The following is a 55,749-nucleotide window of genomic DNA, read 5'->3' on the forward strand; positions in this document are numbered from 1 at the left end:
TCACCGATCGGCCTGTCGGTGACGCAAACCTCTTGATCACCTCGGGGTAGGCCGAGGGCTGGGCTACAGGGCGAACAGCAGGGCGGCGTCCAGGAGGACTACTGCGGCGGTGGCGAAGTGGATGCCGAAGGCGACGGCCCTCGTTCCACCGTTGCGGAGCACGATGACGGTGTCGCCCAGCGGGACGAGCGCGACGATCAGCATGAACCACGCGACCGCGTCGGCCGTGGTGAAGGCGATCAGGGCGAGGCCGAGCAGCCCGAAGGTGAGGTCCTTCAGCCCTTTGACCGTCAGGTAGGCGGAATCGCCGTCCGGCCGGGCCGGCACGCCGTACCCGGCGGCTGCGGCCTGCGGCACCAGCAGGAACCGCGCACCGATGAAGACGACGAAGAGGCTGAGTACGACGGCGAGTCCGTAGGCGAGGGGTGACAACATGGTCGGCTCCAGTTCACTAGCGCTGCTAGATGTAAGAGCGACGCTAGCAGAGCAACGACAGCGATGCTAGCGGTGCTAGGGTTGCTGTCATGTCGACTCAGTCGCGCCGGGAGCGCGAGCGGGCGGAACGGGAACGGGCCATCGTCGCCGCCGCCCGCGACCTGGCCCTGACCGAGGGCTGGGACGCGGTCACCACCCGGCGGCTCGCCGCCGAGATCGAGTACAGCCAGCCTGTCCTCTACAGCCACTTCAAGGGCAAGGACGCCATCATGGCGGCGGTCGCCGTCGAGGGCTTCGGCGAGCTGGCCACCGCGCTCGCCTCGGCCCGGGCCTCGGCCGCCGACCCTCGACAGGCCGTCGCCGACGTCGCGGCGGCGTACACCACCTTCGCCGAACAGCGGCCCGCGCTCTATGACGCGATGTTCACCCTCGCCGTGGACCTGCCATTCGCCAGCCAGGGTGTCCCGACCGACCTGGCCCGAGGCTTCGCCGAGCTGGCCGAGGCGGTGCGCCCGGCCGCCGGGGACGACGACCTGGAGGCGGTCACCGAGACGTTCTGGAGTGGCCTGCACGGCCTGGTCACCCTGATGCGCAGCGGCCGGCTCCGCCGCACCGACCACGACCGGCGGCTCGCAGTGCTGGTGGCCCGCTTTTCCCGGTGAGAGTCAGGGCTGACCGAGCCGTCGTCCGCACGGCGCGAGGTGGTCGACCGGCAGGGCACACCGCGCGCCGCCGGGCAGTGGGCGGTCACAGAAGACCCAGTGGCGTACGCCCTGATGGTCCTCCGCCGAGACGGTCACCCCGCCCGGCTCGACCTGCGCGCTGAGCCGGACCAGCACCCGAGCTGCGGTACGCGCGAAGATCCGGGCGCGCAGCAGGTCCGGCGCGGTGATCGGCAGGTGGATCACCCAACGCTCGCTCATCGGTAGCGGCACCGATCGAGGACCTGCCAGGGCCGCGGCGGCTCTTCCCGCCTTCTCGTCGGAGGTGGCTCGTCACGTCGGCTCGCCAGCCGACGGGTCTGGTTGCGCACGTGGCTGCCCTTCGTTGGATGGGATCGACGTGGAGGGGCGGTCTCCACCGATTGCGCTCGGCGGAGACCGCCCGCCCGCGGCCGTCCGGGGGTACGGCAGCGTCGAAGCGGCTGATCAATACTGGGCGAGCCAACCGACTGCAAGGGGCTCCACGTGCCTATCCCGCCCACAATGGACGAGTTGCTCGACGATCTCCTGAAGAAGATCAAGGATGGGACGTATCCGCCTGGGTCCCAGCTCCCGTCCGGGCGCGCGCTGGCAGACGAGTACGACGTCTCGCAGTCCACGATCAGTCGTGCGGTGGCGAAGCTGCGGAAACAGGACGTGCTCGTCGGGCGTCCGGGGCGCGGGGTCTTCGTCGCGGAGTCCCGCAAGCGCTGACCCTCGCTGACTGCCCGGAGCGCGGTGCGCGGGGCGTGACTGCCTGAAGCGTTTCACGAGGCGTGACTGGCCGGAGCGCGGTGCGCGAGGCGTGACTGCCCGGCGTTGCCCGTGCCCGCACCCACCGCGCCCGCACCCATCGCGCCGATCGACTCGGGTTCCAGGAAATCGGGGCATCACAGCGCCTTGGGCACCGCGACTTCCTGAAAACCGAGTCGATCAAGGCCGTGCGTGCGTCAGTCGAAGGACGGCAGCGACGGGCCGAGCACGTCGTCGGCGTCGACGATCGTGTACGCGTACCCCTGCTCGGCGAGGAAGCGCTGCCGGTGCGCCGCGTACTCGGTGTCGATCGTGTCCCGGGACACCACCGTGTAGAAGTGCGCCTGCCGGCCGTCGGCCTTCGGCCGGAGCACCCGACCCAGCCGCTGCGCCTCCTCCTGTCGCGACCCGAACGTCCCCGACACCTGGATCGCCACCGCCGCCTCGGGCAGGTCGATCGAGAAGTTGCCCACCTTCGAGATCACCAGCGTGCGGATCTCACCGGTGCGGAACGCGTCGAACAGCCGTTCCCGCTCCTTGTTCGTGGTCGAACCCTGGATGATCGGCGCGTCGAGGTATTCGCCGAGCTGGTGCAACTGGTCGATGTACGCGCCGATCACCAGCACCTGGTCGTCCGGGTGCCGGTCGACGAGCGCCTTCACCACCGGCAGCTTCGTGCGGGCGGTCGCCGCCATCCGGTAGCGCTCCTCGGCCTCCGCCGTCGCGTACGACATCCGCTCCGCGTCGGTCAGGGTCACCCGGACCTCGGTGCACTCGGCCGGGGCGATCCAGCCCTGCGACTCGATGTCCTTCCACGGCGCGTCGTACCGCTTCGGCCCGATCAGGCTGAACACGTCACCCTCGCGGCCGTCCTCGCGTACCAGAGTGGCGGTGAGGCCCAGCCGGCGGCGGGCCTGGAGGTCCGCGGTGAACCGGAAGATCGGCGCGGGCAGCAGGTGCACCTCGTCGTAGACGACAAGGCCCCAGTCGCGGGCCCCGAACAGGTCCAGGTGGGTGAACGCGCCGCCGCGCCGCGAGGTGAGCACCTGGTACGTGGCGATCGTGACCGGGCGGATCTCCTTGCGCTCGCCCGAGTACTCGCCGATCTCCTCCTCGGTCAGCGACGTGCGGGCGATCAGCTCCCGCTTCCACTGCCGGCCGGCGACCGTGTTGGTGACCAGGATCAGCGTGGTCGCCTTCGCCTCGGCCATCGCCGCCGCGCCGACCAGGGTCTTACCGGCGCCGCACGGCAGCACCACCACACCCGACCCGCCGGCCCAGAACGCCTCGACGGCCTCCCGCTGGTACGACCGCAGCGTCCACGGCTTGCGCCCGTCCTTGCCGGCCTCGGCCAGCTCGATCGGGTGCGCCTCACCGTCCACGTAACCGGCCAGGTCCTCCGCCGGCCAGCCCAGCTTGAGCAGCGCCTGCTTGAGCCGGCCGCGCTCGGACGGGTGCACCCGGATGGTGTCGTCGTCGATCTTGTCGCCGAGCATTCCGGCGAGCTTCTTGCTCTTGGCCACCTCGATCAGCACCAGCCGGTCCAGCGCGCGCAGCACCAGCCCGTACGCGGGGTCGTTGGCGAGCTGGAGCCGCCCGTACCGGTCCATCGTCTCGGCCACGTCCACCAGCAGCGCGTGCGGCACCGGATAACGGGAGTACTTGATCAGCGAATCCACGACCCCCTCGGCGTCGTGCCCCGCCGCGCGGGCGTTCCACAGACCCAGTGGGGTCAGCCGGTAGGTGTGCACGTGCTCCGGCGAGCGTTCCAGCTCCGCGAATGGCGCGATCGCCATCCGGCAGGCCTGCGCGTCGGGGTGGTCGATCTCCAGCAGCAGCGTCTTGTCCGACTGCACGATCAGTGGTCCACCGCTCACGCCAGCGTCCTCTCCTCGGATGACCGACCGGCCGAAACGGGTCGCATACCCGCCGCTGGCCGACCATCCAGTGTTGCACGATGTGGGATCCGCAAAGAAAGATGCTCACCGGTCGCAACCGTGACGGCACTCACGAACGTCTAGTAAAGGGACGACGGCCAGGGGAGGTTCGATGCAACGTGTCCGGATCACTTCCCGGCTGGTCACCCTGGTGGTGGTTGTGCTGGTCGGCGCCGGTGCGTGCGCGTTCGATCCGCAGTCCGGCGGGAGTGGTGGCGGGGGAGCCGCCCCAGCCGGTGCGGCGGAACAGGTAACGGGGGCGAGCGCTGCGCCCGGGCCGGACCAGCGCGGCCGGCCCACACCGGCCGCACCCGCCCCGACATCGAAGACACCCCGGCCTCCGGCGCCGAAACCCACCCGCAGCGTGGCACCGAAGCCGACCACCACCGTTGCGCCGACGGTCGCCGGTTGCCCACAGGGCCAGCACCAGCGTGCGGTGGAGACCTACCTGGCCCGACTGGGCGGGTTCGGGGCGGTGACCGTGGACGGGCGGCAGTCCGCCGCCGACTGCGCCGCGATCAAGAAGTTCCAGAAGAGGTACGGCATTCGCCCCGTCGAGGGTCGCGCCGGGCCGACCACGTACGACGTGGCCCAGCGCCTCGCCACCACCGAGCCGGCACGGTGCAAGGCCGGCACGGGCACCACGTTCTGCGTGGACCTGACCCGGCAGACCGTCTGGGCGATGCGCGGCGGCAAGGTGATCATGCCGCCGACGGTGACCCGCACCGGCATGGCCGGCTACCGCACCCCGGCCGGCACCTTCACCGTCAACTTCCGCAACCCCAAGGAGTGGTCCGACCCGTACGAGGTGTGGCTGCCGTACTGGCAGCACTTCACCCAGGGCATGGGCTTCCACGAAACCACCACCTACCTGCACGAGAAGTCGATCGGCTCGCACGGCTGCGTCAACCTGCTGCACGCTGACGCCGTCCGGATGTGGGAGCTGGGCAAGGTCGGCACCCGGGTGGTGCTGATCGGCCGTCGCCCCGGCACCTGACCGACACCTGGCGAATCACGGGGGGTGACCCCCTGTCCGACCGGTCCATCGAGTGTCACGCTGGGAGGCCAGGGCCGGACCGGGCGGGGAGGCTGGGCATGACGGTCGACCGTGAGGTGATCCCGGAGCACGAACAATCACCACCCGACGAGGTGTCCCGCGCGACAGTGATCGCCTACGCCGTCGCCGCGACGCTCCTCGTCGGGTGGTTCCTCTTCGGCTGGCTGGTGCTACGGCAGGGCTTCGTCGACTCGGTCGGGGAGTCCGCCGGCGCCGGCTTCGCGCTGCTGCTGGTCATCTCGGTGGTCGGCACCGTACGCCGCAGCCGCCGCTGACCAACCAGCCCGACGGCCTCGCCCCGCTCAGTCCGCCACCACCGCCGCGGTGATCCGGTGCAACGCGAACGTGTGCAGCATCTCGGTCCGTTCGTCCTCGGCTCGTAGGTAACCGGCGCCGATCGAGACCGGTTTGACCAACCGGGACGCGGTCGCCCCGTGTGCGTCGACGTAACCGACCCAGACCAGCGCCTTGTCGCGGACCGCCTGTTGGAGCACCGCCAAGGCCTCGCTGTGCGTGTGCGCCGGCACCGGGCCGCCGCCGAGCCCGGCCGCCCCGCCTCGCACCACCGCAGGTGCCCGCCGGGCCGCCCGCGCCGCCGCGTCACCCCGCCGGATGTGCTCCACCACCCCGAGCAGCCGGGGCATGGGCAGCTTCGGGGCAGCCAGTGGGTCGAGTGTCCGGGTGGTCACCGACACCCGGGCCGGGGCCCGCCGGATCCGTGGCCGGGTCAGCACGGTGCTGCCGGTGCCGTCCTCCTGCACCGGGGCGAACCCGGCGTCGCGCAGCGCGCCCAACAACCGACCCACCTGGTACGGCGTGCACAGCACCGTCGGCGCGAGCCGGCGCAGAGCCAGCGACTCCAACCGGCGGTCGGCCAGCACCTCACTGATCAGAGTCTCGTCGTCGCTGCGCAGGTACGCCCCGGCCAGCCCCACCCGCAGCCCGCCGTGCTTACGGGCCACGTCGTCCACCAGGTAGGTGAGCCCCTGCGGCACCGGGGTACGCGACCGTCGCCGGAACACGTCGTGCAGGTCGTCGGCCGTGTAACCCGAATCCAGGGCACGCCGCACGCTCGCCGTGGTGACCCGGTGCACGCTGGCCCCACCTGCCGATTCGAGTTCCGTCATCGCCTCCAACTCGGCGGCGAGCGCCGGCTCGGGCGGGCCGGGCACCACCACGGTCAGGTCGGCCTGCACCAGGAAGTGGTCGACCGGGGCGGGCAGCAGCGCGTCCAGGGCTCGGGCGGCACTGGACGGGTCACCGCTCTCCACGTCGGCGTGCACGCCAAGCGGGTCGTCGTCACCCCGCTCGTCGGCCGACGTCAGGTCACCCAGCAGCAGCCGACCGTACGAGGTGAGCGCCCCCAGCCCGGTCACGCCGAGCTGCGCCGCCTCGGCCAGCACCTCCCGGTGGGCGGCGTCCCGGCCCCGGCTGCGCCGCGGCGCCCGCCAGTCCAACAGGTCCTGCACCTCCTGCGGGGTGGGCGCGGTCGCCGGTTCCAGGTCGGCGAGCACACCGAGCACCGCCCGCCGGGTGGCCGGCGCGCTGGCCCGTTCGGCCTCGGCGGAGAGCGCGGTGATGGGCCGGTCCCGGTCGTCGCGGCGGCCGACCAACCCCACCTGCCGGCTCATGGTCAACCAGGCTCGGGCGAGCTGTTCCCACCGCTGGGCCAGCGAGGCGGCCCGCCACACCTCGTACCCGCCGGTCGGCAGCACCTGCTGGTCCGCCCCGTACCGGCTGGTGGTCGCGCCGGGCATCTCCAACTCACCCGCGAGCCCCGCCGCGTACGCCACCTCGAGCAACAGCGCCGTGGTCGGCTCGTCCAGCCCGGCGGTGCGGGCCAACCGACGCAGGTCCCGCACACCGATGCCGCCCGAGCGGAGCACCGGCGCGGGCTCGTCGGCGAGTTGCTCCAGCAGCCCTTCGGTGTGTCGGACCACCTCCATCGTCTGCCCGGCGCCCGCCGAGTCGACAGCCTTCGGCTCACGCGGCGCGGCGGCGACCGGCGGTGGGCTGGTGCGTAGTGTCCCGAGCGGCCCGGTGTCGCGCCGTAGCAGCAGGCCGACCTCGCGGGGCAGCTCCACCGTGCCGCTGGCCGTCGACGAGCCGGTCGTCACGGGGACCAGGAGCCGATTGTCGACCAGCCAACGCACCGGGGAACCGGTCGGGGCGCCACCGTTTGTCGGGTCGGCGAGCACCGGGTCCTCCGCACCGAGCGGCGGCGCCTGCAGAGCGCCCGGGGGCACGCTGCCCACTGGCGGGCCAGCCGCCAACCGGTCGAGGATCGCCCGGGCCGAGGGCGGGGCGGCGAGCAGCGTCCGTCGTAGTTTCGCCGGGTCCGCGCAGAGCGCGGCCGTGCGCGGATCCAGCTCCGCGGCGGGCCGGCCGAGCCCGGCGGGGTACGGGGCGACTTCGTCGACGGCGGGCACCACGTGCAGCGCGTGCTCCGGGCCGTACAGCAGGAAGAGCGCGCGCAGCCGGCCCACGGCGGCCCGGACGGCCGTCGGAGCGGGCGGGTGCGGCCCGGCGGTCGCCATGGCGAGTACGGCGTCGGTGGCCGTGGTGCCGTCGTCCGGGTTCCGGGTGAGGCGGGCGGCGTCGAGGATCTGTTGGGTGAACTGGTCCAGCCCGTCCAGCGCGCGGGCCACCGACACCCGGGACTGGGCCCGGATGGACAGGGCGGAGATGTCGGCTGGCACGGGCACGACGAGGTCTGGCCGTAGCTGGAGGAGCGCGGCCAGTGACTCGTCGGGCAGCGACCGCAGGTGGTCGGCGAGTGAGGTGGTCATCGTCTTTCCACGCTAGCCCGGCAGTGGGCTTCCGCGCCCCTCGGACGTCCGGCCGACCGGGAGTCGCCGGGTAGGTTTCTCGACATGCCCGCACTGACCGTCGGATTCGACCTCGACATGACCCTGGTGGATTCGCGCCCCGGCATCGCCGCGGCCTATCGGGCGCTGACGGCGAGGACAGGCGTGCCGGTGGATGCCGAGCTGGCGGTGTCGCGGCTCGGACCGCCGCTGCGTACCGAGATCGCACACTGGTTCCCGCCCGAGCAGATCGAGTCGGCCGTGCGGGTGTACCGCGAGCTGTACCCGGCGTACGCGATCACCCCGTCTGTCCTGTTGCCGGGCGCGCGGGAGGCCATCGACGCGATCCGTGCCCGGGGTGGCCGGGTACTGGTCGTCACGTCCAAGATCGGCCGGTTGGCCCGGCTGCACCTGGACCACCTCGGCCTCGCGGTCGACGAGTTGGCCGGTGACCTGTTCGCCGAGCAGAAGGCGACGGCCCTACGGGAACACGACGCGACCCACTACGTCGGTGACCACGTCGCGGACATGGTCGCGGCGGCGACCGCCGGGGTGCCCGGCATCGGTGTCGCGACGGGCCCGTGCTCCCGCGATGAGCTGCGCGCGGCCGGGGCGGATGTGGTGTTTGACGACCTCACCGAATTCCCGGCGGCGCTCGACGGCATGATCCAGCTAGCCTTGGAGCAGTAGCGGCTCAAGTGAAGCAGGGGTTTTCAGGTGCCTACGGGTCGAGTGAAGTGGTACGACACGGCCAAGGGATATGGCTTCGTCACCAGTGACGAGGGCGGCGACGTGTTCCTGCCCAAGGGTGCGCTGCCGGCGGGTGTCACCGACCTCAAGGGTGGCCAGCGGGTCGACTTCAGCGTGGTTGACAGCCGCCGTGGCGCGCAGGCCATGGGAGTCAAGCTGCTGGACGCGCCGCCGTCGATGGCGGAGTTGCGTCGTCGGCCGGCCGAGGAGCTCCACGGCCTCGTCGAGGACATGATCAAGGTGCTGGAGGCGAAGGTCCAGCCGGACCTGCGCCGGGGCCGGTACCCGGACAAGAAGGCGGCGCAGAAGATCGCTCAGCTGGTCCACGCGGTCGCACGCGAGCTGGAGGTCTGAGGCACCAGGCCGGCGGCGGCGGCTCGATCGAGCAGTGCCGCCACCGCGGCGAAACCGGCCTCGCCCAGGTCCGCGGTGAACTCGTTGACGTAGAGGCCGATGTGCCGGTCCACCACGTCGAGTTCCATCTCCTGGGCGTGCGCCAGCACGTACTCCCGGCTGGCCGCCGGGTCCGCCCAGGCCTGCCGGACCGACTCGCGGACCCACCCGGCCGCGGCCTGCGGGTCCACCGCGCCGCGTCGGGCCAGGATCGCGCCGAGGGGAATGGGCAGCCCGGTGTCGGCCTCCCACCACTCGCCGAGGTCGACCAGGGCGGTCAGGCCGTGCCGGTGGTAGGTGAACCGGGCCTCGTGGATGACCAGCCCGGCGTCGTAGCGGCCTGCCGCGACGCCCGGCATGATCTCGTGGAACGGCACCACTTCGATCCGGGCCGGCGGGCGTCCGGCCGACCAGAGCCGGAACAGCAGGTACGCGGTGGTCCGGTCGCCTGGCACCGCCACCGTGGCACCGGTCAGGTCGGTGCGGTCCGGCCCGCCGTCACGATCGCTGCGGGTGAGCACCAGTGGGCCGCAGCCGCGACCGAGCGCGCCGCCGCAGGGCAGCAGGTGGTAGTCGTCGAGCAGCCAGGGCAGCGCCGCGAAGCTCACCTTCACCAGGTCGAACGCGCCCCGCTCGGCCGCCGTGTTGGTGACGTCCACGTCGGCGTACGTCACCTCGACCGGCGGCGCGCCGGGCACCCGGCCGTGCACCAGAGCGTGGAAGACGAACGTGTCGTTGGGGCAGGGCGAGATCGCCAGAGAGAGCGCCACGCCCCCACGTTAGCCCCGCCCCCGCGCGTGCAGTCGGCGCGGTGCGGTGCCTGTGACCTGTCGGGCACTCGCCGCCGTCTGCCCGCCAGCCACGTGAGCGTCCGGATGCCAGCCATGTTGGCTGTGGTGGTCCCTCCAACTCCCTGTAGAGCTGCCCCATATCTGGGGCATCGTGTCGGCGTTGGGGTGCGGGGTGTTGGGGTGCGGGGTGTTGGGGTGCGGGGTGTTGGGGCGCGGGGCACTGGGGCGCGGGCGTTGGGGTGCGGGCGTTGGGGCGTTGCCGCACCGGTGGTCGTGGGCTGTCGATCTCCGCGCTGCCCAGGACTTCGTCAGCCCGCCCCACACGTGGGGCAGCTCTACAGGCACTGACGAAGGGTTCGTGCACAGCCGCGGTGGCACTATCCACAGGGTTTTCCACAGGTGGACGGGTGCCGTTGACGGCGCGAGGTCGGCGGAAAACCATGGACGGGTGGCTGCCGACGAGGGTGCGATCGACGTGGGGGCGGTCCTGCGCGAGCTGCGTCGACGTGCCGATCTGAGCCAACGCGAACTGGCCGAGCGGGCCGGTATCCCGAAAAGCACGTTGGCTCGGATCGAGGCGGGGCATGGCGCTGGGCCGGCGTTCCGGACGGTGGAGCAACTTGTCCGTGCCGTCGGTGGTGAGCTCGCCCTCAGGCTGCCCGGCGACCCTGTCGACGGGACAGCCGGCGAGCCACCAGTCGAGCCACCAGACGAGCTACGGGACGACGCCGGTCGCCGATATCCGGCGCACCTGGACGTCCGTCAGGTCCTGACCCTGAAGGATTGGCCGGGGGCGTGGTGGGTGCACTCGTACACCCTTCCGCAACGGATGTGGCCGGTGCGAGTCCCGGAGTTGACCTACGACCTGGACCGAACGCGGCGAGACGAGCGACGGCGGCGGCACCAGACCCGCGCCCAGGTGCGGTTTCGGCGGGCGGCCGAAGGGTTGCCGGCCACGGCCTGGCGCTTCCTAGCCGAGGTGCCCGGCGCCGGGCCGGTGGGCGAGTTGAGGGCCCACGAACGCAGCGTGGACCTCCTGCTCGGCGAAGACTGGGGCGACCGGCGTGAGTTGGTGTTGGAAGGCGTTGTCGTTGTTCCCGGCCTGCGGACCCTGGGCATCGGGCGTCAGCTGATCGGGCTGCTCGCCACGGAGATGGCAGCGGCCGGCATCCGGACCACCCACGCGATCGCCTCGTCGGGCAACGTCGAGTTCCTGCTCGCCTGCGGGTTCGAACTACAGGCGAGTCGGCCGTCGGCGCTCACGCTCGAAGTCCCTGCCCCTCGGCCGTAGTCAGCGCGAATGCCGGGGCCGCCGTGGTGAGGGCGGTGAGGGCTTCGCGCAGGCGCCAGGCGTCGCGATCGCGGGGCCCGATCGGGTTGGAGATGGTGCGTAACTCGGCGAAGGGCACCCCGGCCTGTGTTGCGGCGACCGCCACGCCGTACCCCTCCATGGCCTCGGCGACCGCCTCCGGATGCCTGCGGCGCAGCTCCTCGGTGCTGGCGGCGGTGCCGGTGACCGTGCTGACCGTGAGCACCGGGCCAGGCGTGGCCGCCGGGAGGGCCGCCCGCAGCGCCGCCAGCAGCACCGGGTCGGCCTGCACCACGCTGCCGGTACCGAGCAGCGCGAGTGGCATGCCCAACTCGTCGACAGGGAGGAAGCCGTCAGGTGACTCGGCGCCCAGGTCGGCGGCGATGCTGGCCGTGCCGAGCACCGTGTCACCGACCTCGGCCCGGCCGGTGAAGCCACCGGCCACGCCGGCACTGACCACCGCGCGGTACGGCCGCCCGGCGGCTTCGGCAAGCACCAGCAGGCGTGCGGTGGCGGCCGCGGCGACGGCCGGGCCCACACCGACCGGGGCGACGGTCACGGACGGGTCGGTCAGCCCGGAACGGACCGCTTCCGCCTCGGCCGGCACCGCCGTCACCACCAGCAGACCGGTCACGAGAGCGAGCCGGGAGATTCGCGGCGGGTCTCCTCGTCGGCGCCGCCACCCGGGCCGCCCACGGCGGAAGACGGCCGGTAGATGTGGTAGCCCGGTGGGGTCAGGCCCGGACCTTCGTACGGCGGGGAGCTGCCCTGCGCCGGTGCCGGCGAGGTGGGCGTGGAGTCCCCGGGCTTGTCCGCCGGCTCGTCCTCGGTCAGCTCGTCGTCGCCGAGCGGCCGGCCGGCCAGCTTCTCGCCGCGCAGCCGGGCGGCGATCAGCACACCCCGGATCGCGGCCAGGACGCCCACGCCGGCGGCCACCGCGATGCCCATCCGACCGTCGAACGGCACCAACCCGAGTCCGCCGCCGGCGACGAAGGCGAGCATCAGCACCGTCTCGGAGTGGGCGAAGGAACTCGCCCGCAGCCGTTCCGGGATGCGCTCCTGGATGGAGGCGTCCACGGCCAGCTTCGAAATCCCGCTGACCAACGCCGCGACCAGGCAGAGCAGGGCGACCATCACCAGTGAGAACTGGATGACGGTGAGCACCGCCACACCCGCCACGATGATCATGCTGCTGGACTGGATGGCGGTCGGCCGGTGGATGCGCAGCCGGGTGCCGACGGCGGTGGCCAGGAAGGTGCCGACCGCGAGCGCCCCGCCGACCAACCCCAACGCCCATTCGGCGCCCAGATCCCGGCCGAACGCCACAGTGGTCAGGTCGCCCTTCTTGATCGCGAAGGCGAGGAAGAGCAGCAGGAAGCCGTACACCGCGCGGAGCGTCGCGGCCCCGATCAGGGTGGCGATCACCAGTTTGCCGGCGGGACGACCCCGACCCAGCGGCCGATCGCCCCGGCGGCGGCCCAGCGCGCGCAGCGGCCGGGGGACCCGCTCCGGTGGCTCCGAGTCGGCCTTCGGCGGCAGCCGCAGGGAGATCACCATGCCGATCAGGAAGATCACCGAGGCGACGCGCAGCGGCCACTGCGGGCCGAACCAGAACGCGGCCAACCCGATCGGCGCCACCAGGGCGCCCGCGACCGTGCCGTAGACGCTGGCTCGGGCACCCACCTGGGAGAGGCCGAGCCCTTCCGGCAACAACCGGGGCACCGCCGCGGAGCGGGCCACACCGTACGCCCGGGACAGGGCGAGCACCCCGAACGCGGCCGGATAGAGCCCGAAGCCGTGGATGTAGTCGGAGATCAACCAGGCCAGGAACGCGCGGCCGAGCATCGTGGCGGCCAGGGCGTAGCGCCGGCCGTGCCGGAAGTGGTCCAACAGTGGGCCCACCACGGGGGCGAGCATGGCGAACGGCACCATGGTCACCAGCAGGTAGAGCGCGACCTTGCTGCGGGCCTCGCCCAGCGGGACGTTGAAGAAGATCGTCCCGGCCAGGCCGATGGCGATCAGCGTGTCACCGGCGCAGGAGACCGCGTGCAGGTCGAACAGGCGAACCATGCCGACCTCGCCGCCAGCACCCCGGACCCGGGCCCGACCGGCCCGCCGGGTCACCCAGCGGCCGCTGCCCACCGAACCACGCAGCAGCAGGCGAATGGCGCGAATGCCGGTGCCGACGGTTCGCCCGAGGACGGATCGCCCGGAGCGGGAGTACGACGGCATGTGCACCATCCTCGCCCATCTGATCCGGGTACGCCGCACCACCGCGGGGAAAGGTTCCCCGGGAGTCACTGTCACCCCTGCGGGGCGCATGGGGAACAATGGTGAGGTGACCAGGCCCGCCTCCACCCGTGCCGCCCGTCTCGACCAGGTCTGTGCCGCCGCCGTCGAGGTGGCCCGCGCTGGCATCACCGAGGTCGACGCCGACGATGTCGGCGACCACCTGCAGGTCGTTGCCGAAGGTGAACGGCTCGTCACCCACTACTTCGAGTGCCTCCTCGCCGGCTATCGCGGCTGGCGGTGGGCGGTCACCGTCACCCGCGTGTCACGCAGCAAGACGGTGACCATCTGCGAGACGGTGTTGCTGCCCGGCCCGGACGCGCTGCTCGCGCCCGGTTGGCTGCCCTGGCAGGAGCGGCTCAAGCCGGGCGATCTGGGCCCCGGCGACCTGCTGCCGACCGCGCCGGACGACGACCGACTGGTCCCCGGTTACCTGCTCTCCGACGACCCGGCGGTCGAGGAGACGGCGTGGGAGTTGGGCCTCGGGCGGGCACGCGTCCTCTCCCGGGAGGGCCGCACCGACGCGGCACAGCGCTGGTATGACGGCGACCACGGCCCCGCCGCGCCCATCTCCACCGCCGCACCGGCCGCCGCCCGTTGCGGCACCTGCGGCTTCTACCTGCCGCTGGCGGGCGCGATGCGGCAGGCGTTCGGTGCCTGTGGCAACTTCTACGCGCCGGACGACGGCCGGGTGGTGAGCGCCGACCACGGTTGCGGCGCCCACTCCGAGACGCTGATCGAGGCGGTCGAGACCGCTGTCGAAGAGCTACCGACGGTGTACGACGACAGCGCGGTGGAGGCCATGTCGGTCAGTCGCGCCCCGGGTTCGGTGGAGGCGACCGAGCCGGCGGAGCCGTACGGGCACTCCTGACCGTTCGCGCCGGGTGGCCCGGCCGGGGTGGTCGGGTCAGTGTGCGCGGCGGCGACGGCGGTTGGCGTCGTGCCGCAGCATGACGGCGAGGCCGGGGAAGCCCCACAGGAAGCCGGCGAGGCAGGTCCAGAGCCAGTTCTGATGACCGTGGTCGGTCAGCCAGCCCCGGAAGAAGATCAGCAGGACCAGCCCGGCCACCGCCCAGGCGACCAACCCGGCGAGAGCGAACGGCACCATCGGTGGGTCGAGTGGTGCCGGCCGCGGTGGCTGCTCGTTCGGCATTCGGCAAGCGTACGCGATCCACTTCCCCTGCCCGCTCGTGATCTGGGACGATGCGCGCGACAACCGGAAGATCACCTGCGAGGACCTGATGGCAGTAGCGCCGCCCGAGACCGGCACACCTCCCAACCCCGCTCACCCGCGTAACGGCTTCGACCGGTTCTTTGAGATCTCCGCCCGTGGCTCGACGGTGGGCCGTGAGGTACGCGGCGGCCTGGCGACCTTCTTCACGATGGCGTACATCGTGGTGCTCAACCCGCTGATTCTGGGTGGTGCCGTCGACGCTGACGGCAAGACCCTGCCGATCCCCGCGCTGGCCGCCGCGACCGCTTTGGTCGCCGGCCTGATGACCATCCTGATGGGTGTGGTCGGCCGATTCCCGCTGGCGCTCGCCGCCGGTCTGGGTGTCAACGCGCTTGTCGCGTACGAGATCGCTCCCGAGATGACCTGGGCCGACGCGATGGGCCTGGTGGTGATCGAAGGTGTGATCATCGCGGTGCTGGTGCTGACCGGTCTGCGGACCGCTGTGTTCCGTTCGGTGCCGACGCAGCTCAAGACCGCGATCGGGGTCGGTATCGGTCTGTTCCTGACCATCATCGGTCTGGTGGACGCCGGCTTCGTCCGGCGGCTCCCGGACGCCGCGAACACCACCGTCCCGGTCGGCCTGGGCATCGGCGGCAAGCTGGTGAGCTGGCCGCTGCTGGTCTTCGTGGTGGGTCTGCTGATCACCCTGGTGCTCGTGGTGCGCCGGGTGAAGGGCGCGATTCTGATCGGCATCCTCACCTCCACCGTGCTGGCGGTGATCGTGGAGGCGGTCGGCAACATCGGCCCGTCGTTCGTGGACGGCAAGCCCAACCCGAAGGGCTGGGCGCTGAACGTGCCGGAGCTGCCGAAGACGGTGGTCGACCTGCCGGACCTGTCGCTGCTCGGCAAGTTCAACGTGCTCGACTCGTGGGGGCGGGCCGGCTGGGTGGTCGTGCTGATGTTCGTCTTCACGCTGCTGATCACCGACTTCTTCGACACCATGGGCACGATGGTGGCGGTGGGCCAGGAGGGCGGCCTGCTCGACGAGCAGGGCACCCCGCCGAAGGCCAAGGAGATCCTGCTCGTCGACTCGATCGCCGCGGCGGCCGGCGGTGCGGCAAGCACCTCCAGCAACACGTCGTACATCGAGAGTGCCGCCGGTGTCGGGGAGGGTGCCCGGACCGGCGTGGCCAGCCTGGTCACCGGGGTGCTCTTCCTGCTGGCGATGTTCCTGGCGCCGCTTGTGGTGATCGTGCCGTTCGAGGCGGCCTCAACGGCCCTGGTGGTGGTCGGTTTCCTGATGATGACGGCGGTCCGGACGATCGACTGGTCGGACTACGAGATCGCCATCCCGGCGTTCCTCACGATCGTGCTGATGCCGTTCACCTACTCCATCTCCAACGGCATCGGTGCCGGCCTGATCACCTTCGTGGTGCTCAAGTTGGCGCGCGGTAAGGCCCGGGAGGTCCACCCGCTGCTGTACGGGGTGGCCGCGCTGTTCGTGCTGTACTTCCTGCGTGGGCCGATCGAGTCGCTTGTGCTCTGACGCTCGTCCGGGCGGGGAGTCGAACGTGATTCCCCGCCCGGAACAGCATTAACGTCCTCGTGAGCCTGGTCATAACCGATGTCGTTAGCCATGCTCATTAGTTAAGCTAACTACTGTGACGGAGCGGACGGTGACGGCGAAACGCGTGCCACCGGCGCAACTGGCCCCCCAGTTGCGTGATGCGATAACTCGACTCAACCGGCGGGTCCGCCAGGCCCGACCGGTCGGCGACCTCACGGTCACCCAGGTCTCCGCGCTCACCAGCCTGCGGCTGGCGGGCGCGATGACCCCGCGGGAACTGGCCGACGTCGAGCGGGTGCAGCCACCGACGATGACCAAGATCGTCGGGAAGTTGGAGGACCGCGGCCTTGTGCGGCGGACACCCCATCCGACCGACGGCCGACAGGTCATCCTCGCGGCGACCGAGGGAGGGCATGCCGTGCTCGACCAGTTCGAGCGGGCCCGCGACGAGTGGCTGGCCCACCGGCTGGCCGCGCTCGACGAGGACGAACGGGAGACCCTGCAGAGGGCCGCCGAGATTCTTCAGCAGCTCGCTCGCGCCTGAGCCGCACCAGCCCCACCGGGCCGTGCCGTCACCTGTCGATGACGCGTACGACCGAGGAGGCGCACCAAGAGTGCAGGCCAAGCTGAGCACGATGTTCCAGTCCCTACAGGTTCGCAACTACCGCCTTTTCGCATCCGGGCAGCTGATCAAGCTGATCGGCGTCTGGATGATGTTCATCGCCCAGGACTGGCTCGTCCTCGACCTCTCCAACAATTCGGCCACCGCGCTCGGCGTTGTCACCGCCTGCCAGTTCACCCCGGTGCTGCTGCTCACCCTGCTCTCCGGCCGGCTCGCCGACCGGTACGACAAGCGGGTGCTGCTCTTCGCCGCCAACGCCTTCTGGAGCCTGCTGGCCCTCGGCATGTCCCTGCTGGTCCTCACCGACCTGGTGCAGCTCTGGCACGTCTTCGCCTTCGCGGCGCTGCTCGGCACGGCCAACGCCGTGGAGACGCCGGTCCGCCAGGCGTTCGTCTCCGAACTCGTCGGCACGCCGCTGCTGCCCAACGCGTTGTCGCTGAACGCCGCCGTGTTCAACTCGGCCCGGATCGTCGGCCCGGCCGTCGCCGGCCTGGCCATCGCCGCGTTCGACGTCGGCCCGGTCTTCCTCTTCACCGCCGTCAGCTCCGTCGCGCCCCTGGTCAACGTCGTCCGGATGCGCACGGCCGAGCTGCACCGCGACGCCCTGCTGCCCCGCGACGAACGGGCGTCCGCACGGGTCATCGACGGGCTGCGGTACGTGTGGCGCCGCCCCGACCTGCTGTTGCCGATGGCGGTCATGTCGGTGATCGGCATGTCGCTGTTCAACTTCCAGCTCACCCTGGCCGCGCTGGCGAAGACGGTCTTCAACACCGGCGCCGCCTCCTTCGGCCTGTTCAGCACGGCGCTTGCCGTCGGCGCGCTCGGCGGTGCGCTCAGTGGCACCGGCCGGCGCAGTCGCCCGTCGGTCTGGCTGGTGCTCGGCGCCGCGATCGCCTGTGCGAGCTTCGGCACCCTGGTCGGCCTCGCGTCGGCGTACTGGCTGGTCGTGGTGCTGCTGGTGCCGACCGGCTTCTTCATGGTCTTCTTCGCCCAGGCCGCCAACCAGCGGGTGCAGTTGGGCGTGGACGCGGCCTTCCGGGGTCGGGTGATGTCCCTGTGGGTGCTGGTCTTCCTGGGCACCAATCCGGTCGGCGCGCCGCTGATCGGCTGGGTCGCGGAGCGCTTCGGTGCCGGTGCCAGCATCTGGATGGGCGCGTTGATCTCGCTGGCCGCCGCGCTCATCGCCCTGACCTGGCAGTTGCGCCGCTCCGGCGCCCGGTTGCGCTTCCGGGTGCTCCCGATGCCCCGCTTCTACGTGACCTCCACCGACTGCTGAGGTTTACCGCCGGGGCCGGGCCGCGTCTCGTTGGGCGGATCGTGCGGATGCGGCCAAATCGGTGGCGGGTCGGCACGACGGGGCTTAGCGTCGATATGTGGGAGTCGGACGCGCGCTGATGCTGGCCCTGGCGTTCCTTGCCGTCGCCAGTCTGCCGGCGGCGTTCGCCCTGCTCTTCTGCTATGACGAGATCCTCGACCGGGTCGTCTGCGGCTGGTCCGAATGGCGGGAGCGCAGACGGGAGAAGCGCGTCATCGCCCGTCTGGACCGGGCCGTGGAGGCCGACGCGCTCACCCGCGACATCGACCTCAGCGGGTTCGACCGGGCCGACCGTCGACCCCTGGAGCAGCTCGCCGCCGACCTGCGCCGCCTCGGCGGTCAGCGGCTCGGCGGCCCCGGTCGGTCGATGGTCTGGCATGGCGCGCTCCTGCAGGCGTACGACGACCGGCTCCGGCTGGCCTGCCGCGCCCTCGGCATCACCGAGCACCTCGCCGAGTTGGTGGGCGTCGACCAGGAGATCGAGCGGGTCCGGGTGGAGGGTGTGCTGCACGCCGCCGGGCTGACCCTGCCGGCGGCGAGGGCCGGGCACCGGCAACGGCACCGCTGAGCGACGGTTGCGGCTCTTCGTCGCGGTCTACCCGCCCTCCGAGTCGGTCGACCACCTCGGCGCGCAGGTCGCGCGGCTACGGGTCGGCGCGGCGTCCGCCGCCGGCACCAACGTCCGGCTCGCCGATCCGGCTCAGCTACACGTCACAGTGGCCTTCCTCGGCGACGTCGAGGCGGCCCGGCTGGTCGAGGTGGAGAGTGCGCTGGGGCTGGCCGCCGAGTGGTTCCGCGACGGCCGGCACGCCCTGCCCCGGCTCAGCCTCGGCGGCGGTGGCCGGTTCGGTCAGGGCCGGTCGACGGTGCTCTGGGTGGGCCTGCGGGGCGAGGTCGAGGCGCTGCACGTGCTGGCCGGGCTGGTCCGGCGCCGGTTGCGGCAGGACCGGCTGCCGTGCGATGCCAGGCCGTTCCGCCCGCACCTGACCGTGGCCCGGCCTGGCGATCGGATGGCCCCGGCCGACATCGAGGCCGACCGGGCCGACCTGGACGACTACCGGGGCCCGGAGTGGCCGGCGACCGAGCTGCTGCTGGTGCGCAGCCAGCTCGACTCCCGAGGCTCGCGCTACGACCGGCTCGCCGCCTGGCCGTTCTGACCCGGTGCCGTCGGCGGGACGACGGGCACGGGCGTCTGTCCCTGGCCCGGGATCGGTTGGGTGGCGGCCGTCCCGGGTCTGATGTGGAGGACTTCGCGGGCCTGTTCGGCGGCGCGGATGATGCTCTCGCTGATGAAGTCGAGGAAGCGGGCGATGTTCTCCAGGCGGGCGGCGGCCGGCGTGTGCGGGCCGAGCAGGGCGACGCCCTGCCGTGCGATGGCGACGAGCTGGTCGTTGGCTCGGGCGCCGGCGATGGTGGCCTGGTAGAAGAGCTCGTTGTCGACGACGTAGCGGTCGCGGCGGCGTTCGTCGCGTTCGCGGCGGACCAGGCTCTGGCCCTCCAGGAAGGTGATCGCCTTGGAGATGGACGCCGGGCTGACCTGGAGGCGTCTGGCGAGTTCGGACGCGGTGAGGCTGCCCGCGTCGGTGGTGAACAGGCAGGTCAACACGCGGGCCGCCATCTTGCTCAGACCCGATCCCATGAGGACTGTGGTGAAGGTCTCCTCGTATTCGGCAACGGCCTCGGCGTCACGTCCGTGCTGGGGGAGGGCTGATTCCGCCGGACGGGCGGAGGCTGGTGTGCGCCGGTGGGCGCGGCGTTCGGTGGCGCGGTGGGCCAGGTCGGCGCGGTAGGCGAGCGGGCCGCCATTGCGCATCACCTCGCGGGTGATGGTCGAGGTGGGTCGGTCGAGACGTCGCGCGATCTCCGCGTAGGAGAGGCTGTCGACAAGCCCCAGCGCGATCTGCTGGCGTTCCTGCTGGGTGAGTCGGCCCCCTGGCATCTGATCTCCCTGGTGATCCGTCGTGGCGGCCTCGTGGCCCGTCCACCATAGCGTTCACTTCTCTTCCATTGCAACGCAAGCAAGGATGATCGTTGCGTTACCCGACTTCTCGTTGCAATGAAACCGATGCTCTGAACTGGGGAAACCGGTCTCCAACGCAACAAGCTCGTTGCCTCCGCATGGAAAGCAACGTAGCGTTTCCGGTATTAGAAACAGCGCACGAGCACCGGAGAACATGATGAAGACGTTCGACACCCCCGCCCCGATCTCCGCCATCCTGGACATCCCCGCCGGGCGCATCCAGCTCATCGCCGCCGACCGCGTCGACACCACAGTCGAGGTGCTGCCGACCGACCCGGCCAAGCGCCGCGACACCAGGGCCGCCGAGCAGACCACCGTCGCGTACGCCGACGGCGTCCTACGGATCACGGCCGCGACCCCCAGCAACCCGCTCGTCGGTCCCTCCGGATCCCTGCAGGTGACCGTCCGACTGCCCGCCGGCTCCCGCATCGACGCCAAGGCCGTCAGCGCCGAGCTGCGGGGTGTGGGACGCCTCGGCGACATCGCCTTCGACGGCGCGTACCGCCAGATCAAGATCGATGAGGCGGCCAGTGTCCGCCTCACCGCGATCGACGGCGACGTCGAGGTCGGCCGGCTCACCGGCCCCGCCGAGATCAGCACCGCGAGGGGCGACATCCGGATCGCCGAAGCCGTACACGGCACCGTCGTGCTGACCACTCAGTCCGGCGACATCTCGATCGCCGCCGCCGCCGGCGTCTCCGCCACGCTGGACGCCGGCACCGGCCACGGCCGGGTCAGCAACGCCCTCAAGAACGACGGCACCGCCGCACTCGACATCCGCGCCACCACCTCGCTGGGCGACATCACCGCCCGCAGCCACTGAACCCGACCAGACCCCCGACGCGACCAGGAGTGGAGACATGACGATGAACAACGCCGCCGCGACCAGCCCGACATGGACCGGCATGGTGCCGATCGACGACACCGCCCTGGCCGTCACCGACACCGGCGGTCCCGGTGTCCCCGTGCTCTACCTCAACGGCCAGTTCGCCACCCAGGGGTACTGGCGTCGAGTCATCGCCGAACTGGGCACCGGTTGGCGGCACATCACCTACGACGAGCGGGCTCGCGGCAGGAAGTCGAAGCGCTCGACGGACTACTCCTTCGAGGCGGCCGTCCGCGACGTCGATGCCGTCCTCGCCGCCCGCGAGGTGGACCGCGCGCTGGTGGTGGGCTGGTCCTACGGGGCCGTCGTCGGGGCGCACTGGGCCAACCGGAACCCGCAGCGCGCTCTCGGTGCGGTCCTGGTCGACGGCGCCTTCCCGCACGACTGGCTGGACGAGGCCATGGAACAGCGGATCCGGAAGATGTTCCGACGGATGAACGTGTTCATGCCGCTGCTGCGCCCGACCGGTCTGACCCCGCGCATGAATGCCGAGCAGATGGCGGACAGCAACATCGAGCTGGGCAGACTCTCCCGCGAGCGCGAGCTGGGCCCGGTGCTGGACAGCATCACCGTCCCGGTGCGGTACGTCGTCGCCTCCGGCACGTCGCTGGGCAGTCGCGGTGACGAGCAGGAGACGATCCGCACCAGCCTCGACGCGGTGACCGCCCGCAACCCGCACATCCAGATCGCCGCGAAGGTAGCCAGCAACCACGGTGCGATCCTCAAGAAGGACTTCCCGGCCGTCGCCGAGGCCGTACGTGAGGTCGCCCGCCTCGACCGCGGGGATGCGGAAGCCCCTCGGTGAGGTGAACGCGTCGAGCGTTGGCGGGTGGTGGTTCGCCACCCGCCAACGCTCGACGCGTCAGGAAGACTCGCGCGCCGCCGGCCCGCTGCCGAAGAGCACGTCGTCCCAGCTCGGCAGGCGCTTGCGCGGCTTGCCGTTGGCGTCGGTGGACTCACCACCGGCGGCAGCCGCCGCGCCCGTGCGGCGGGGCCGCAGCACCGCCAGCGACGGCACGGCCGGCACCTCCTTGGGTGCGTCGGAGTCGTCGTCGAAGGCCGACCCCTGGCCGCCACCGAGCAGCGCCGCGGCACCCCCGCCGACCGGCCGCTGCCGAGGCGCGTCCGGACCGGCATGAGCAGCCGGGGTACGCGGCTCAAGGCCACGACCCGACGAGGCGCCGAGCGGGCGGTCCAGGGAGGCGAGCAGCGCGTCCCGTCCGGCCCGGATCGGGTCCCGGCCCGGACGCGGATGCTCGGACGCCGCCGGCAACCCGTGCCCACCACGGCTCGGCTCGCCGCGTGAGGGACCGGGCAGGCCGTGCCCGCCCCGCTCCGGCGCCGGCTCCTGGCCGAGGATCGGCGTGGGCCGCTCGGCGCACAGATACTGCGCCATGTCGTCGTGCGGAGCGACCGACTGCCGGGTCTTGTCGAGATCCCAGATGGCCTGCGCTGTCGCCTTGCCGGACGGCCAGGTGGCGATGATCCGCCAGGTGCCGTCGTCCCGCCGGTACGCGTCCCAGGAGATCTTCTCGGTGTCGATGCCGTGCTGGCTCAACCGACCGTTTACCACCTCGGCCAACGGGGTGGGCTTCTCCGCGCCCTTGAGCCGGGTGCGGCGGGCGTGCTGGGCGAGCATCGCCCGCTCCTGGAGCACCGGGCCGGCATAGCGCAGCACCCGGTCGACCGGCACCCCGGCGATCCGGGCGACGTCCTCGGCGGACTCACCGGAGCGGATGCGGGCCTGGATGTCCCTCGGGGACAGTGAGGGAATCGGGTCGACGGCTGTCGGTGCCGCCGGGAGCGGCGGCGCGCCGGGCTCGGCGTGCAGCGCACCCGAGATCCGGTCGTCGATCGGCAGGGCGAGCAACCGCCCGACCTCGTCGGCGAGAACCAGGGCATGGCCGTCCTCGGAGAGGGCGACGAAGCGTACTGGGCGCATAGCGTTGCCTCCGTCCCGCTTCGCTGGCCGCACGCCACGAGTCGGCCACCCAGGCGTCTCGGACCACCGTACGCGCATCTGTCTCGGGGTGGGGGAAGCGACACCCCGCATGTCGCGACTGAGCTGCAACGATGATCACGGTCGGTGTCCGTGGAGGCTCCAACGAACACCGACCGTGACGAACGTCAGAGTCGCTCGATGACGTAGTCGATGGACGCGGTCAACGCCTCGACATCCGCCGGCTCGACGGCCGGGAACAGCGCCACCCGGAGCTGGTTGCGGCCGAGCTTGCGGTAGGGCTCGGTGTCCACGATGCCGTTGGCGCGCAGTGCCTTCGCGATCGCGGTGGCGTCCACCCCGTCGGCGAAGTCGATCGTGGCGACCACGTTGGAGCGCAGCGCCGGGTCGCCGACGAACGGGCTGGCCACGCTCGACCGTTCCGCCCAGCCGTACACCGTGGCGGCGCTCTCGGCGGTGCGCTTGGCCGCCCAGGCCAGGCCGCCCTGCGCGTTCATCCAGTCGGTCTGCTCGGCCGCCAGGAAGATGGTGGCCAGCGCCGGGGTGTTGTAGGTCTGCTCCAGCCGCGAGTTGTCGATCGCGGTGACCAGGTCGAGGAAGGCGGGGATGTAGCGCCCGGACGCCTTGATCTCGGCGGCGCGATCCAGCGCGGCCGGCGACATCAGGGCCAGCCAGAGACCGCCGTCGGAGCCGAAGCACTTCTGCGGAGCGAAGTAGTAGACGTCGGTCTCGCCGACGTTGACCTCCAGGCCACCCGCGCCGGAGGTCGCGTCGACGAGCAGCAACGCGCCCTCGTCCGCCCCGGCGACCCGGCTGATCGGGACGGCCACGCCTGTCGACGTCTCGTTCTGCGGAGTCGCGTACACGTCCACGCCGGACTCGGCGACCAGGGTCGGCGCGCTGCCGGCCTCGGCCTTGCGAACGGTCGGCTCACCGAGGAACGGCGCGTCCTTGACCGACTTGGCGAACTTGGCGCCGAACTCGCCGAAGCTGGCGAACTGGGCCCGGTCGCGAACCAGGCCGAAGGTGGCGACCTCCCAGAACGCGGTGGTGCCGCCGTTGCCGATCACGACCTCGTAACCCTCGGGCAGCGAGAAGAACTCGGCGATGCCGGAGCGCAGCCGGGCCACCTGGTCGCGGACCGTCTTCTGCCGGTGCGAGGTGCCCAGGTAGCTGGTCGCGACCTCGGCAAGCGCGGACACCGCCGCGGGACGGACCTTGGACGGGCCGCAGCCGAAGCGTCCGTCGGCGGGCTTGAGGTCATCGGGAATCCGGATGGTCGGTGCGTCAGCCACGGTCTTGAAGATCCTTCCGCAAGGGCGAGGGCGGGCCCGGCGACACTGCCGACCCTCATCCTCGCACTCGGACCCATCGGTGGAAGCCGGGCCCCCGGGGGCCGGGCTGAGTCCTTCGCCACACCTCGACGGCAACCGCTCGGCTGACGTGCCGAAGGGCCCCTCCGCCACGCCGGGACGTAGCGGAGGAGCCCTTCTCGACCTCGTCAGACGCCGTGCGGGATGGCGGCCCAGCCTTCGACGCCGGACGGCTTGCGGGCCTCCGGGCCGACGTAGCGGGCGGCCGGGCGGACCAGCCGCTGCAGGCGCTTCTGCTCCAGGATGTGCGCGCTCCAACCGCCCATCCGCGCGCAGGTGAACATCGAGGTGAACATGTGCGCGGGCACCTCGGCGAAGTCCAGCACGACGGCCGACCAGAACTCGACGTTCGTGGCCAGCACCCGGTCCGGGCGGCGGGCCTGCAACTCGGCGAGCGCGGCCTTCTCCAGCGCCTCGGCGATCTCGAAGCGCGGCGCGCTCAACTCCTTGGCCGTGCGGCGGAGCACCCGGGCGCGCGGGTCCTCGGCCCGGTAGACGCGGTGGCCGAAGCCCATCAGCCGCTCGCCGCGATCGAGCACGCCCTTGACGTAGCCCTCCGCGTCGCCGCTGCGCTCCACCGCCTCCAGCATGCTGAGCACCCGGGACGGCGCGCCGCCGTGCAGCGGGCCGGAGAGGGCGCCGATGCCCGACGAGATGCAGGCCGCCGCGTCCGCTCCGGTGGAGGCGACGATGCGGGCGGTGAAGGTGGAGGCGTTCAGGCCGTGCTCGGCGGCCGAGATGAAGTACGCGTCGACGGCCTTGACGTGCCGGGGGTCGGGCTCGCCGCGCCACCGCTTCATGAACCGCTCGACGATGGTCTGCGCCTTGTCGATCTCCTTCTGCGGCACCGCCGGCAGGCCGAGCCCTCGGGCGGACTGGGCGACGAAGGAGAGCGCGGTCACCGAAACCCGGGCGAGGTCCGCGCGGGCCTGCTCGTCGGAGATGTCGAGCAGTTGGCTGAGCCCCCAGTACGGGGCGAGCATGGCGACCGCCGACTGCACGTCGACCCGGATGTCACCGGAGTGCACAGGCACCGGGAACGGCTCCGCCGGCGGCAGGCCCGGCCCGAACCGGCCGTCGACAAGCAGCGCCCACACGTTGCCGAACGAGACCTGACCGATCAGATCCTCGATGTCGACCCCGCGGTAGCGCAGCGCGCCACCCTCGCGGTCGGGTTCGGCGATCTCGGTCTCGAAGGCGACGACGCCCTCCAGCCCGGGTTTGAAATCGGCCATGTCGCTCTCCTGGATCTGGTCGGTGCGCCCGGTCGGCTCATCCGGCCCGGTCGGCCGAGCGCCTTAGGCGACCCTCAGGGATGTGTTCGGAACATCTTGCCTGCTGAGTAACCGGATACGCGACCCACGGCGACTGTGCTGCACGCGACATCCCCGGACGCGCATTCTCCGCCGGACTCGGTGAGACTGGGCGGTGCGGGCTGGCCTGCGCGGGAGGGCGCCGGCGGACCTGCCGAGAAGGAGTGGGGACGTGACGGGCGACACACCCGGCCCGGCCGCGATGCGTAACGAGTACGCCGCGGACCTGGGCCTGACCGAAGCCGACCTGGCCGTCGACTGGCACACGCAGTTCGACAGGTGGTTCGCCGACGCGGTGGCCTTCGGGCTACCCGAGGTGAACGCCATGGTGGTGGGCACCGCGGACTCGGCCGGCCGGCCGAGCGGCCGGACGGTGCTGCTCAAGGGGTACGACCCGGACGGCTTCGTCTTCTTCACCAACCACCTGTCCCGCAAGGGGGTCGAGGCGTCCGACAACCCGTACGCCAGCCTGGTCTTCCCGTGGTTCCCGATGCAGCGGCAGGTGGTGGTCGCCGGGCGGGTCGTGCCTGTCGACCGTGCGACGAGCGCCGCGTACTTCGCCAGCCGGCCGCGCGGTTCCCAACTGGGTGCCTGGGCCAGCCCGCAGTCCCAGGTGGTGCCGGACCGGGCGACGCTTGAGGAGCGCTACCGGGAGGTGGCCGAGCGGTTCGCCGGGGAGGCGGAGATCCCGATCCCGCCGCACTGGGGCGGGTTGCGGGTCCGACCCGAGTCGGTGGAGTTCTGGCAGGGCCGGGCCGGTCGGTTGCACGACCGGCTCCGTTTCCGTCACCTCGACGAGGGCGGCTGGATCGTCGAGCGGTTGGCGCCGTGACGGGTGTGCAGGAGGCCCGGCCGCGCGGAGCGCGCCGCTGGGCGATCGACGTACGTCCGCTGCGGGTGCCCGCGTACCGGCGGCTCTGGCTCGGCAACACGGTGGCGATGTTCGGATTCCAGTTCACCGCCGTCGCGGTCCCGGTGGAGATGTACGCCCTGACCCGGGACTCGTTCTGGGTGGGCCTGCTGGGCGTGGCGGCCTTCGTACCGTTGCTGATCTTCGGGCTCTGGGGTGGCGCGGTCGCCGACGCCCACGACCGTCGTGCCGTGCTGCTCGGCGGGTCGGTCCTGCTCTGGGCGTCCACCCTCGGGCTGCTGGTCCAGGCACTGCTGAACGTGGGCAGCCCGGTACTGCTGCTGGCGTTGATGGCGTTGCAGTCGGTGGCGTTCGCGATCACCTCGCCGGCCCGCAGCGCCATGCTGCCCCGCCTGGTGCCGGACGACCTGGTGCCGGCCGCCAGCACGCTGAACTACACGACCTTCACGGCGGCCTCGGTCGCCGGCCCGCTCGCCGCCGGCCTGATCCTCTCCGCCTCGGCGGACACCACTGTCGTGCTGCCCATCGCGTACGGGGTGGACGCGGTGCTGTTCACCGCGATGCTCTGGGCGGCGCTGCGGCTGCCCGCGCTGCCGCCCGAGCCGACCGCCGACGGTGAGCCCCGCCGCGCCGGCCTGGCCAGCGTGGTCGACGGATTCCGCTACCTGGCCACCACACCGGTGCTGCTGCTGTCCTTCGGGGTGGACCTGATCGCGATGATCCTCGCCATGCCGCGGGCGCTCTTCCCGGAGATCGCCCACGAGAGGTTCGGCGGCGGTGGAGCGGTCGGCCTGCTCTACAGCGCCATCGCGATCGGCTCGATGATCGGTGGGCTGACCTCCGGCTGGATCGGCCGGCTCCGCCGGCAGGGCCTCGGCCTGGTGGTCGCGGTGGTCGCCTGGGGAGTCGCGATCGCCGCGGCCGGGCTCGCCCACCAGCTCTGGCTGATGGTCCTCCTGCTCGCCGTGGCCGGGGCCGCCGACCTGGTCAGCGCGGTGCTGCGCCAGTCGATGTTGCTTGTCTACGCACCGGACCGGATGCGTGGCCGGCTTCAGGGCGTCAACACGGTGGTGGTGGCCGGTGGCCCACGGTTGGGCGATCTGCGGGCCGGCACGATGGCCGCCGGGTTCGGCGGCGGGGTGGCCTGGGTGGCCGGCGGACTGGCCTCGGCCGTGCTCGTCGTGGTGCTCGCTGTCGCGTTCCCGGCGCTGCTGCGCTACCGGGCGGCGGCGTCGAGCGGCGAACGGACGTGACCGGTTAGGGTCGCCGACATGGAAAGCCCCGAGCAGCGCGCGTTCTCCGGCGCCCAGTGGACCATCTCCGCCGCCGGCCACGAGGCCGTCATCGTGGAGGTGGGTGGTGGGCTCCGGACGTACCGGCACGACGGCGTCGACCTGGTCGACGGTTACCAGACCGACGAGGTCTGCCCCGGTTGCGCCGGGCAGGTGCTGGCACCCTGGCCGAACCGGATCCGCGATGGCCGTTACCCGTTCGGCGAGCGGACGCACCAGCTTCCGCTGACCGAGCCGGAGCGGCACGTGGCGATCCACGGGCTTGTCAACTGGGTGCCGTGGCAGTTGGTGGAGCAGTCGGCGGACGCCGTGACCGTCGGCTACGACCTGCCGCCGCAGCCCGGCTACCCGTGGCCGTTGCGGCTGCTCAGCCGGTGGAGCGTCGGCGCGGACGGGCTGCGCGCCGAGCACGAGGTGACGAACATCGGTGGCGAGGCGGCGCCGTTCGGCTTCTCCGTGCACCCGTACCTGCAACTGCCGGGCGTCGCGGTCGACGACCTGGTCATGCGGCTGCCGACCCGTACCCGGATGCTTGTCGACGGCCGGCTGCTGCCGATCGGCGCGACCGGAGTGGCCGGCACCGAGTACGACTGGACCAGCCCGCGCCGGATCGGTGCCGCCGAGCTGGACCTGTGCTTCGGCGAGGTGATCCGCGACGCCGACGGCGGTTCGTCGGTGAGCCTGTCCGCCCCGGACTCCTCGATCGGGGTGCACATCTGGGCGGATGCGGAGTTCGGTTGGTGGCAGGTGTTCACCGGGGACGCGCTCACCGGTGTGCGGCACCGCCGCTCGGTGGCGATCGAGCCGATGACCTGCCCTCCGGACGCGTACCGGTCGGGTCGGGACCTGATCTCGCTCAAGCCCGGTACGACCTGGCGGGGTGCCTGGGGCATCCGGCCCGGGGCCTGATGGAGTTCGCCGAGGTGGTCCGGCGTCGGCGGATGGTGCGCAACTACGACCCGGACCGTCCGGTCCCGCCCGACGTGGTGGAACGGCTGCTCGACCACGCGATCCGCGCCCCGTCGGCCGGGTTCGCCCAGGGCTGGGGCTTCCTGGTGCTGGAGGAGCCGGCCGACCGGGAGCGGTTCTGGGCGGCCACCACCCCGGACGGTGGCGGACGGGAGCGCTGGCTGGCCGGGATGCGCCGGGCGCCGCTCATCGTGGTGCCGCACGCCAACGAGTCGGCCTACCTGCGGCGCTACGCCGAGCCGGACAAGGGCTGGACGGACCGGTCCACCGATCGGTGGCCGGTGCCGTACTGGCACGTGGACACCGGCTTCGCGGCGTTGCTGATGCTGCTGACCGCCGTGGACGAGGGGCTGGGGGCCTGTTTCTTCGGTATCGCGCCGCAGCGGCTGACCAGTTACCGGGACGCGTTCGGCGTGCCGGCGGAGTACCAACCCATCGGTGCCGTCACAATCGGTTACCGGGCACCCGACCATCGGTCACCGTCGCTGCGCCGTGGACGTCGTGGAGTGGACGAGGTTGTCCGGCGCGGCAGGTGGAGCTGAGTGCTGCGTCCCGTTCGTCGGAGTTGAGGATCGGACGAGCGGTAGCGAAACTGACATCAGGGAGCAGAACGCAACGAGCGCTGGGCGGCTAGGCTGGCACGGTCATCGGTGCCGCGCCGCGCGGTGCCCGCCGCGGCCCGGCTCGGCGCTGTCGGTCGGCCCGGCCACGGGGAGGGGAGCGTGCCGTCGTGATCTTCAGAGCGGTCCGGGACGGGCGTCCCTACCCGGAGCACAACCTGACCCTGAAGCAGTGGGCGGAGATCCCGCCCCGTCCGCTGCGCCTGGATCAGATGATCACCACCAAGCGCGAGCTGGCGCTGGACAAGCTCCTCGCCGAGGATTCCACCTTCTACGGTGACCTCTTCCCGCACGTCGTGCAGTGGAACGGCGGGCTCTACCTGGAGGACGGGCTGCACCGCGCGTTGCGCGCCGCCCTGCAGCAGCGCAACCAGATCCACGCGCGGGTGCTTGTGCTCTCGGAACCGATCGAGTGACGAGCCCTTCTTTCGCGCGCTGAACCTTCGTTAGGGTGGCGTCCATGACCGCTCCACTCGACCTGCTCGACCTGGACCTCTCGCTCTCCGAGGAGGAGCGGCAGATCCGTGACGTCGTCCGCCAGCTCGTCGACGACCGGGTGCGACCGCACGTCGCCGACTGGTACGAGGACGGCCAGGTGCCGGCCCGGGACCTGGCCCGCGAGTTCGGCAAACTCGGACTGCTCGGCATGCACCTGAGCGGCTACGGCTGCGCCGGCGCGTCAGCTGTCGCCTACGGGCTGGCCTGCCAGGAGCTGGAAGCCGGTGACTCGGGCCTCCGTTCCCTGGTCTCGGTGCAGGGGTCGCTCGCCATGTACGCCCTCTGGCGCTACGGCAGCGAGGAGCAGAAACAACGCTGGCTGCCGTCGATGGCCACCGGCGAGGCGATCGGCTGTTTCGGCCTGACCGAACCGGACCACGGCTCCGACCCCGCCTCGATGACCACCCGGGCCCGCCGCGACGGCGACGACTGGCTGCTCACCGGCGGAAAGATGTGGATCACCAACGCGCCGATCGCCGACGTCGCGGTGATCTGGGCGCGCACCGACGAGGGTGTGCGCGGTTTCGCCGTACCCATGGACACACCCGGTGTCGCGGCCCGGGAGATCCGCCGCAAGATGTCGCTGCGCGCGTCGGTGACCGGCGAGATCGTGCTCGACGACGTCCGGCTCCCGGCGGACGCCCAGCTACCCGAGGCGGTCGGGCTCAAGGCGCCGCTGAGCTGCCTCACCGAGGCCCGGTACGGCATCGTCTGGGGCGCGATCGGCGCCGCCCGTGACTGCCTGGAGACCACACTGGCGTACGCCACCACCCGCACCCAGTTCGGTCGCCCGCTGGCCGGCTTCCAGCTCACCCAGGCGAAGCTCGCCGACATGGCCGTCGAGCTGGTGAAGGGGCAACTGCTCGCGCTGCACCTGGGTCGGCTTGCCGACACCCACCGGCTGCGGCCCGAGCAGGTGAGCGTGGGCAAGCTGAACAACGTGCGGGAGGCCCTGGCCATCGCCCGGCAGTGTCGGACCATCCTCGGCGCCAACGGCGTCTCCGGCGAATACCCGGTGATGCGGCACGCCAACAACCTGGAGAGCGTGCTGACGTACGAGGGCACCTCCGAGATCCACCAGTTGGTCGTCGGGCAACGGCTCACCGGGCTTTCCGCGTTCGCCTGACCTGCCCGATCTCGCCGTACCGGCGCTCGACGCGCGACTGTCGCAGTGGGGCCGTACCGTCATCGGCAGACGACGTGTCTGACGAGGACGGTGAGCGTGATGGCCCGCGACGCTGGCAACAACGAGCCCACGAGGGAGTTCCCCGGTTACCCGACCGGTGACGATCTCCGGGAGCGGTCGACCGCTACACCCGAGCCGGCCACTGATACACCGGGCGGCTATGGAAGCGCTGGCGGCCCCGGTGGGCCCGGCGACCCTCCCGCCGGCCCGCCCACCGGCCCGGCGGCCGGTGGCGACGGCGGTGGTGGTGGGGCCGCTCGCGGCCTGCTCCTGCTGCTCGGTGCCGCCGCGCTGGCCGTGGTGGTGCTGCTCGGCATCCAGGCGACCGGCTTCCTGCCGGATTTCCGCAACCCGTTCGCCAAGGAGCAGACCGACCGCAGCCAGCCACCGCTGCTGAAGTCGATCCAGGACCTCAGCCGCTACGTGGCCGCGGAGGGCAACTTCCAGGTGGTCGTCGACACCCAGAACGACAGGCGCAACGTGCCGGATTTCCTGCTCAACGAGCGCACCCTGTTCGTCGGGGCCGGCAGTGTCGAGGCGTACGTCGACTTCACCAAGATCGGTGACGGTGCCATCGTCCAGTCCGCCGACGGCAAGTCCGTCGAGATCAAGCTGCCCGCGCCGCAGCTCGGCGAGACCAACCTCGACATGGAGAAGAGCTACGTCTTCGCCGAGCAGCGTGGCCTGCTCAACCGGCTCGGTGACCTGGTCGGCAACGACCCCAACCGGCAGCAGCAGGTCTACCAGCTCGCCGAGGACCGGATCACCGCCGCCGCCCGCGACAGCGGCCTCTCCGCCCGAGCCGAGGAGAACACCCGCAAGATGCTGGAAGGGCTGCTGCGCTCCCTCGGCTACCAGCAGATCACGGTCACCTACGTAGCCCCCTGACCTGCCAAGCCCGTAACGCCGAAGCGCCCGCACCGACTTCCGTCGGAGCGGGCGCTTCCGTGTGGTCCCCCCGCGGGTGGGCCTGCGGCCCCAATCCGCTCCGGGGCGGGATCTAGTGTCCGGTGGAGGCGAGGTAGCGGTCCTCGTTCGGCATCAGCACCCACAGGATCAGGTAGACGATCACCTGGGTGCCGGGCAACAGCAGGGACAGCAGGAACAGCAGCCGGACCATCCCGGCGGACATGCCGAACCGCCGACCGAGGCCGGCGCAGACACCGGCGAGCATGCGCCCCTCGCGGGGCCGGACCAGTTTGCGACTCATCGTCGTACTCCCACTCTGCGGCGGTGCGCCGCGTCTGCAATCCACGGTAGAAGGGGATGACCACCTCGCCCTCGGTCCCGAGGATGAGCGGCGACCCGTGGACCCGTAGGTGCTTTACCCGGGCAACCCCTCGCTGACGCCTCCCCGAGCCGCCGCGTCCGCGGGCGGCGGTCAGGTGCACACGTCCCGGTGCGCGGGTGGGCGGTGAGCTGGGCGGGTACGCTGGCAGATCGGCCACCCACACCCCGGGCGGCCGCAATCCATACCCCGGTCGGTCACGAGCGGGGCCGTCAGATCGGCGGTCCTGGCGCGGCCGGGTCCCGTACGCCGGGACGACGGCGAGGAAGCGCAGCCATGATCAGTGTTTTCGACCTCTTCAGCGTCGGTATCGGGCCGTCCAGCTCGCACACGGTGGGGCCGATGCGGGCCGCGCGGACGTTCGTCGCCGGGCTCAAGGCCGACGGGCTGCTCACCGACGTCGCACGGGTGCAGGCTGAGCTGTTCGGCTCGTTGGGCGCGACCGGGCACGGCCACGGCAGCGGTCCGGCGGTGCTGCTCGGGTTGGCGGGCGAGTCGCCGGAGACTGTCGACACGGACACCATCGGTCCGCGGGTCGAGCGGATCCGGGCCGAGCGGCGGATCAGCATCCTGGCCGCGCACGAGATCGACTTCGACCCGGACCGGGACCTGACGTTGCACCGGCGTCGTTCGCTTCCGTACCACCCGAACGGGATGACCTTCGCGGCGTACGACGGGGCCGGCGCCGAGGTGCGCAGCCGCACCTACTACTCCGTCGGTGGCGGATTCGTGGTGGACGAGGCGGCGGCCGGCGCGGACCGGATCAAGCCGGACAGCACCCAGGTGCGGTACCCCTTCCTGACCGGGGCGCAGCTCCTCGACGTCACCACCTCCACCGGCCTGTCGATAAGCGAGGTGATGCTCGCCAACGAGCGCTCCTGGCGCAGCGAGGCGGACATCCGGGCCGGCCTGCTGGAGATCTGGCGGGTGATGCGGGAGTGCGTGCAGCGCGGCTGCGAGCGGGACGGCGTACTCCCGGGTGGGTTGAAGGTTCGGCGGCGGGCGGCGGAGCTGCGGCGCGGCCTGGAGGCGGACGCCGGGACGCCCGACCCGCTGCACGCGATGGACTGGGTGACGCTGTTCGCCCTCGCGGTCAACGAGGAGAACGCTGCCGGTGGCCGGGTGGTCACCGCGCCGACGAACGGTGCGGCCGGGATCATTCCGGCGGTGCTGCACTACTACACCCGGTTCGTGCCGGGCGCTGACGACGACGGTGTGGTGCGGTTCCTGCTGACGGCGGGCGCCATCGGCGTGCTGTTCAAGGAGAACGCGTCGATCTCCGGCGCGGAGGTCGGCTGCCAGGGTGAGGTCGGTTCGGCGTGCTCGATGGCGGCGGCCGGGCTGGCCGAGGCGCTCGGTGGCACCCCGGAGCAGGTGGAGAACGCGGCCGAGATCGGGATGGAGCACAACCTCGGGTTGACCTGTGACCCGGTGGGTGGCCTGGTGCAGATCCCCTGCATCGAGCGGAACGCGGTGGCTAGCATCAAGGCGATCACGGCCGCCCGGCTGGCGCTGCGCGGCGACGGTGTGCACAAGGTGTCGCTGGACAAGGTCATCAAGACCATGCGGGAGACGGGCGCCGACATGAAGGTCAAATACAAGGAGACGGCGCGTGGCGGTCTGGCCGTCAACGTGATCGAGTGCTGAGTCCGGCCGATTCGGGGCATTCGTTCACCGACTGCTAACCTGTCGTCCGTTTCAGGAGGCGGGAGGCTCGCGGTGACCTCTGGCGTCGCGGCGTTGTGGTCGCACCGCAACTCGCTGCGCATCCTGGTCCGGCGGGATCTGGCGGTCAAGTACCAGCAGTCGGTGCTCGGCTACTTCTGGTCGTTGATCGAGCCGCTCGGCATGGGCGCCATCTACTGGTTCGTGTTCGGGGTGCTCTACTCGCGGGACACCGGCCGGCACCTGGGTGAGGCGGCCGGCTCGTACCCGCTGTTCCTGATCACCGGGATCTTCGCCTGGATGTGGACCAGCTCGGCGCTGAGCGAGGCGACGAACGCGCTGACCGGCCAGTCCCGGTTGATCACCACGATGAACGTGCCGCGTCAGGTCTTCCCGATCGGCCGGGTCACCGGCCGGTTCGCCGAGTACGCGGCCGGCCTGCCGATCCTGGTCGCCATCGCGGTGATCTACGCGGTGCACGGTCGGATCCACCCCGGCTGGTCGCTGTTCGCCCTGCCGCTCGCGGTCGCCGTCCAGGCCGTCCTGTTGACCGGGCTGGCCCTGCTGCTGTCCGCCTGGAACGTGCTGATGCGCGACGTGGAACGGTTCCTGCGGCTGATCATCCGGGTGCTCTTCTACGCCACGCCGATCATCTACCCGCTCAGCCTGGTCCGGGAGTCCAACCTGCCCGGCTGGCTGAAGGTGGTGTACGAGCTGAACCCGCTGGTCGGGATCTTCCAGTTGCACCACGCGATCTGGTACCCGGACGAGTTCCCGAACGCGCGGCTGCTCGCCACGACCGTCGTCGGCAGCCTGCTGGTGCTGGCCGCCGGCTGGTGGTCGTTCCGCCGGTTGGAACCCGCAGTGCTCAAGGAACTCTGACGTGGCCGCGCCGATCATCGAGGCCGACGGCCTGGGCATCCGGTTCGTCCGCAACCGGCGCCGGCAGTTGCGGCTGCGGGAGTTGTTCATCCACCGGGGCGGGCGCGGTGCCCTGCCCGGCCAGTTCTGGCCGCTGCGCGACGTGTCGTTCACCGTCGAGCCGGGCGAGACCGTCGGGGTGATCGGCCGTAACGGCACCGGAAAGAGCACCCTGCTGCGGCTGATCGCCGGTGTCCTCATCCCGGACGAGGGCAGCATCCGGGTGCACGGTGCGGTCGCGCCGTTGCTGGAGTTGTCCGCCGGTTTCGCCAACGACCTGACCGGGCGGGAGAACCTGCACCTGGTCGGTGGGCTGCACGGACTGTCGACGGGCTATCTGAAACGGCACTTCGACGAGATCGTCGAGTTCGCCGGTGAGCAGGTGCAGGGTGCCATCGACACGTCGGTGCGCCACTACTCGTCGGGGATGAAGGTGCGGCTCGGCTTCGCGATCATCTCGCACCTGCCGCACCCGATCCTGCTGATGGACGAGGTGACCGCGGTCGGAGACGCGGAGTTCCGCAAGAAGTGCTACGCGACGATTGATCGTCTGCTCGGGGAGGGGCGCACGCTGGTGCTGGTGTCACACAACGAAAAGGACCTGACCCGGTTCTGCCGTCGGGGGTTGTACCTCGACGCGGGCCGGTTGATGCTCGACGGCAGCATCGCCGAGGCGCTCGACGCGTACCACGCCGCGGTCCCGCGGTGACGCTCGCGATCGTGCTCGCCGCCGGGACGACCGCGGCGCGCCTGACCACGTCGACAGGCGAGCCGCTGACCGAGCGTCTCGCCGCCCAGTTGCGCCGGGCCGGGGCGGACGAGGTGCGGTTCGCCGGCGACCTCGACGAGCTGGCCGCGCTCGCCGACACCGCCGACGGCCCGCTGCTGATCACCGGCACCGACCTGGTCGCCCACACGGCCGTGCTGCGGCACCTGGCCACCAGCCCGGTCGGGCCGACGGTGGCGCTGGTGCTCACCGACCCGCCGGTGCCCGGTCGGACCGCCGTTCGCGAGGAACGCGGCCAGGTGGTCGACGCCGGTCCGCTGGACGCGCTCGACGGCGAGGCCACCGGCGTGTTCGGTGGCGCGTTGCGGGTCGGCGTGGACGACCTGCCGACGCTCGCCGCCGCCGCCCGTGCCGCCGCGTCCGGGATGCTCCCGGTCGCCGCCCCGATCGGTCCGGTCGGCGACGTGGCGCCGCTGCCGGCGACCGGCGCGGTCGGGTCCGACGGGTCGGTAGCGGCCGGCGGTCCCGGATCCGCCGTGGACCGGCTCGTCGCGGGTCTCGCGGCGCTCGGCACCCTGATCTTCGCCCAGCGGGTACGCCTGCTCGTCGCGCACCGGGTCGCGGACGCGTCCGGGGTGGCGGCCGCCGAAGCGGCGGTGACGGCTGTCGACGAGGACCGGGCCGAGCTGCGGCTGTCGGTCAAGGAGAAGGACGACTTCTTCTCCACCTACTTCGTCAGCACCTGGTCGCCGTACGTGGTCCGGCTGTCGGCCCGGCTCCGGCTCACCCCGACCGGGGTGACGGCGATCTCGGTGCTGTTCGCGCTGGCGGCGGCGGTGCTGTTCGCAGTCGGCGGGCGTCCCGCCCTGGTCAGCGGCGCGGTACTGCTCTACCTCGGCTTCGTGCTCGACTGCGTGGACGGCCAGTTGGCCCGCTACACCCGGCACTTCAGCGCCTGGGGTGGCTGGCTGGACACCATGGCGGACCGGGCCAAGGAATACCTGGTCTACGCCGGCCTGGGCTTCGGGGTGAGCCACGCCGGGTTGGGCAACGGTTGGGCGTTGGCGATCGCCGCGATGACGTTGCAGACCGTCCGGCACATGACCGACACCTGGTACGGGGTGCTGCACGACGAGGCGGCCCGCCGACCCCGGGTGGCGACGGGTGCCGGCGGCGGTATCGGCGACCGGTTGAACGCGGCGTCGACCCGGGTGCAGGCGGACACGGGCTCGCTGTCGTACTGGCTCAAACGCACTGTCGTCTTCCCGATCGGTGAGCGCTGGGCGTTGATCGCGGTGACCGTGGCGCTGTTCAATCCGCTGGTCAGCCTGATCGCGGTGCTGGTCTGGGGGGTGCTGGCGTTCGCGTACACCGGGGCTCTGCGGACGCTGCGCGCCCGCTGGATGTGGGTGCCGGTGCTGGACACCGTCGATGCCACCCTGCACCGCGACGACGGGCCGCTGGCCCGGCGGCTGCCGGTGTTCCGCCCGATGGGCCCGCTCACCCTGGCGGTGATCGCCGCGCTCGGCCCGGCGGTGCTGCTGGCGGTGGCGCTGCTGGGTGACGCGCCGGACGGGCTGCGCTGGGCGGTGCCGGTGGCGCTGCTGGTGCTGCTCGTCGGTGGGCTGGGTGCCGGGGCGGCCCACAACGGGCCGTTGGACTGGCTGGTGCCGGCGGCGTTGCGGGCGGCCGAGTACCTGTTCGCCATCGCGGTCGGCGTGGTCGGCGACGCGCCAGGTTGGCTGATCTTCGGGTACGTCTTCGTGCTCACCGTGCACCACTACGACCTGACGGCCCGGCTGGAGAAGCGGCAGGCGGCACCACCGCTGCACGCGGCCACGCTGGGCTGGGACGGACGTTCGGTGCTGCTGGCCCTCGCGGCGATTGTCGGCGTGGCGGGTATCGGGCTGGCTACACTCGGTGCGTACCTTCTCGTGGTTTTCGTGGTGAGCGTCGTCCTGGCCTGGTTCGTCCGACCGGCCCGTAGCGCGCGGGCGCTTGTCGCGCCGGTGGGCGCCGGAGGTGCCGCGCCACGCTGACGGAGGGACGGCCGGATGACCCTGATCAGTTTCGTGGTGCCGGCCTTCCGGGTGCAGGGATACCTGCGTGAATGCCTGGACTCCATCCTCGGCCAGCCGGAGACCGACATCGAGGTCATCGCCGTCGACGACTGCTCGCCGGATGCCAGCGGCGACATCATCGACGAGTACGCGGCCCGCGACCAGCGGGTCCACTCGGTCCGGCTGCCGGAGAACGTCGGCCTCGGTCCAGCCCGCAACATCGGGCTGGACCGGGCCGTCGGCGAGTACGTGTGGTTCCTCGACGGCGACGACTGGCTGGCGCCGGAGTGCCTGCCCGAGGTCGCCGAGCGGTTGCGGGTGACCCGCCCGGACGTGCTGCTCGTCGACCACGTCCGCACCCACTGGAACGACACCGCCACCCGCAGCGCCATGGCCGAGGTGTTCCCCGAGTCGCCCGGCGCGGGCACCTTCCGGCTGCGGGACCGGCCGGAGGCGATGCGTCTGCTGCACACCGCCTGGAACCGGTTGGTCCGCCGGGAGTTCCTGACCGACCTGGGGCTGCGGTTCGCGCCCGGCTGGTACGAGGACGTCTCGTTCAGCTACCCGGTGCTGATGGCGGCGCAGCGGATCGGCGTACTGGATCGGGTCTGCGTCAACTACCGGCAACGCCGCGCCGGCGCGATCACCCGGACCCGGGGTGACCGGCATTTCGAGGTCTTCCCGCAGTGGCACCGGGTCTTCCACCTGATGGACGCGTGGGGCGCGGCGACCGACGCCCTGCGGCCGGCCGTCTTCGAGCGGATGATCTGGCACTACCTGACCGTGCTCGGCAACGGCCAGCGGATCGCCCCGGAGCTGCGGCCGGCGTTCTTCGCGCAGATCACCGCCGACTACGAACGCTGGTTGCCGCCCGGCGGCTATCCCGTCCCGGACGGGGTGGAGGGGATCAAGCACAAGCTTGTCGCCTCCGGTCGGTGGCGCACCTTCAGCGCGTTGCGGGCCGCGAGCCGGGCCCGCGACGCCGCCCGCCGGCAGGCGCGGACCGCCCGGCGTCGGGTCGGCCCGGTCGCTCGGCGCGGTGCTCGGCTGACCCGCGACGGGATGCTGCGCGAGTACTACCGGGCCGAGCTGCGACGGCCTGTCGATCCGACCCTCGCGGTGTACGCGGCCTACTGGTTCCGGGGTTACTCCTGCAACCCGGCGGCGATCTACGAGGCTGCCCGGACGTTGGCGCCGGGGGTGCGCGGGGTGTGGATCGTGCGCCGGGACCGGGTGGACACCGTGCCGACCGGGGTGGAGTACGTGGTCGCCGGCACCCCGGCGTACTACCGGGTGCTGGCCCGCGCCCGGTGGTTGGTCAACAACGTCAACTTCCCGGACTTCGTCCGGAAGCGACAGGAGCAGGTGCACCTGCAGACCCACCACGGCACGCCGGTGAAGGTGATGGGGCTGGATCAGCAGCGCTACCCGATCGGCGCGGGCCGGATGGACTTCGCCGGGCTGCTGCGCCGGGTGGACCGCTGGGACTTCAGCGTCAGCGCGAACAGTTTCTCCACCCAGATGTGGGACCGGGCGTACCCGGCCACGTACACGACCCTGGAGGTGGGCTACCCGCGCAACGACCGCCTGGTCACCGCCGGCCCGGACGAGGTGCGCCGACTGCGCGCGGAGTTCGGCCTCCACCCCGACGAGCAGGTCGTGCTGTACGCCCCGACGCACCGCGAGCACCTGCCCGGCTACCGGCCGCCGTTCGACCCGGACCGGTTCGTGCGGGCACTCGGTGACTCGGGGAGGCTGCTGATGCGCAGCCACTACTTCCACGACCGCGATCGGCGTCCCGGACGCCCGGCGGACTGGGAGCGGGTCCGCGACGTCAGCGGCCACCAGCGGGTGGAGGACCTCTACCTGGTGGCGGATGTGCTGGTCACCGACTATTCGTCGGCGATGTTCGACTACGCGGTGCTGGACCGGCCGATCGTGCTGTACGCCCCGGACTGGGAGGCGTACCGGCTGGCCCGGGGTGTCTACTTCGACGTGACGGCCGAGCCGCCGGGTGCGGTGGCGACCACCTTCGACGATCTGCTCGACCTGTTCCGGACCGACGCGGTGCGCTCGGACGCGGCGGCCAAGGCCCGCGAGCAGTTCCGGGGCCGGTTCTGCACATTGGACGACGGCCACGCGGCGGAGCGGGTGGTGCGTCAGGTGTTCCTTGGCGAGCCTGGTGAACGGTCCGCGCGCTGCTGATCGGACTTTTGTCGCTTAATAGCAGCGTCACCGCCTGAACATAGGACGTTTACCCGATGTCCTAAACCAATGATCCTGGTCACAGTCTTCAGGGGTTCGGCCGACCAACTGGGGGGGACGACGGTGAGCACCGTCACGCTCAAGGATGTGACCAAGGTATTCAGGGATGGCACCATGGCCGTCGACAGCATCAATCTCGATGTTACCGACGGCGAATTCATGGTGCTCCTCGGGCCGTCCGGTTGCGGCAAGTCCACGGTTTTGCGGATGATCGCCGGGTTGGAGGAGCCGACCAGCGGGGCTGTCCTGCTCGACGGGGAGCTGGCGAACGACCTGCCGCCACGGGACCGCAAGATCGCCATGGTCTTCCAGGACTTCGCGCTCTACCCGCACATGACCGTCGGCGACAACATCGCCTTTCCGTTGCGACTGGCCGGGGTGGAGCCGGAACCACGCGGTGAGCGGGTCAGTGACGTGGCCAGCGCGCTGGGCATCGGTGACGTGCTGGCCCGCAAGCCCGGCCAGCTCTCCGGTGGGCAGCGGCAGCGGGTGGCGATGGGGCGGGCGATCGTCCGCCGGCCCGGCCTGTTCCTCATGGACGAGCCCCTGTCGAACCTGGACAGCGGTCTCCGTGCGGAGCTGCGCGCGGAGATCTCCGGCCTGACCCGGGAGCTGGGCGTCACCACCGTCTACGTCACCCACGACCAGGCCGAGGCGCTCACCATGGCCGACCGGGTGGCCATCATGCGGAAGGGCGTACTCCAGGACGTGGGCACACCCACCCAGGTGTACGGCCGGCCGGCGACGCTCTACGTGGCGGCGTTCCTGGGCAGCCCGCGGATGAACCTGCTGGAGGCGTCGGTCTACGTCCACCTCGACCGGTACGTCACGCTCAACCTCGGTGAGCAGTCGCTCTACCTGCCCTGGAACGACATCCGCAGTCGCGCGGTGGCGCACTACCACGGTGAGCGGATCGTGGTCGGCATGCGGGCCGAGGCGCTCACCCCGGTCGCCCCGGACAGCCCGGGCGACGTGCTGCGCGGGCGGATCCGCTACCTGGAGCACCACGGGCACGAGTCGCTGGCGTTCCTCGACATCGGCGCTACCGCGATCATGGTCGACGAGATGGGTGCGCCGCTCGACCCGCCGCCGGTGGGCCAGCGTGGCCTGCGGCGGTTCGGCTCGGTGATGCAGCGCCTCACCGGCAAGCCGGTGGAGCCGCAGGAGCCCCAAAGCAGCAGTGCCCAGACCAGCGTGCTTCCCGATCCGGGCCGGCACCACCGCCGCCCGGCGGAGCTGGCGGTGCGGCTGGCGCCGTACCCGGCGGTCAGCGCCGGTCACCCGCTCGCCGTCTCGGTTCGGATGGACGCGCTGCACTTCTTCGACGAGCGGGGCGCCCGGATCGACGTGGGTTGGCGCTGACGACTCACCGGAGCAGGGTGGCGGCCCGGTCCTCGGGTGCCCTACCGTCTGCCCACCCAGTCCACAGTGAAAGACCACCGAAAGGGGTGCGCCCGTGTCGGGTGACCGTCCCAGCCCGCTCGTCATCGAGCGCATCCTGCGCGACCGTGAGGGCATCTGGCAGCAGATCGTGGCCGAGCGTGACCTCAACGCGTTGACCGGGCGGATGCTTGCCAGCTCCGCCATCGCGCTTGCCTGCTACGGGGCGGTGCTCGGCGCCTTCCACAGTGCGCTGATGGCGCTCACCTCGGCGCTGAAACTGCCACTGCTGTTCCTCGTCACACTGGCCATCTGTCTGCCCACGCTCTACCTGTTCAACCTGGTCTTCGGTGCCCGGCTCTCGGTGCGTCAGTCGTTGGCGCTGGTGATGGTGGCGATCACGGTCACCTCGATGCTCGCGGTGGCGTTCGCGCCGATCAGTCTCTTCTTCCTGATCACCGCGCCCGACTACGGGTTCTTCAAGCTGCTCAACGTGGCGATCCTGGCCCTGTCGGCGCTGGTCGGGCTGCGTTTCCTGACCGGCGGCATGCAGGTGCTCAACGACCACGGTCTGCTCGCGCCGCCGACCGCCAACGCCCAGGTCAACGCGCAGGCCAACGCCCCGGCCCCGGCCGTGCCGGCAGCGGTGCCCGCCGGCTCGGCAGCGGCAGCCGCTCCGGCCGCCGGTGCGAGTGCCGAGCCGGCGGCCGTACCGGCCGCGGTCGCGGTGGCCGAACCCGCTTCGAACGGCGTGGCCACCGCCGTGCCGGCTCACGTTCCGGCGCAGTGGGGCGGGCAGCCCGCCGGTGCTGCGGGCGGGTTGCCGCCCGGCTATCCGCGCTCGTGGAATGAGCGCCCGGTCCGACACGGCGAACCGACGCAGCGGCCGGCGAGCATGACCCTGCTCTACATCTGGATTCTGCTCTTCGGCTTCGTCGGCACCCAGTTGGCGTGGACGCTGCGCCCGTTCTTCGGTGACCCGGGCCAGGATTTCGCCTTCTTCCGCAGCATCGACGGCAACTTCTACGCGGAGATCCTGCGGACGATCGCCAACCTCTGACGCGCCTGACGGAAGCGGAAAACTCCTGGTTGCCGGCCTGGTTACCGGCTAGTAACGTCAGCGCATGACCATCGACTCCCGCCAGGTGGCGGCCGGCATGCTCGAAGCGGTGCCCTTCGCCCGTACGCTCGGCTTCGAATTCGTCGAGGTGGCGCCCGAGGCGGAGGGCGGGGTCCGGGCAGTCGTCCGGATGCCCGACTCGCCGGCCACCCACAACCACGTCGGGGGCCCGCACGCGGGCGCCATCTTCACCCTCGGCGAGACGGCCTCCGGCGCGGTCGTGCTGGCGGCCTTCGGGCACCTGCTCGACCGGGCCGTGCCGCTCGCCGTCGGGGCCGAGATCGCCTACCGCAAGCTCGCCATGGGCCCGGTGCGGGCCACCGCGCGGCTCGGCCGGCCGGCGCTCGACGTGATCGAGGAGTTCGAGTCCGGCCGGCGGCCGGAATTCGGAGTCGAGGTGGAGATCGCGACCGAAGACGGCAAGCCGACCTCGGCCATGACCGTGGTCTGGACGCTGCGACCCAACTGAAATCGTGCCGAGGAGGCCGAAACGGGTTTGCGGGCCCAGCGGGGTGGATAGATTCGTACCGTGCTGGGCCTACCTGCTCACGTGACCGCCTGTCTCTTCGACCTGGACGGTGTGCTGACGCAGACCGCCCGCGTGCACAACGCCGCCTGGACGCAGACGTTCGACGAGTTTCTCCGGCAGCGCGCCACCGCCTCCGGCGAACCGTTCCAACCCTTCGACCCCGGCCCGGACTACAACCGCTACGTCGACGGCCGACCTCGCGCCGACGGCGTCCGGACCTTCCTCGCCTCCCGCGGCATCGTGCTGCCCGAGGGCAGCCCCGATGACCCACCGGACGCCGACACCGTCAACGGCGTGGGCAACCGCAAGAACGTGCTGCTGCTCCAACACCTGCGCGACGTCGGCGTCGAGGTCTACCCGGGGTCGGTGCACTACCTGCGGGCGGCCGCCACCGCCGGGCTGCGCCGGGCAGTGGTGACCGCGAGCGCCAACGGGGCCGAGGTGGTCGCCGCGGCAGGGCTGGCAACGCTGCTGGAGGCCCGGGTCGACGGGCTGGTGGCCCGGGCGGAAGGGCTGCGCGGAAAGCCCGAACCGGACACGTTCCTCGCCGGGGCCAGGCTGCTCGGCGTGGACCCGGCGCAGGCCGCCGTCTTCGAGGACGCCCTCTCCGGGGTGGCCGCCGGCCGTGCCGGCGGTTTCGGTTACGTGGTCGGCGTCGACCGGGTCGGGCAGGCTGACGAGCTGCTCGCGCACGGCGCCGACATCGTGGTGCAGGACCTGGCGGACCTGCTCGACACCGCCGATCCGGCGGGCCCGGCCCGCACCGTTGTCGCCCACCAACCGAGCACCCGACGGGACCTCGCGTGATCCGGGAACGGGCCTATCCGGTCGAGCCGTGGCACGTCCGCGAGATCCGGCTCGACATGGACGTGCTGGCCCAGTCGGAGTCGGTCTTCGCGCTCTCCAACGGGCACGTCGGGCTGCGCGGCAACCTCGACGAGGGCGAGCCGCACGGCCTGCCCGGCACCTACCTCAACTCGTTCTACGAGCTGCGCCCGCTGCCGTACGCGGAGGCCGGCTACGGCTTCCCCGAGTCCGGGCAGACCATCGTCAACGTCACGAACGGCAAGCTGATGCGGCTGCTCGTCGACGACGAACCACTCGACGTGCGGTACGGGGAGCTGCTGGCCCACGAGCGGATCCTCGACATGAGGGCCGGCACCCTGCACCGGGAGCTGCACTGGCGCTCGCCCGCCGGTCGGGAGGTGAAGGTCCGCAGCACCCGCCTGGTCTCGTTCACCCAGCGGTCGGTCGCCGCGATCAGCTACGAGGTGGAGGCCGTCGACGGCCCACTACGGCTGATCGTGCAGTCCGAGCTGGTTGCCAACGAGTCGCTGCCCGCGCAGAGCAAGGACCCCCGGGTCGCCGCGGTGCTGGAGTCACCCCTGCAGGCCGAGGAGGAGCTGACCACCCCGGACGGGGGGCAGTTGATCCACCGCACCAAGGTCTCCGGGTTGCGGGTCGCCGCCGCGATGGAGCACGAGGTGCACGGCCCGGACCACACCACGATCGAGTCCGAGGGCTACCAGGACTGGGTACGCACCACGATCGCCTGCGTGCTCAAGCCCGGCGAGAAGCTGCGGGTGATCAAGTATCTGACGTACAGCTGGTCGAGTCGGCGGTCGCTGCCCGCGCTGCGCGACCAGGTCGGCGCGGCCCTCGCCGGCGCCCGACTGGACGGCTGGGACGGCCTGCACCGGGAGCAGCGCAACTACCTCGACGAGTTCTGGGACGCCTCCGACGTGCTTGTCGAGGGTGACCCGGAGGTGCAGCAGGCGGTCCGGTTCGGTCTCTTCCACGTGCTCCAGGCCGGCGCGCGGGCCGAGCAGCGGCCGATCTCGGCGAAAGGGCTGACCGGTCCCGGTTACGACGGGCACGCATTCTGGGACACCGAGATGTTCGTGCTGCCCGTGCTCACGTACACCCAGCCGAGCGCGGTGCGCAGCGCGTTGCAGTGGCGGCACAGCACGCTGGACTCGGCGCGGGAGCGTGCCGAGACACTCAACCTCAGGGGCGCGGCGTTCCCCTGGCGGACCATCGAGGGGCCGGAGTCCTCCGGCTACTGGCCGGCCGGCACGGCGGCGTTCCACATCGCCGCCGACATCGCCGACGCCGTGCGCCGCTACGTGATGGTCACCGGAGACATCCAGTTCGAGCGGGACGTCGGGCTGGAGTTGCTTGTGGAGACCGCCCGGCTGTGGCGCTCGATCGGCCACCACGACCGGCACGGCCAGTTCCACATCGACGGTGTCACCGGCCCGGACGAGTACACCGCCGTGAAGAACGACAACATCTACACCAACCTGATGGCACAACGGAACCTGCTCGCGGCCGCCGACGTGGTGATGCGCTACCGGGACGAGGCGTTCCACCTCGGGGTCACCGACGAGGAGGCGGCGAGCTGGCGGGACGCCGCCACCTCCATGCACGTTCCGTACGACGAGGAACTCGACGTGCACCAGCAGGTGGAGGGCTTCACCCGGCTACAGGAGTGGGACTTCCCGCACACCCCTGCGGAAAAGTACCCGCTGCTGCTGCACTACCCGTACTTCGAGCTGTACCGCAAGCAGGTCGTCAAGCAGGCGGACCTGGTCCTCGCCATGCACTGGCGAGGGGACGCGTTCACCCCCGAGGAGAAGGTCCGCAACTTCCTCTACTACGAGCGCCGCACCGTACGCGACTCGTCGTTGTCGGCCTGCACGCAGTCGGTGCTCGCCGCCGAGGTGGGCCACCCGGAACTGGCGCACACCTACCTGCGCGAGGCCGCGCTGATGGACCTGCACGACCTCAACGAGAACACCCGTGACGGCGTGCACATGGCGTCGTTGGCCGGCGCCTGGCTCGCCCTGGTCAGTGGGCTCGGCGGGCTCCGGGACCACCACGGCGAGCTGTCCTTCGCGCCCCGGCTCTCCAGCCGACTCAGCCGACTGGAGTTCTCCCTCCAGTGGCGCGGGCTGGCACTGCGGGTGGATGTCCGCCCGCACCAGACGACGTACTCGCTGCGTCACGGCGGTCCGGACGACGTGGTGGAGCTGCGCCACCACGACCAGATGCTGCGGGTGACCTGCGACGAACCGGTGACGGTGCCGGTCCCGCCGGCCGAGCCGTCCGGCCCCCCGCCCGAGCAGCCACCGGGCAGGTCACCGCTGCTGCGGTTGCCCGAGCGCGCGAACGTGGAGTGACGGTCGGGGCGGGACTGCTCCCGCCCCGACCGTCAGCACTGCGTCACGTCAGACGGGTTCGCCTGTCGACGGCCGCCCGATCGCGTCCCGGGGTGCCATCGCCCGGGGGTCGTCGGGCAGGCGAGCCTCGACCGCCCGGTCCCCGAAGTCCTTGTTGCGCTCGGCGTCCTGAGCGCCCTGGTTCCGCTCGTCCGACTGCTGCTGCCGGGACTTCTGCTGCTTGGCCATGACGATCCTCGCGATCCGTCGGGGCGCGGTTGCGCCGACACGGTCTGCGGTCGTTCGTCGCCTACCCGACGGTCCTGCTAACAAACACGGCCGGTGGCGAGGGTGGCTCGGGTGCGTGCGGCGCGGTGGGAGGGGTATCCGGGCGGCAGGCGAGCACTCCCGGAGGTGGGCATGGACGAGCAGAGCACGGTGACCATCCCGGTCGGGGACGTCCAACTCCCCGCCGACCTGATGCTGCCCGCTCAGCCGGTCGGGGTGGTGCTCTTCGCGCACGGCAGTGGCAGCTCCCGGCACAGCCCGCGCAACGTGGCGGTGGCCCGTACGTTGAACGGCCGTGGACTCGGGACGGTGCTTGTCGACCTGCTCAGCCCGGCCGAGGACGAGGTGGATGCCCGCACCGCCGAGCTGCGGTTCGACATCGGGCTGCTGGCCAGCCGGCTGGCCGGGATCGTCGACTGGTTGGCGGTCGAGCGCCCCGCCGGTGACGTTCCGGTCGGCCTGTTCGGGGCCAGCACGGGAGCCGCCGCCGCCCTGGTCGCGGCGGCGTCCCGCGCGGACCGGGTGGGTGCCGTGGTCAGCCGGGGCGGTCGGCCGGACCTGGCCGGCGCGGCGCTGGCCCAGGTGCGTACCCCGACGTTGCTGCTGGTGGGCGGCCTGGACGAGGAAGTGATCACCCTCAACGAGCGGGCGCTGGCGGAGTTGGGGGACGTCGGCGAGCTGCGGGTGATCCCGGGCGCCACCCACCTCTTCGAGGAGCCCGGCACCCTGGAGCAGGTCGCCGACCAGGCTGGCACGTGGTTCACCACGCGGCTGCGCTGACGATCACCCTCAGGCCGTGAGGGCCGAGGCGGAACGGCGCTGTTGGACGGTGTCGATGACACGCCAGAGGACGGCGGTGATCGGGACGCTGACGAATGCGCCGGCTATTCCCGCGATGAGCGTGCCGGCGGTGACCGCCACCAGGATCACCGCCGGGTGCAACCGGACCTGTCGCTTCATGATCAGCGGCTCCAGCAGGTTGCCCTCGATCTGCTGCACGGCGATCACGGCGGCCAGGGTGAGCAGCGCGGTGGTGGGGCCGTTCGCGGCAAGTGCCACCAACACGGCGACGGCGCCGGCCACCGTCGCCCCGATGATCGGCACGAAACCGCCGAGGAAGGTGATCAGCGCCAGCGGCAGGGCGAGCGGCACCCGCAGCACCACGAGCGCCAACCCGATGCCCAGGGCGTCGATGGCGGCGATGAACATGGTGCCCCGGCTGTACGCGCCCAACGTCTGCCAACCGGCCCGGCCGGCCTCGGCCAGCACCGGCTGGTTCGGGCCGGACACCCGCGACAGCACCCAGTGCCACATCGACCGGCCGTCCTTGAGCAGGAAGAAGAGCAGCACCAGGGCGAGCAGCGCGGAGCCGAACACCTCGGTGGCGGTCCGGGCACCGGCCACCGGGTCCGGAGAGCTGCCGCTGAGCCCCTGCCGGGCCTGGTCGACCAGCCGGTCAAGCTGGGCTTCGCTGACCGGCAACGTGGACGTCACGAAGTCCCGGCTGCGCTCCACCCCCTGCGTCAGCTCCTGGCTGAGCTGGTCGAACTGGCTGGCGGTCAGGTTCCACACCAGGGCGCCGACGCCGACCAGGATGCCGAGCAGCAGCAGTACGGTGCACAGCGCGGCCAACGCCGCCGGCAGACGCAGCCGACGTAGCAGGAGCAGCACCGGGTCGAGCAGCGCGGTGAGGAAGATGGTGGCGGCCAACGCGATGGCCAGCGGCGCCAGCAGGACGGCGATCCGGCCCAGCAGGTAGAGACCGGCGATGACCACCACCAGGCAGGCGCTCCACGACACCGCCGTCCGGACCAGCCAGGGCAGCGCCGCCCAGGTCTGGCGCGGCCCGGGGCCGCCTGTTGTCGCCTCGGGTCCGTCTGCCGCCATGTCGGTCCTCCTCGATCTCCGCGAGGTCGGTACCCAACCGGCGGCGAACTGACACCCGTACCGCTGCGCTGGCCGCCGCCGCCCGCGCGGATCCTACGCCGGCCGGCGTCTCCCGGGGTGGGTGTTCGAGGAACGCGCGGGGTCAGTGCTGTTGCCTCTCGGGCAGCTCGTCCAGCGAGCGGGGTCGACCGCTCAACGCGTCGCGGATCCGGTCGACCAGACCGATGCCGGGGGCGAGCAACCGGTTCGCCGGCGGATGGTCCGGTGCGCCCGGATGTGGCCGGGTGGGGCCGATCTTCTTGACCGCCGTCACCTTGCCGGCCGCGTCGACCAACTCCTCGCGGGCGGTCGCGGCGCGCAGTCGGGGGAAGAGTTCGTTCTCCTCCTCCCGCACGTGGTGTCGGATGGTGTTGGTCAGGTGGGAGAGGAGCTGGTCGAAGCGAGCGTCGGACGGGTCGACGGACTCCAGCTCCTTCATGGTCCGCTCGGCGTCGGCGTGCTCGGTGATCTCCTGGTCGGCGATCTCAGCACCGTCGGGCAGTGCCTTGCGGGCGATCGGATAGACGTACGCCTCCTCGGCCACCGCGTGGCGGACGAGCTCGGCGATCACGACGTCGACGAGGTGGCGGCGGTGCTCGGGGGTGCCCTGCCGGGTCTCCAACTCGACGAATATCGCCTCCACCTCGCGGTGGTCGGCGACCAGGATGTCGACGACGTCGTGGTCGTCTGTCGTCTCTGGGTTGCTCATCTGACGGCCCCTTACCGGTTGCGGATCGGTGGGAGGTGTGTGGCCCTGGTACCCCCACGGGGCTGCACAAACCTACGGATGCCGATGGGTACGACGGTGCCGCAGGTGCCTGTGGTGCGCGACCGGCACGGTTGCCCCGCCGTCGTCGGGGTAAGCGCCGCCATGGCCGACGACCGCCCAGCCGCCGACCGCGCACAGTCGCGGTTCGACGACGCCACAAAGCGCAGCGGCCGGGCGGTCCGCCGGGTTCGGCACCGCGGCGGGCAGGCCGGCCGGATCCGGGCCCGACAGTGGGAGGTCACCCTGGTGATCTCACTCCAGGCCGGGTTGGCCGCCGCGATCGCCGCGCTGCTCGCCAAGAATCTGCTCGGCCCCGGATCGCACGTCTTCGCTCCCGCCGCCGCCGTCGGTACGATCGCCACCGCCATCGGGCAGCGGGCCCGGCGCACCTTCGCGCTGCTGGCCGGAGTGGGCCTGGGCATCGTCATCGGCGACACGCTGCGGTTCCTGCTCGGCTCCGGCCCGTGGCAGACGGGTGTGGTGGTCGCGCTCGCCATCGCCGCCGCGTTGCTGGTGGCCGGCAAGGGCGGCCCGCTCGTCGGTCAGGCCGGCGGTACCGCGGTGCTGATCGCCACGCTGGCCCCGATGGAACGAGGGCTGGAGGTGCCCCGGATCTTCGACGCGCTCGTCGGTGGGGTGGTCGGTCTGGTGGTGGTGGCCCTGCTGTTGCCGGTCAACCCCCTGCGCGTGCTGGACCGGGCGGCGGCGCCGATCTACGCGACCCTCTGCGCGCAACTCGGCGAGTTGGCGACCGCGTTGCGGGCGCGCGACGGCGACGGGACGATGCGCGTCCTGGAGCGGCTGCGTGGCACGGACGACGACCTCAGTCGGCTCCACGACGCGCTCAGCGGCGCGGAGGAGGTGGTGACGATCGCGCCGGCCCGTTGGCACCGCCGCGAGCAGTACCACAGGTACGCCCGCAGCGCGGGTCACCTGGAGCGGCTGCTGCTGGACAGCCGCGCACTGGCTCGCTGGGCGACCACCGCCCTGCAGTACGACGAGCCGATCCCGTCCGAGTTGCCGGACGCGATGGGCCGGTTGGGTCAGGCGGTGGCAGAGATGCGTAGGGAGTGCCGGGTTGGTGACGAACCCCGGCGCACCCGCCGGTTGGTCGAGCAGAGCGCCGAGTTGGCCGGGCGGGCCTCCGCGAGCGGGGTCAAGTCGTTCGGCGAGTCGCTCGTCACCGGGTTGCGTACGTCGGCCAGCGACCTGCTCCGGGCGGCCGGTTGTGAACCCGACGACGCCAACCGGGTCGTGCGCCGGGCGGCCGGCGTCGGCGCGGCGGAGGTCCACCCACCGGTCCGGCGACAACTGCGGCGGGTCCGTCCGACGCGAGCCGCCCGGGTTCGTCGTCGGGCGCACCTGGCCGCCCGGATGCGCGACGACAGCCGGGCCGGCCACCCCGCGAGGGAGCGACCGGCCCGGTGATCTGTTCGGGTTGTCAGGCGGAGTAGCCGCGCTCGGCGATCCAGTTGGCGACCTTCGGCAGGCTCACCCAGTACTCGCCGAGCGCCGGGTCGGCCGGGTCGGCGACCCGGATGGTGTCGCCACCGTCGCGGTAGCCGACGAGGGTCAGGTAGTGGCCGCCCTCGTACGAGTGCGGGTTGCCGTCGGTGTCCACTGTGGTGCCCTTGATGTTCGCCACCACCGGTCGACCGGCGTCCACCGCGGCCAGCACGTCCCGGCGTAGCTGCTCGACCTGGTCCGGGCGGGCCACCGAGTCACGGATCTCGGTGGTCCGGTACTTGCCGCCGGTCAGTTCGTTGAGCACCCGGGTGGTGTCCAGGGCCGAGGGGGTGCCCGCCTCGGTGGTGCCCAACAGTTCGGCCACCGCGTCCTGGGAGAGTGCCTTGCCCTGGGCGGACAACGCGATCCGCGTCGCGGCCGGGCCGCAGTAGAAGAAGTTCGGCTGAGCCTGGTAGTCGACGCTGAGGATCCGCTCGGCGGACCGGTCGGTCTGGCTCGACGAGGTCGGCGCGGCGTGGGCCGGTGCGGCCTGGGCGGCTACCGCCGGGCCGAGGGCGCAACCGCCGGCGACAAGCATGCCGACGACGGACAGCCCGCTCTTCTGGATGATCGGGTTCATGGTCGAGTCTCCGTTCGGGGGTTGTGCGCCTCCGACCGTCGGAGGGCAGCAGCACCGGGAATGGCGCTCGGCTCAGCACGGGGCGACGACCAGCGGCCGGTCTCGGCCCTGGGCGTACCGGGTAGGTAACGGCTGCGCGGGGGCGGGCATTCCGCCGGCCCGGGGTGCGAGTGCCGCGATCAGGTGCAACGGCTGCCGGCGCGGGGGGATTCCGGTCCGCCGTCGCGGCCGGCCGCGGTCGGTCAGCGGGGAGCGAGCGGGCGGCGGAAGGTCGCCTGGTCTGGAGAGCCGGACAAAACGGGCGTTACGCGACGCGCCGGTCGGACCTCACAGGCTCCCGAGCAGCCCGGTCACGGTGATTTCGATGACGACCCGTTCCGGATTCGGGCGCGGGGTCCGATACCGCTCGGCGTAGCGGCGCTCCGCGTCCGCCACGGCGGCCCGATCCGACCGCACGACCGCGCGGCCCTCGATGGTCAGCCAGCGGCGGCCGTCCACGTGGCAGACCGCCACCGCCGCGCCCGCCGGGCCGGCGGCGGCCACCTGACGGGCCTTGCGGGAGCCGCCCGAGGTGATGACCCGGGCCAGCCCGGCCGCCGGATCGAGGGTCACCCCGACCGGTACGACGTGCGGGGTCCCGTCCGCACGAATCGTGGTCAGGGTCGCGAGGTGCCGTTCCGCACAGAAGGCGACAACACGCTCGTCGTGCACGTCCAACCGATGATCGCCCGCCATGCCCGTCCCCTGTTCACCGAACCGACCCCGATCATGGCACCTGGCGGCGTGCCCGATCCCGATCCGTCGACGAATCCGACTGGCCGGGCAGTTGCCGGCCAGCCGCCCGGCGCTTGTGCACCAGCCGGGTGAGGTAGATCAGCGCGGCGGCCAGGACACCCATGTCGTCCAGGTAGATCGGATCCGGCAGCACATCCACCGGGAAGATCGTGTAGATCAGCGCGCCGTAGAAGGCGACCTTGCCGCCCGCCCCGAGCCCGGTCAGCATCCGTCGCGTACGCACCACCCGCACCGCCAGCACCACGGCACCGACAAGCGTGGCGATCGCCAGGATGCCGGCGACCACCACGAGAACCCACGCCTGTCGGGACATGCCGTCACGCTAACCCACCGGGAGCCGCGCGGCTCAGAACGCGGGCACCGCCGCGCGTCCGCGAGCGGTCACCTTGTTCTCCCGGGTCTGCTCGACCGACGACCTGGCAACCTCGCTGAGCGGCAGCACCGACGCCGACTCCTCAACCCGTCGCCCGGTGGCGGCGTGGGCCTCCTCGCGCAGGCTGCGGGCCGCCGCCACGGCCAACTCGGCCGCCCGCCAGGCCACCTGCTCCTGCTCGCGGGCCGCGGCGTGCCGGGCCGCCAGATTGTCCCGGATCGCCCGCCGCAGCACCAGTTCCTGTGCGACCGGGTGCAGCCGCGGGTCCCAGCCGTCGCGGTGCGCGAAGACGTCGCTGAGCTGCTCCACCGACAACTCCCGCCGCCAGTACGCGTCAAGCGCGGCACGGTGCAGGTAGCGCTCGCGGTCCGCGTACTCGGCGGGAGTGTGAGCGGTCTGCGGCAGTGGCATGGCGGCCGCCGCGTCGAGCCGACGGACGGCCGCCTCGGCCGCCTCGTACGTCTGCCAAGCTGCCTCGACCGCCTCCTGCGCGGCCACCCACTCCGCTCGGCGACGCTGGGCGGTGGTGGTCGCCCGCCCCGCGGCCACCGCTACCTCCTGCGCGTAACGGCTCTGCTCCCGCTCCTCCTGCGCCTGTTCGAGTTGGCTCGGCATGGCCGCACGGCGGATCCGGGCACCCGGGTCGAGGCGGAGCCGGCCGGGCCGTAGCAGCAGGGCGGACACAGCGACGCCGACTGTCCCCAGCAGGCTCAGCCAGATGGCGGCAGCCCGGGACAGGTCGGGCAGGGCGGCGGAGAGGATGGTTTGCATGATCAGCACCTCGCGGTCGAAGGCGGGTATCGACGGGTGGCGGGAGGAGCCCGACGGCGCCGGTCGGCCGGGTGACGGGTCATTGCGTCGGGGCGACTGAGCTGCTGCGACGGACTACCCGGGACCGGGCCCCGGGATCACCGGGCCAGGATCAGCGGGCGGGTGGGCCGCGTCGTGCGGGAGTGCCACGGCCGGGATCGATCGCCGGGGCCTGAGCTGGGCGCTCTGCGAGCGGCCCGGTCAGCGCGGCGGTGTCCGCCGTGCCAGTCGGCTGGGCGGTGGTGGGCTGGGCCGCTCGCTCGGTGACCGGCGTGGCATCGGGACGAACCCCTGCCACCCGGCTGCTCACGGCGCTGGGCCGTAGCTGCGTCGAGGCGGGCGGTGGGATCGCGGCGAGGGCGCCGCCCAGGCCGACCGCGAGCACCAGCGCGGTGATCGCCAGTCGGGTCAGCTCACGCAGTGACCGCAGCACGACCCAGCGGGCCGGGCGGCTGAACACTGCGGACGACACCCGACCAACCTAACGCCTGCCCTGCCGTGCCGCAGCACGGCGACGGCCCGCTGCGGCGTGACCACCACCACCATGCGCACAGTGGACGACGGGGGTCGACACCCGGAAAAGACGGTGCCCCCGGGCCGGATCGGTCCGGCCGGGGGCACCGCGAGTGCGTCTGCGGCGGGTGGTGGTCAGCTACCGGCGCCGAGCACCGGCGGCGCGGCGTGCCCACCGTCGTGCCACACCATCTCGTCCTCGGTCAGCCAGGTCAGCCGCTCGTCGGAGTCGTCATCCTCCGGTCGACCCCGACCGCCGAGCACCCCGGCACCGTTGCGGCCGGAACCCACACCACCGGTCGCCGCCCGGCCGCCGCTGCCGCCACGCTGGCCGTCCACGGCGCGCCCGAGGCCGCTGGCGGACCGACCTTCGGCCGGGGTCGTGCCACCTGTCGGCCGTGCCGAGGGGGTGGGGGTGCTGCTCGAACCGGCGAGCGAGGCGGTGCGCAGGACCCCGCCGGCCGGCGCCCCACCTGGCGCCGCGTAGAGCAGCCCGGGGCCGGTGCTCGCGGCGGTCACCGGGGCCGACCCGGACAGGCCGGCCAGCCCGGCGGCGGTACCGCCGGTGAGCAACGCGCCACCGACAAGCGGATCCGCGCCGGCGAGGACGGTGCCGGGCTGGTCGGAGCCGCTGCCGGCGCCGAGCGGACCGGCGACCACGGCCGGCGTGCCACCGGTGCCCGAACCGCCCCGGTCCGAGCCCGAGCCGTCACCGACGACCGGCGGTGGGGCAGCGCGGTCGAGTCTCGTGACCGTCGCGTCGCCGGTGTGTGCGGTGACGCCGGTGCTGCCGGGCCCCGCGCTCGCCTTGGCGACGGCCCCAACGCTCTGCGGCGTCGTCGGATCCGTGTTGATCCGGTTCGGGGTGTCCGGGTCGGGCAGCGGTGGATCGACGACCCGGTCGTACGCGGAGATCTCGTAGCTGCTGGCCAGCTCGGCCACCAGGTTCACCATCCGCTGGTGGGCCTTCTCCTGCTCCTGCTTGTCCTGCTGGTGACCCACGAAGCCCATGACCATCGCGCCGGGCAGACCGAAGGTGGCGGCACCCTTGATCGTGCCGGAGATCGCCTTGTCGTTGTCGTCGGTCTCCTCCGGGCTCTCGGCCTCCTTGTGGGCGGTGCGCAGGTGGTCGGCCATCATGGTCAACCCCTGCTTGATGCCCGCCATCCCCTCGCCCAGGGCGTCGGAGTGGGCGACGATCAGGCTGAGTCGCCGATGGAACTCCCGTCCCGCCGAGCCCGTCCAGGTGTTGCCGAGCTTCTCCAGGTCGCCGCTCAACTCCCGGCCGAGCCCGTCGAGGATCCCCTTGAGCTCGGCCCACTGGGCGGCGACGCCCTCGATCTGCTCCGGCTTGCCGGCCATCACGCCGTCGTACAACTGCTGGTGACTGCTGCCCTGGTAGCGCGCGGTGTACTCAGACACGGCCGTTCTCCTTCGGCTGCAACGCCCGATCGACCCCGGTCAGCGCCGCTGTCACGTCGGTGGCGTTGGCGGCGTTACGCGCCTCGGCGGTGCGGTAGTTGGTCAGAATCGTGCTGGTGGCCTGCTGCGCGGCAAGCACCGCCTGCCGGATGCGCTCGGCCTGGTCCACATAGGACTGGTGCACCTCGCTGTAGCGGCGTGCCTTGTCGGTGGCGTCGAAGAACGAGCCCAGCGCCGGCGGGCGGCACTGCATCTCGGTGTTGAGCTTGCGCAGCACCGACTCGACCTGGCTCAACCGCGAAGCGAGGTGGTCGTGAAAGTCCTCAAGGGACAACAGGTCGACTTCCGTACGCCCGGTCATGGCAACATCCCCGTCGTTCTGGTTGACAACCGTCAGCGACACTCAGGTTAGTCCACCGCCGCGATTCGGGGCGACCCGTCACGGCTGCTCAGCCGTTGCTCCCGGTCGATCCCGCGGCCGTCCCGCCGCCCGCTCCACCCACCGGCGGCGCGGCCGGGGGTGGTGCGGCCGCCGGCGGTGCGGTCGATCCGTCGGGCGAGAAGACCGCCATCGCGTTCTCCTGGTTCAGGGTGGGCCCGGTCGGGATCAGTGCGAGCAGCGAGCCGGGCACCGCCAGCGGGGTGATCCCGCCGTAGCCGAGTACGTCGAGCGTCGCCGCCGAGCCGAGCGGATACCGGATGCCCTGCGGGGTGATCAGGTAGATCGTCGACCCGGCGGCACCGGATCCACTGGTCCCGGCGC

General features: G+C 71.8%; 58 protein-coding genes (1 of these 58 only partly in view). 34 read left to right on the forward strand and 24 right to left on the reverse strand.

Translation table 11 applies throughout. The features are described 5' to 3' along the window. Positions 1–63: 63 nt before the first annotated feature. Positions 64–435, reverse strand: coding sequence for a DUF4267 domain-containing protein (locus AB0F61_RS23725; protein ID WP_357813254.1), 372 nt, complete (start codon positions 433–435; stop codon positions 64–66). An 89-nt stretch (positions 436–524) separates the two neighbouring features. Between AB0F61_RS23725 and AB0F61_RS23730 the strand changes: the two genes are divergently transcribed. Beyond that, complete coding sequence (locus AB0F61_RS23730) at positions 525–1,097, forward strand: TetR/AcrR family transcriptional regulator (protein ID WP_357813257.1); 573 nt, start codon at positions 525–527, stop codon at positions 1,095–1,097. Between the two features lie 3 nt (positions 1,098–1,100). On the opposite strand, the gene AB0F61_RS23735 is transcribed toward AB0F61_RS23730, so the two are convergent. Beyond that, positions 1,101–1,358 carry a hypothetical protein gene (locus tag AB0F61_RS23735; RefSeq protein WP_357813260.1) on the reverse strand — a complete coding sequence of 86 codons (258 nt, stop codon included), beginning with the start codon at positions 1,356–1,358 and terminating at the stop codon, positions 1,101–1,103. 282 nt (positions 1,359–1,640) lie between these two features. On the opposite strand from AB0F61_RS23735, the gene AB0F61_RS23740 reads away from it, so the two are divergent. Next, positions 1,641–1,850, forward strand: coding sequence for a winged helix-turn-helix domain-containing protein (locus tag AB0F61_RS23740; RefSeq protein ID WP_357813480.1), 210 nt, complete (start codon positions 1,641–1,643; stop codon positions 1,848–1,850). Positions 1,851–2,086: 236 nt separating this feature from the next. On the opposite strand, the gene AB0F61_RS23745 is transcribed toward AB0F61_RS23740, so the two are convergent. Further along, positions 2,087–3,766, reverse strand: coding sequence for a DNA repair helicase XPB (locus AB0F61_RS23745; protein ID WP_184180855.1), 1,680 nt, complete (start codon positions 3,764–3,766; stop codon positions 2,087–2,089). A gap of 172 nt (positions 3,767–3,938) precedes the next feature. Here AB0F61_RS23745 and AB0F61_RS23750 point away from each other — a divergent pair, with 172 nt between their 5' ends. Beyond that, positions 3,939–4,823, forward strand: a complete 885-nt coding sequence (locus tag AB0F61_RS23750; protein WP_357813264.1) for a L,D-transpeptidase family protein — start codon at positions 3,939–3,941, stop codon at positions 4,821–4,823. Between the two features lie 98 nt (positions 4,824–4,921). After that, positions 4,922–5,158 (forward strand): hypothetical protein, encoded by a 237-nt coding sequence (locus AB0F61_RS23755; protein WP_357813267.1) that lies wholly within the window; start codon positions 4,922–4,924, stop codon positions 5,156–5,158. Positions 5,159–5,185: 27 nt separating this feature from the next. Here AB0F61_RS23755 and AB0F61_RS23760 read toward each other — a convergent pair whose 3' ends face one another. Then, on the reverse strand, positions 5,186–7,672 hold the full coding sequence (locus AB0F61_RS23760; protein ID WP_357813270.1) for a helicase-associated domain-containing protein: 2,487 nt from the start codon (positions 7,670–7,672) through the stop codon (positions 5,186–5,188). A gap of 84 nt (positions 7,673–7,756) precedes the next feature. Here AB0F61_RS23760 and AB0F61_RS23765 point away from each other — a divergent pair, with 84 nt between their 5' ends. Both AB0F61_RS23765 and AB0F61_RS23770 read left to right on the forward strand, forming a co-directional pair. Next, positions 7,757–8,380: an HAD family hydrolase gene (locus tag AB0F61_RS23765; protein WP_357813272.1), complete on the forward strand. Its 624-nt coding sequence runs from the start codon at positions 7,757–7,759 to the stop codon at positions 8,378–8,380. Positions 8,381–8,407: 27 nt separating this feature from the next. Then, positions 8,408–8,794, forward strand: coding sequence for a cold shock domain-containing protein (locus tag AB0F61_RS23770; protein WP_074316242.1), 387 nt, complete (start codon positions 8,408–8,410; stop codon positions 8,792–8,794). Here the strand turns inward: AB0F61_RS23770 and AB0F61_RS23775 are convergent. Further along, positions 8,755–9,603, reverse strand: a complete 849-nt coding sequence (locus AB0F61_RS23775) for a 1,4-dihydroxy-6-naphthoate synthase (RefSeq protein WP_357813275.1) — start codon at positions 9,601–9,603, stop codon at positions 8,755–8,757. The genes AB0F61_RS23770 and AB0F61_RS23775 overlap by 40 nt on opposite strands. A 469-nt stretch (positions 9,604–10,072) precedes the next feature. On the opposite strand from AB0F61_RS23775, the gene AB0F61_RS23780 reads away from it, so the two are divergent. Next, complete coding sequence (locus AB0F61_RS23780) at positions 10,073–10,915, forward strand: helix-turn-helix transcriptional regulator (protein WP_357813277.1); 843 nt, start codon at positions 10,073–10,075, stop codon at positions 10,913–10,915. On the opposite strand, the gene AB0F61_RS23785 is transcribed toward AB0F61_RS23780, so the two are convergent. Both AB0F61_RS23785 and AB0F61_RS23790 read right to left on the reverse strand, forming a co-directional pair. Further along, the gene (locus AB0F61_RS23785) at positions 10,884–11,567 is read right to left on the reverse strand and encodes a futalosine hydrolase (protein ID WP_357813280.1); all 684 of its coding nucleotides are present in this window, start codon (positions 11,565–11,567) and stop codon (positions 10,884–10,886) included. The genes AB0F61_RS23780 and AB0F61_RS23785 overlap by 32 nt on opposite strands. Further along, on the reverse strand, positions 11,564–13,165 hold the full coding sequence (locus AB0F61_RS23790; RefSeq protein ID WP_357813283.1) for an MFS transporter: 1,602 nt from the start codon (positions 13,163–13,165) through the stop codon (positions 11,564–11,566). The genes AB0F61_RS23785 and AB0F61_RS23790 overlap by 4 nt, the downstream gene beginning before the upstream one ends. On the opposite strand from AB0F61_RS23790, the gene AB0F61_RS23795 reads away from it, so the two are divergent. After that, entirely contained in the window at positions 13,164–14,093 is a 930-nt protein-coding gene (locus AB0F61_RS23795; RefSeq protein ID WP_357813286.1) for a DUF3027 domain-containing protein, read from the forward strand. The two genes, AB0F61_RS23790 and AB0F61_RS23795, sit on opposite strands and share 2 nt — an antisense overlap. Before the next feature lie 36 nt (positions 14,094–14,129). Here AB0F61_RS23795 and AB0F61_RS23800 read toward each other — a convergent pair whose 3' ends face one another. Next, positions 14,130–14,375, reverse strand: a complete 246-nt coding sequence (locus AB0F61_RS23800) for a DUF2530 domain-containing protein (RefSeq protein ID WP_357813289.1) — start codon at positions 14,373–14,375, stop codon at positions 14,130–14,132. Between the two features lie 88 nt (positions 14,376–14,463). On the opposite strand from AB0F61_RS23800, the gene AB0F61_RS23805 reads away from it, so the two are divergent. From AB0F61_RS23805 to thpR, 5 genes are all read left to right on the forward strand, one after another. After that, entirely contained in the window at positions 14,464–15,942 is a 1,479-nt protein-coding gene (locus AB0F61_RS23805) for an NCS2 family permease (protein ID WP_357813483.1), read from the forward strand. Positions 15,943–16,057: 115 nt separating this feature from the next. Continuing rightward, positions 16,058–16,507 (forward strand): MarR family transcriptional regulator, encoded by a 450-nt coding sequence (locus AB0F61_RS23810; RefSeq protein WP_357251878.1) that lies wholly within the window; start codon positions 16,058–16,060, stop codon positions 16,505–16,507. Positions 16,508–16,577: 70 nt separating this feature from the next. Beyond that, entirely contained in the window at positions 16,578–17,861 is a 1,284-nt protein-coding gene (locus tag AB0F61_RS23815) for an MFS transporter (protein ID WP_357813292.1), read from the forward strand. 97 nt (positions 17,862–17,958) lie between these two features. Then, a complete protein-coding gene (locus AB0F61_RS23820; RefSeq protein ID WP_357813295.1) occupies positions 17,959–18,468 on the forward strand; it encodes a hypothetical protein in 510 nt (169 codons plus the stop codon). 7 nt (positions 18,469–18,475) lie between these two features. After that, complete coding sequence (thpR, locus tag AB0F61_RS23825) at positions 18,476–19,057, forward strand: RNA 2',3'-cyclic phosphodiesterase (protein ID WP_357813297.1); 582 nt, start codon at positions 18,476–18,478, stop codon at positions 19,055–19,057. Here the strand turns inward: thpR and AB0F61_RS23830 are convergent. Further along, positions 19,027–19,839 (reverse strand): helix-turn-helix domain-containing protein, encoded by an 813-nt coding sequence (locus tag AB0F61_RS23830; RefSeq protein ID WP_357813300.1) that lies wholly within the window; start codon positions 19,837–19,839, stop codon positions 19,027–19,029. The two genes, thpR and AB0F61_RS23830, sit on opposite strands and share 31 nt — an antisense overlap. Before the next feature lie 238 nt (positions 19,840–20,077). Between AB0F61_RS23830 and AB0F61_RS23835 the strand changes: the two genes are divergently transcribed. Together AB0F61_RS23835 and AB0F61_RS23840 are read left to right on the forward strand one after the other, a co-directional pair. Then, positions 20,078–20,743, forward strand: coding sequence for a DUF4097 family beta strand repeat-containing protein (locus AB0F61_RS23835; protein ID WP_357813301.1), 666 nt, complete (start codon positions 20,078–20,080; stop codon positions 20,741–20,743). Positions 20,744–20,780: 37 nt separating this feature from the next. Next, positions 20,781–21,611, forward strand: a complete 831-nt coding sequence (locus tag AB0F61_RS23840; protein WP_357813304.1) for an alpha/beta hydrolase — start codon at positions 20,781–20,783, stop codon at positions 21,609–21,611. 57 nt (positions 21,612–21,668) lie between these two features. On the opposite strand, the gene sepH is transcribed toward AB0F61_RS23840, so the two are convergent. The 3 genes from sepH to AB0F61_RS23855 all read right to left on the reverse strand — a co-directional run bounded on the left by sepH (position 21,669) and on the right by AB0F61_RS23855 (position 25,374). Next, entirely contained in the window at positions 21,669–22,748 is a 1,080-nt protein-coding gene (gene sepH / locus AB0F61_RS23845; protein ID WP_357813307.1) for a septation protein SepH, read from the reverse strand. 185 nt (positions 22,749–22,933) lie between these two features. Continuing rightward, positions 22,934–24,061, reverse strand: coding sequence for a phosphoserine transaminase (serC, locus tag AB0F61_RS23850; protein WP_357813310.1), 1,128 nt, complete (start codon positions 24,059–24,061; stop codon positions 22,934–22,936). A gap of 206 nt (positions 24,062–24,267) precedes the next feature. Then, positions 24,268–25,374, reverse strand: coding sequence for a citrate synthase 2 (locus AB0F61_RS23855; RefSeq protein WP_357813313.1), 1,107 nt, complete (start codon positions 25,372–25,374; stop codon positions 24,268–24,270). A gap of 280 nt (positions 25,375–25,654) precedes the next feature. On the opposite strand from AB0F61_RS23855, the gene pdxH reads away from it, so the two are divergent. The 7 genes from pdxH (at position 25,655) to AB0F61_RS23890 (ending at position 31,776) form a co-directional block, all read left to right on the forward strand. Next, the gene (pdxH, locus tag AB0F61_RS23860; protein ID WP_357813486.1) at positions 25,655–26,284 is read left to right on the forward strand and encodes a pyridoxamine 5'-phosphate oxidase; all 630 of its coding nucleotides are present in this window, start codon (positions 25,655–25,657) and stop codon (positions 26,282–26,284) included. Continuing rightward, entirely contained in the window at positions 26,281–27,576 is a 1,296-nt protein-coding gene (locus tag AB0F61_RS23865; RefSeq protein WP_357813316.1) for an MFS transporter, read from the forward strand. Before pdxH ends, AB0F61_RS23865 begins: the two co-directional genes overlap by 4 nt. A gap of 18 nt (positions 27,577–27,594) precedes the next feature. Beyond that, on the forward strand, positions 27,595–28,524 hold the full coding sequence (locus AB0F61_RS23870; RefSeq protein ID WP_357813319.1) for an aldose 1-epimerase family protein: 930 nt from the start codon (positions 27,595–27,597) through the stop codon (positions 28,522–28,524). Next, positions 28,524–29,126 carry a nitroreductase family protein gene (locus AB0F61_RS23875; protein WP_357813321.1) on the forward strand — a complete coding sequence of 201 codons (603 nt, stop codon included), beginning with the start codon at positions 28,524–28,526 and terminating at the stop codon, positions 29,124–29,126. The genes AB0F61_RS23870 and AB0F61_RS23875 overlap by 1 nt, the downstream gene beginning before the upstream one ends. Before the next feature lie 188 nt (positions 29,127–29,314). Further along, positions 29,315–29,620, forward strand: coding sequence for a type II toxin-antitoxin system VapB family antitoxin (locus tag AB0F61_RS23880; protein ID WP_030329612.1), 306 nt, complete (start codon positions 29,315–29,317; stop codon positions 29,618–29,620). A 44-nt stretch (positions 29,621–29,664) separates the two neighbouring features. Then, positions 29,665–30,828, forward strand: coding sequence for an acyl-CoA dehydrogenase family protein (locus tag AB0F61_RS23885; protein ID WP_357813324.1), 1,164 nt, complete (start codon positions 29,665–29,667; stop codon positions 30,826–30,828). 99 nt (positions 30,829–30,927) lie between these two features. Further along, entirely contained in the window at positions 30,928–31,776 is an 849-nt protein-coding gene (locus AB0F61_RS23890; protein ID WP_357813327.1) for a DUF4230 domain-containing protein, read from the forward strand. Positions 31,777–31,888: 112 nt separating this feature from the next. Here the strand turns inward: AB0F61_RS23890 and AB0F61_RS23895 are convergent, their stop codons facing one another. Then, positions 31,889–32,098 carry a PspC domain-containing protein gene (locus AB0F61_RS23895; RefSeq protein ID WP_030329606.1) on the reverse strand — a complete coding sequence of 70 codons (210 nt, stop codon included), beginning with the start codon at positions 32,096–32,098 and terminating at the stop codon, positions 31,889–31,891. A 354-nt stretch (positions 32,099–32,452) separates the two neighbouring features. Here AB0F61_RS23895 and AB0F61_RS23900 point away from each other — a divergent pair, with 354 nt between their 5' ends. From AB0F61_RS23900 to AB0F61_RS23945, 10 genes are all read left to right on the forward strand, one after another. After that, positions 32,453–33,823 (forward strand): L-serine ammonia-lyase, encoded by a 1,371-nt coding sequence (locus AB0F61_RS23900; RefSeq protein WP_357813330.1) that lies wholly within the window; start codon positions 32,453–32,455, stop codon positions 33,821–33,823. Between the two features lie 72 nt (positions 33,824–33,895). Continuing rightward, positions 33,896–34,723 (forward strand): ABC transporter permease, encoded by an 828-nt coding sequence (locus AB0F61_RS23905; protein ID WP_357813332.1) that lies wholly within the window; start codon positions 33,896–33,898, stop codon positions 34,721–34,723. A gap of 1 nt (position 34,724) precedes the next feature. Then, the gene (locus tag AB0F61_RS23910; RefSeq protein WP_357813335.1) at positions 34,725–35,471 is read left to right on the forward strand and encodes an ABC transporter ATP-binding protein; all 747 of its coding nucleotides are present in this window, start codon (positions 34,725–34,727) and stop codon (positions 35,469–35,471) included. 41 nt (positions 35,472–35,512) lie between these two features. Continuing rightward, complete coding sequence (locus AB0F61_RS23915; RefSeq protein ID WP_357813489.1) at positions 35,513–37,528, forward strand: DUF5941 domain-containing protein; 2,016 nt, start codon at positions 35,513–35,515, stop codon at positions 37,526–37,528. Positions 37,529–37,543: 15 nt separating this feature from the next. Next, a complete protein-coding gene (locus AB0F61_RS23920; RefSeq protein WP_357813338.1) occupies positions 37,544–39,754 on the forward strand; it encodes a bifunctional glycosyltransferase family 2 protein/CDP-glycerol:glycerophosphate glycerophosphotransferase in 2,211 nt (736 codons plus the stop codon). 123 nt (positions 39,755–39,877) lie between these two features. Next, positions 39,878–41,176, forward strand: a complete 1,299-nt coding sequence (locus AB0F61_RS23925; protein WP_357813341.1) for an ABC transporter ATP-binding protein — start codon at positions 39,878–39,880, stop codon at positions 41,174–41,176. Between the two features lie 94 nt (positions 41,177–41,270). Next, entirely contained in the window at positions 41,271–42,254 is a 984-nt protein-coding gene (locus tag AB0F61_RS23930; RefSeq protein WP_357813344.1) for a hypothetical protein, read from the forward strand. 64 nt (positions 42,255–42,318) lie between these two features. Then, positions 42,319–42,783 carry a DUF4442 domain-containing protein gene (locus AB0F61_RS23935; RefSeq protein ID WP_357813347.1) on the forward strand — a complete coding sequence of 155 codons (465 nt, stop codon included), beginning with the start codon at positions 42,319–42,321 and terminating at the stop codon, positions 42,781–42,783. Between the two features lie 60 nt (positions 42,784–42,843). Further along, a complete protein-coding gene (locus AB0F61_RS23940) occupies positions 42,844–43,650 on the forward strand; it encodes a beta-phosphoglucomutase family hydrolase (protein WP_357813350.1) in 807 nt (268 codons plus the stop codon). After that, positions 43,647–46,025, forward strand: coding sequence for a glycoside hydrolase family 65 protein (locus AB0F61_RS23945; protein ID WP_357813353.1), 2,379 nt, complete (start codon positions 43,647–43,649; stop codon positions 46,023–46,025). The genes AB0F61_RS23940 and AB0F61_RS23945 overlap by 4 nt, the downstream gene beginning before the upstream one ends. A gap of 48 nt (positions 46,026–46,073) precedes the next feature. Here the strand turns inward: AB0F61_RS23945 and AB0F61_RS23950 are convergent, their stop codons facing one another. Then, the gene (locus AB0F61_RS23950; RefSeq protein WP_357813355.1) at positions 46,074–46,253 is read right to left on the reverse strand and encodes a hypothetical protein; all 180 of its coding nucleotides are present in this window, start codon (positions 46,251–46,253) and stop codon (positions 46,074–46,076) included. Between the two features lie 171 nt (positions 46,254–46,424). Here AB0F61_RS23950 and AB0F61_RS23955 point away from each other — a divergent pair, with 171 nt between their 5' ends. After that, entirely contained in the window at positions 46,425–47,072 is a 648-nt protein-coding gene (locus AB0F61_RS23955; RefSeq protein WP_357813358.1) for a dienelactone hydrolase family protein, read from the forward strand. Positions 47,073–47,081: 9 nt separating this feature from the next. Here AB0F61_RS23955 and AB0F61_RS23960 read toward each other — a convergent pair whose 3' ends face one another. After that, positions 47,082–48,179, reverse strand: a complete 1,098-nt coding sequence (locus AB0F61_RS23960) for an AI-2E family transporter (RefSeq protein WP_357813361.1) — start codon at positions 48,177–48,179, stop codon at positions 47,082–47,084. 142 nt (positions 48,180–48,321) lie between these two features. Beyond that, the gene (locus tag AB0F61_RS23965) at positions 48,322–48,927 is read right to left on the reverse strand and encodes a hemerythrin domain-containing protein (RefSeq protein ID WP_357813364.1); all 606 of its coding nucleotides are present in this window, start codon (positions 48,925–48,927) and stop codon (positions 48,322–48,324) included. Between the two features lie 84 nt (positions 48,928–49,011). On the opposite strand from AB0F61_RS23965, the gene AB0F61_RS23970 reads away from it, so the two are divergent. Beyond that, on the forward strand, positions 49,012–50,415 hold the full coding sequence (locus tag AB0F61_RS23970) for an FUSC family protein (protein ID WP_357813367.1): 1,404 nt from the start codon (positions 49,012–49,014) through the stop codon (positions 50,413–50,415). A gap of 13 nt (positions 50,416–50,428) precedes the next feature. On the opposite strand, the gene AB0F61_RS23975 is transcribed toward AB0F61_RS23970, so the two are convergent. The 8 genes from AB0F61_RS23975 to eccB all read right to left on the reverse strand — a co-directional run. After that, on the reverse strand, positions 50,429–51,073 hold the full coding sequence (locus AB0F61_RS23975; RefSeq protein ID WP_357813370.1) for a C39 family peptidase: 645 nt from the start codon (positions 51,071–51,073) through the stop codon (positions 50,429–50,431). Between the two features lie 327 nt (positions 51,074–51,400). Continuing rightward, complete coding sequence (locus AB0F61_RS23980; protein ID WP_357813373.1) at positions 51,401–51,808, reverse strand: TIGR03618 family F420-dependent PPOX class oxidoreductase; 408 nt, start codon at positions 51,806–51,808, stop codon at positions 51,401–51,403. Between the two features lie 31 nt (positions 51,809–51,839). Next, entirely contained in the window at positions 51,840–52,181 is a 342-nt protein-coding gene (locus tag AB0F61_RS23985; RefSeq protein WP_357813375.1) for a YkvA family protein, read from the reverse strand. Positions 52,182–52,214: 33 nt separating this feature from the next. Then, positions 52,215–53,012 carry a hypothetical protein gene (locus tag AB0F61_RS23990; RefSeq protein WP_357813378.1) on the reverse strand — a complete coding sequence of 266 codons (798 nt, stop codon included), beginning with the start codon at positions 53,010–53,012 and terminating at the stop codon, positions 52,215–52,217. Between the two features lie 151 nt (positions 53,013–53,163). After that, entirely contained in the window at positions 53,164–53,523 is a 360-nt protein-coding gene (locus AB0F61_RS23995) for a hypothetical protein (RefSeq protein ID WP_357813381.1), read from the reverse strand. Positions 53,524–53,699: 176 nt separating this feature from the next. Then, a complete protein-coding gene (locus tag AB0F61_RS24000) occupies positions 53,700–54,986 on the reverse strand; it encodes a hypothetical protein (protein ID WP_357813384.1) in 1,287 nt (428 codons plus the stop codon). Next, on the reverse strand, positions 54,979–55,347 hold the full coding sequence (locus AB0F61_RS24005) for a hypothetical protein (RefSeq protein WP_357813387.1): 369 nt from the start codon (positions 55,345–55,347) through the stop codon (positions 54,979–54,981). The genes AB0F61_RS24000 and AB0F61_RS24005 overlap by 8 nt, the downstream gene beginning before the upstream one ends. Before the next feature lie 88 nt (positions 55,348–55,435). Then, positions 55,436–55,749, reverse strand: partial view of a type VII secretion protein EccB gene (eccB, locus tag AB0F61_RS24010; protein WP_357813390.1) — the 3' end only. It continues 1,195 nt past the right edge of the window; only the last 314 of its 1,509 coding nucleotides appear in the window; its start codon lies off the right edge, out of view; its stop codon occupies positions 55,436–55,438.

The organism is Micromonospora sp. NPDC023888 (assembly GCF_040639415.1).
Classification (GTDB): Bacteria; Actinomycetota; Actinomycetes; order Mycobacteriales; family Micromonosporaceae; genus Micromonospora.

Bases quoted from the DNA above. Each gene is read 5' to 3' on its own strand.
- AB0F61_RS23725 (WP_357813254.1), bottom strand. From the start codon at position 435: ATGTTGTCACCCCTCGCCTACGGACTCGCCGTCGTACTCAGCCTCTTC.
- AB0F61_RS23730 (WP_357813257.1), top strand. From the start codon at position 525: ATGTCGACTCAGTCGCGCCGGGAGCGCGAGCGGGCGGAACGGGAACGG.
- AB0F61_RS23735 (WP_357813260.1), bottom strand. From the start codon at position 1,358: ATGAGCGAGCGTTGGGTGATCCACCTGCCGATCACCGCGCCGGACCTG.
- AB0F61_RS23740 (WP_357813480.1), top strand. From the start codon at position 1,641: ATGGACGAGTTGCTCGACGATCTCCTGAAGAAGATCAAGGATGGGACG.
- AB0F61_RS23750 (WP_357813264.1), top strand. From the start codon at position 3,939: ATGCAACGTGTCCGGATCACTTCCCGGCTGGTCACCCTGGTGGTGGTT.
- AB0F61_RS23755 (WP_357813267.1), top strand. From the start codon at position 4,922: ATGACGGTCGACCGTGAGGTGATCCCGGAGCACGAACAATCACCACCC.
- AB0F61_RS23760 (WP_357813270.1), bottom strand. From the start codon at position 7,672: ATGACCACCTCACTCGCCGACCACCTGCGGTCGCTGCCCGACGAGTCA.
- AB0F61_RS23765 (WP_357813272.1), top strand. From the start codon at position 7,757: ATGCCCGCACTGACCGTCGGATTCGACCTCGACATGACCCTGGTGGAT.
- AB0F61_RS23795 (WP_357813286.1), top strand. From the start codon at position 13,164: ATGTGCACCATCCTCGCCCATCTGATCCGGGTACGCCGCACCACCGCG.
- AB0F61_RS23790 (WP_357813283.1), bottom strand. From the start codon at position 13,165: ATGCCGTCGTACTCCCGCTCCGGGCGATCCGTCCTCGGGCGAACCGTC.
- AB0F61_RS23800 (WP_357813289.1), bottom strand. From the start codon at position 14,375: ATGCCGAACGAGCAGCCACCGCGGCCGGCACCACTCGACCCACCGATG.
- AB0F61_RS23805 (WP_357813483.1), top strand. From the start codon at position 14,464: ATGGCAGTAGCGCCGCCCGAGACCGGCACACCTCCCAACCCCGCTCAC.
- AB0F61_RS23830 (WP_357813300.1), bottom strand. From the start codon at position 19,839: ATGCCAGGGGGCCGACTCACCCAGCAGGAACGCCAGCAGATCGCGCTG.
- AB0F61_RS23835 (WP_357813301.1), top strand. From the start codon at position 20,078: ATGAAGACGTTCGACACCCCCGCCCCGATCTCCGCCATCCTGGACATC.
- AB0F61_RS23840 (WP_357813304.1), top strand. From the start codon at position 20,781: ATGACGATGAACAACGCCGCCGCGACCAGCCCGACATGGACCGGCATG.
- sepH (WP_357813307.1), bottom strand. From the start codon at position 22,748: ATGCGCCCAGTACGCTTCGTCGCCCTCTCCGAGGACGGCCATGCCCTG.
- AB0F61_RS23855 (WP_357813313.1), bottom strand. From the start codon at position 25,374: ATGGCCGATTTCAAACCCGGGCTGGAGGGCGTCGTCGCCTTCGAGACC.
- pdxH (WP_357813486.1), top strand. From the start codon at position 25,655: ATGCGTAACGAGTACGCCGCGGACCTGGGCCTGACCGAAGCCGACCTG.
- AB0F61_RS23870 (WP_357813319.1), top strand. From the start codon at position 27,595: ATGGAAAGCCCCGAGCAGCGCGCGTTCTCCGGCGCCCAGTGGACCATC.
- AB0F61_RS23875 (WP_357813321.1), top strand. From the start codon at position 28,524: ATGGAGTTCGCCGAGGTGGTCCGGCGTCGGCGGATGGTGCGCAACTAC.
- AB0F61_RS23885 (WP_357813324.1), top strand. From the start codon at position 29,665: ATGACCGCTCCACTCGACCTGCTCGACCTGGACCTCTCGCTCTCCGAG.
- AB0F61_RS23890 (WP_357813327.1), top strand. From the start codon at position 30,928: ATGGCCCGCGACGCTGGCAACAACGAGCCCACGAGGGAGTTCCCCGGT.
- AB0F61_RS23895 (WP_030329606.1), bottom strand. From the start codon at position 32,098: ATGAGTCGCAAACTGGTCCGGCCCCGCGAGGGGCGCATGCTCGCCGGT.
- AB0F61_RS23900 (WP_357813330.1), top strand. From the start codon at position 32,453: ATGATCAGTGTTTTCGACCTCTTCAGCGTCGGTATCGGGCCGTCCAGC.
- AB0F61_RS23920 (WP_357813338.1), top strand. From the start codon at position 37,544: ATGACCCTGATCAGTTTCGTGGTGCCGGCCTTCCGGGTGCAGGGATAC.
- AB0F61_RS23935 (WP_357813347.1), top strand. From the start codon at position 42,319: ATGACCATCGACTCCCGCCAGGTGGCGGCCGGCATGCTCGAAGCGGTG.
- AB0F61_RS23950 (WP_357813355.1), bottom strand. From the start codon at position 46,253: ATGGCCAAGCAGCAGAAGTCCCGGCAGCAGCAGTCGGACGAGCGGAAC.
- AB0F61_RS23955 (WP_357813358.1), top strand. From the start codon at position 46,425: ATGGACGAGCAGAGCACGGTGACCATCCCGGTCGGGGACGTCCAACTC.
- AB0F61_RS23960 (WP_357813361.1), bottom strand. From the start codon at position 48,179: ATGGCGGCAGACGGACCCGAGGCGACAACAGGCGGCCCCGGGCCGCGC.
- AB0F61_RS23965 (WP_357813364.1), bottom strand. From the start codon at position 48,927: ATGAGCAACCCAGAGACGACAGACGACCACGACGTCGTCGACATCCTG.
- AB0F61_RS23970 (WP_357813367.1), top strand. From the start codon at position 49,012: ATGGGTACGACGGTGCCGCAGGTGCCTGTGGTGCGCGACCGGCACGGT.
- AB0F61_RS23975 (WP_357813370.1), bottom strand. From the start codon at position 51,073: ATGAACCCGATCATCCAGAAGAGCGGGCTGTCCGTCGTCGGCATGCTT.
- AB0F61_RS23980 (WP_357813373.1), bottom strand. From the start codon at position 51,808: ATGGCGGGCGATCATCGGTTGGACGTGCACGACGAGCGTGTTGTCGCC.
- AB0F61_RS23985 (WP_357813375.1), bottom strand. From the start codon at position 52,181: ATGTCCCGACAGGCGTGGGTTCTCGTGGTGGTCGCCGGCATCCTGGCG.
- AB0F61_RS23990 (WP_357813378.1), bottom strand. From the start codon at position 53,012: ATGCAAACCATCCTCTCCGCCGCCCTGCCCGACCTGTCCCGGGCTGCC.
- AB0F61_RS24005 (WP_357813387.1), bottom strand. From the start codon at position 55,347: ATGACCGGGCGTACGGAAGTCGACCTGTTGTCCCTTGAGGACTTTCAC.